Below are 51,863 nucleotides of genomic sequence, written 5' to 3' on the forward strand. Positions count from 1 at the left end.
GAGCGGGCTTGCCCGCGAAAGCGGTTGTTCAGTCGCCGGATGTATTGACTGACACGCCGCCTTCGCGAGCAAGCCCGCTCCCACATTGGAACTGAGTGAAGCCTGAACAACGAGGTTACCCTGATACCAATGAATCTCCCTCTCTTCGCCCGCCGCTTGCTGCGTCCCTTGCTGGACCCGTACCGGCGCTACCGTCACGCCAAGTTGATCCACGCGGTGCGGGTTTCCATTGGGTTGCTCGCAACGATCCTGCTCACCACCGGCATCAACCTGCCCCATGGTGAGTGGGCCTCGGTGACGATGCTGATCGTGATCGGCGGTTTGCAGCACCACGGCAATATCGGCAAGAAAGCCGTCGAGCGCGCCTACGGCACGTTGATCGGCGCCAGCGTCGGTTTGCTGCTGGTGCTGCAACAGGCGTATCTGGGGCAGCCACTTTTGACCTATTTGCTGATGTCGGTGGTGTGCGGGTTCTTTTCCTATCACGCCATCGGCAAGGGCGGATACATCGCGTTGCTGTCGGCCATCACCGTATTTATCGTTGCGGGCCATGGCGATAATCCGATATCGGACGGGTTGTGGCGCACGGTCGACATCCTGATCGGCATCGTCCTGGCCCTGGCGTTTTCCTTCGCCCTGCCGCTGTATGCGGTGTATTCCTGGCGCTACAACCTGGCCAGTGCCTTGCGCGATTGCGCGGCGATTTATAGCCGGATCATCAGCGGCCAATCGGTCACCGATGATGAACACCTCAAGCTGCTGAATCGCCTGAACGCCGCGATGCTGCAACTACGCTCGCTGATGCCATCGGTCTCCAAGGAAGTGCGGATTTCCATGACCGAGCTGGACACCCTGCAGCGGCATTTGCGGATGTGCATCAGCACCCTGGAGATCCTCGGCAACACCCGCCCCGACCCACGGGACAAGGAAGCCCTGGCGCGCATGCAGGTGGCGTTGAAAGCCGAGCACCGGCAGATTCGGGTGCAGTTGATCGGGATGGCGCGGGCGTTGCAATCCGGGGCCACCGACCGGCTGGAACGTCCGAGCACCACGCCGACCCACGAACAGACCTTTGAAGTGCCGGTGGTCAACGCGTTGGACGGTTACCGGTTATTGACCCTGCAACTGGCAGCCAATATTGACGCCATGCGCCAGCGCCTGGCCAAGAGCGCCAGCCACTGGAAAATCTGATCAGCCCCGGTGCAGCGCCTGTATCAACAGCTGCTGCAACGCCTGTAACCGAGGCGCGGGGCTGTCCTCGGCAAAGCGCAACACGTTCGCCACTTCGGGCAGCGGCATCCGCTGGTCGAAGGGGCGATACACTTCCACGCGCTTGTCGAGATGGTCACTGCTGAGCAGGCCGATGCCCAACCCGGCGGCGATGGCCGATACCACACCCTCCACCGACCCACATTCCACCACCACCTGCCAGCGAATGCCCAAGGCGCTCAGGCGTTCCTGGGCCAGTTGCCGGTAAAAACAGCCGGGGCCGAAGGTGATCAGCCGCACGCATTCGTCAGGCGCAGGCTGCCAGCCTGGCCGGGCGCACCAGTGCACCTGTTCGGTCCACAGCAATTGGTCCCGCGCTTCGATACGCGGGATGAAATCCTGGTGCAGCGCCAGGTCCAGCTCACGGTCCACCAGGGCCTGGCGAAGCACGTGGCTCTGCTCCACCACAATTCGCACATCCAGCTGGCGGTGTTGCCGGGAAAACTGGCCGAGCAAGTTCGACAACTCGGCCATCGGCACCTGTTCGGTGGCGCCCAGGCGGATGGAGCCTTGTAACTGCACCGGATTGAAATGCGCCAGCGCCGCGTCGTGGGCCTCGATGATGCGCCGGGCGTGGACGAGCAACTGCGCGCCGTCATCACTGGCCACCAGGCGCTGGCCCTCGCGCTGGATCAATGGCCGCTCGAGTTGTTTCTCCAGGCGCTTGATCTTCCAGCTGACCGCCGACTGGCTGAGGTTCAAACGCTCGGCCGCCCGGGTGACACTGCCGGTTTCGACCACAGTTTGCAGGGCACGCAGCACATCGATGGGCAGTCGCTGGTTCATGATCAGACCTATGACAAAAACAGGATTAGCAGAGAGTAAGTTGTCATTGGCGTCATGACCAGCCGAGCTTTAGGGTAAAGCCTTAATCAACCGCGAGGACCTGTCATGACTGCCCTGCTTAACGAAACCGCACTGATCAACGGTTGGCGCATCGCCACTGGCCGCCATGGCGAGGGGCTGCCGGTGCTGTTGCTGCACGGCACACCCGCCCATTCCGTCATCTGGCGCAAGGTGGTGCCGCGTCTGACTGCCGCCGGCATGCAGGTCCATTTGTTTGACCTGTTGGGTTTCGGCGCTTCGGAGCGTCCACTCCAGGGGGATACTTCGGTGGCAGTGCAAAGCCGCTTGATCGGCGATTTGCTGGACCACTGGGGGCTCGAGCGTGTGCACCTGGTGGGCCATGACATCGGCGGCGTCAACGCGCTGCTGTTTGCCCTTGACCACCCGCAGCGGGTGCACTCATTGACGGTCGCCGACGCCCCCAGCTATGACTCGTGGCCATCGCCCACTTGGCGCGGGATTCATCAGCGGTTTGCCGAACATGCACGCATGGCACCGGATGAACACCGCGCGTTGATGATCCGACAACTGGCCATGGCGGTGTTCGACAAGAGCGTGATGCAGGGCGCGCTGCTGGAGGAATACCTGGCGCCGATCAGTGGCGTGATCGGTCAGCCAGCGTTCTACCAGCATCAGGTGGCGCATTACGACTCGCGGTATACCGCCGATTTTGCGAAGCGCCTGCCGGGCATGGATTTGCCGGTGCAGATTTTATGGGGCGCTGAAGATGAATGGCAGCCGCTGGCTTATGCACATCGCCTGCGAAACGACATTCATGGGGCCGTGCTGCAGGTGGTGCAAAACGCCGGGCACTTTCTGATGGAGGATGCGCCGGAACGGGTGAGTGAGTACCTTGTAGACTTTATCGGCCAGGTTCACAGTAAACGCTGACTGCCATTTGTCGGGATTACACAAGCCAATAGACTTCACACTTTCTCTTACATATTTTTCACGTTTTATTCACATCCAGAGACGTAGGGTAAAGCCTCATCCGTTACAAACGTTGTAGTTAAAAACCCGCCGCCCCAGCGGGTTTTTTTTGCCCGGGATTTGAGTGGCCACACGGTTTCTGGAGAGAGGAGTCGAAGCAAACCGGCCCATTGCGAGCCGGTCTTGATGGGTCAACGAGCCACCTTGTTGACAGGCGACGCCGCTTGCTCACGTATCGCGCGCTGGGTATCGAGCACCCGCGCCAGGGCCGTTTCGGCTTCAGGACTTTGCTGCGGCACACGAATTGCCGCCGACACCAGGGTAATCAGCTTGGCCATGACCTCGGCATCCGTGGCCGGGCGTCCCAGGCTCATGGAGTTCATCAGCAAACGCAGCTCGGTACCGGCCATCACCCCGGAGATCGCCTTGAGGGCAAATTGCAGGCGCACCCCCAGCTCGTTGCGCGGCAAGTCCGGAAGCGCCAGGGCGAAGGCTTCGAAGAAGCGCTGGAACACCGGCTGGTAATGCACCTTGAGGTATTCCTGGATAAACGGCGACGTGTCGCTGTACACCCGCCCCAGGAACCGGATGAATGAACGCCCTTCCCCGCTGGCCGGGTCGCTGCGTTCCAGGCCCATGGCCGGGGCGAACAGCACCCCGAGCAAGGTGTCGCAATCCAGCGGGCCGTCGGATTCGGCTTCGCACCGGGCGAGCAACTCCAGGCGCTGCTCGTTGAGCGGCTCCAGGCGCTGCATCAGCAGGGTTTTCATCAGGGAGTCCTTGTCCCCGAAGTGGTAATTCACCGCAGCGAGATTGACCTGGGCCCTCTCGGTTATCTGCCGCAACAAAACAGCGTCATAGCCGTATTTGATGAAAAGAGCCTCTGTCGCATCCAGCAATCGGGTCTTGGTAACGTTTGGAGCGCTGAGTTTCTTCGCGACCATAGGGATTGGGGTTCCACTGCGGAAATATTGTTTTAAAAATTAATTTGATTTTTTATACCGGGGCCGCTGCCTGAAAGCAAGTAGTGACACAGCGCCATACTATTCAAAGCCAACAGCAACGGGCTCATTGAGGGTAGCTGATGGATTTTTGCAGCGCCGGAAACGTCCCTTTGAAGAATCGTTTCAAAGGGTAAAACCGCTCTATATCCATGGCTGGCGGAACGGCTGGATCGCGGTTAGTATTCAAACAATATTTTAAAAACAAGAAATAAAACCAGTCCGTGACGTGTACCAGGCAGCTCCTGAACTTGTTACAAGGATTTTCGGGGGAAGCACGGCGCTGTCGAGGCTGCAGGCGTAGTCATGATGACAGATACCCCCGCGCACCCAGGCTTTATCTCCTTGCAAGGCATCGGCAAAAGCTATCAGCTGGCCGGTCAACACCTGTCGATTCTCAATGATGTATGCCTGGCCATCGAAACCGGTGACAGCTGCGGCATCCTCGGCGCCTCCGGCTCCGGCAAAAGTACCCTGCTCAATATTCTCGGCCTGCTGGATTTGCCCGACTGCGGCCAGTACCGCTTTGCCGGCCATGACATCTTCAGCGCCAGCCCCGATCAACTGGCGGCGATCCGCAATCAGCAGATCGGTTTCGTCTTCCAGAGTTTCAACCTGCTGCCACGCCTCAGTGCCCTGGACAACGTCGCCCTGCCCCTGAGCTACCGCGGCGTGTCACGCCACGACTCGGTGGAACAGGCCCTGCGCATGCTCGACCAGGTGGGCCTGGCCGAGCGCGCCCACCATCGCCCGGCCGACCTTTCCGGCGGCCAGCGCCAACGGGTCGCCATCGCCCGGGCATTGGTCGGCAACCCGTCGGTGATCCTCGCCGACGAACCCACCGGCAACCTCGACAGCACCACCGCCCAGGAGATCATGGACCTGTTGCTGGCGCTCAACCGCGAGCAGCAGGTGACGCTGATCATCGTCACCCACGACCCGCACATTGCCGAACGCCTGAATCGCAAGATCCTGGTGCGCAATGGCGTGGTGCAAGAGGCCGGGCGCCTATGAGCCTGCGGGTCGAACAAAGCCTGAGCCAGTTGCTGTACGAGGCGTTTGTCAGCCTGCGCACCCTGGGCAAGCGCTCGATCCTGGCCTTGCTGGGCATCGTCATCGGCAGTTCCTCGGTGGTGGCGCTGATCAATATCGGGCACAACGCCGCCGAAGACGCGGCGATGATTTTCAAGGACATGGGCACCGACACCCTGGTGGCGCAATTCCCGCCCAGGGGTGCCAGCACTGCGCAAATGCCCGCCAGCCTGGACCTGGAAGCCGTGCGCCGCAGCGTTCCAGGCATTGCCCATATCGGTGCGGTCTCGCTGTTCAGCGGGCCAGTGGTGTTCCATGGCCGTACCTGGAACGCAAGCCTCGTCGGCAGTACGCCGGACCTCAAGGATGCCATGCGCCTGTCGGTGCGCGACGGGCGCTTCCTGTCGAGTTTCGATGCTGGGGAAACCTATGCGGTCGTCGGTGACCAGGTCGTCCAGGCCTTGAGCGTGCCCGGCGACCCGCTGCAACTGGGCGACCGGGTACGTATCAACGATTACCTGTTCCTGATCGTGGGCATTCTGCACAGCCAGCCCCGGGCAATGCTGATTCCCGTACAGGCCAACGAATCGCTGTTCGTCCCCGCCCCGGGCATGCGCCGGATCTACGCCAGCCCGCAAATCGGCAACGTGATCATCCGTGCCACCCCCGGCCAGGATATGGAACGCCTCGCCCAGGACTCAGCCGTGGCACTGCGAGCCCAGCTCACCGACCACGATGTCGACATTCAGGTGCCCCAGCAAATGATCGATGGCATGACCCGCCAAAGCCGGACCTTCGCCTACCTGCTGCTGGCCCTGGGCGCGATCTCCCTGGTGGGCGGCGGCGTCGGCGTGATGAACGTGATGCTGATGAACGTCTCGGAGCGGCGCCGGGAAATCGGGATTCGCATGGCCCTCGGGGCGCGCCAGCGCGACATTCGCAACCTGTTCCTGCTGGAAGCCGTGACCCTGACCGCCGTGGGTGCGGTATGCGGCGCGGTACTGGGCATGACCGCCGCATACCTGTATGCCAGGCTGTCCGGCTGGCAGTTTTCCCTGGCGGTGGCCGCGCTGCCGCTCGGGGTCGGCAGCACGTTGCTGGTGGGGCTGTTTTTCGGGATCTATCCGGCGGTGTCGGCCTCGCGGCTGCAGCCGGTGGAGGCCCTGCGCGATGAATAAACGCCTGCTGTTGTTGACCGCCTTGGTAAGCCTGCACAGCGTGGCCGCCGACGTGGTGATTCGCCCCTCCGCGCCCAGCACCACCCGCAGTGGCTATGAACGCAGCGTGTCGCTGAATGCCCAGTCCACCACCCTGACCCTGGGCGACGCGGTGTACCTGGGCCTGCGCAACAACCCGGCGATTCGCAGCGCGTACCTGCAACGGGTGGCGCAGAAATTCGACCTGCGGGTGGCTGAAGACACGTTCAACCCCAAGCTGACCCTGAACAGCTACTACCGCACGACTAAAGGCACTGAAGACAGCTCCCGCAACGCTAACCTCGCGCCTAATGCCACCTTGCTCGGTGAGTACGGCACGCGCCTGAGCATGAACTGGACCCAACAACTGAACAACGCCGATCGCGCCGGACGCTACCGCAGCGACGGCCTCGACCTGTCACTGATCCAACCGCTGATGCGCGGTGCCGGCTGGGACGCCACCACCGCCCCGCTGCGCCTGTCACGCCTGTCGGAACAGGCCAACCGCCTGAACCTCAAGGCCAACGTGGCGCAAACCATCAGCAACATCATCGCCACCTACCGCGAGTTGCTGCGGGCCCAGGAACAACTGAGCATCGTGCAGGACGCCCTCAAGCGCTCCGGCATTTTGCTTGAAGTGAACAAGGCACTGATCAGTGCCGGGCGCATGGCCGAGTTCGAGATTGTGCAGACCGAAGCCGATATCGCCACCCAGCAACTGGGGGTGGAAGAAGCCCAGAACCAACTGGACACCAGCCGCCTGGCCCTGCTGCGCCTGCTGGCCCTCGACCTGTCGACACCGATCCGCGCCACCGAGGCCCTTGAAGCCAGGCCCATGGACATCGATAAACGCCAGGCTTTCGTGCTGGCGCAGAACCAGCAGCCGGAATACCTCGCCACCCTGCTCGGCAGCCAGCAGGCCGACCTCAACCTGGTGATCGCCAAGGACTCCGGCCGCTGGCAAGTGGACCTGGTGGCCGGTGCCAACCAGATTCGGGCCGCCACCAATGACGATAACGGCTACAACAGCAATCGGCGCTGGGACAGCTACGCGGGCGTGCAGGTGCAGATTCCCATCGGCGACATCAGCACTCGCCAGGCCGAGGTGCACGCGCGGGTCGATGTGGAAAACCAGGAGATCATCATCGCCGACGCCCGCCAGCAACTGGAGCGCGACGTCAACGATGTGGTGCGCGACCTGGGCACTCGCTGGCGCCAGTATGAAATTTCCCAGCGGGCGGTAGAGTTGTCCAAGCGCAAGATCGAAATCGAACGGGAAAAACTCAGCGCCGGGCGCTCCACGAACTTCCAGGTGTTGAGTTTCGAAACCGACCTGCGCAACGCCGAGAACTCGCGGCTCAATGCGCTGATTGCCTATTTGAACGCCCAGACTCAGCTCGACTTGACCTTGGGCATGACGCTGGAAAGTTGGGAAATCGCCCTCAATGACTACTAATAAGAAGCGCCTGTTGGGCGCCGTGTTGATTGTGCTGGTGGCTGGCGTCGGCATTTCGCTGCTCAGCCGTCAAAGCCCGGCCGCCAACCAGCCCGGCAACGCCGAGCAGTGGCTGGCGGTGAAGGTCGACCCGCTGGTGCATCAGATCGGCCTGGTGGGCAAGATCGAGCCTGACACCACCATCACCCTCACCGCGCCGTTCGACGGTAATGTGCAGGCCAACCTGGTGGAACAGGGCCAGCGGGTCGAGGCCGGGCAGGTGCTGCTGCGCATGGACCCGGCCACCCTCGAAGTGCAACTGCGCGACGCCCTCTCCGCCCAGCTCAAGGCCCGGCGCACGGTGCAGGAAATGCAGGACTGGGACAGCGGCCAGCAAGTCGGGCGCGCCCGCCGCACCCTGCGCACTGCCGAAATGACCGCCAGCAACACCCAGCGCAAACTCACCGAAAGCGAAAACCTGTTCAAGCGCGGCATCATCCCGCGCAACGAACTCGACGACCTGAAACAACAGGCCACCCAGCAACAACTCGACCTGACGGCCGCCCGCGCTGAGCTGCAACAGGCCGTTGAACAAGGCAAGGGCGAATACCGGCAGATCGCCGATATGGAGCTGACCAACGCCACCGTGAAATATGAAGCCCTGCGCACCCTGCTCGATGGCAAGGAGGTCAAGGCACCGTTCTCCGGCATTGTGGTGCCGGCGCCGGGCAGTAACTCATCGACCCAGGGCAGCGGGAGCAATAACGCGCCGGTGCAGGCCGGGAGCAAGGTCAGCCAGGGCCAGGTGCTGTTTGGACTGGCGAATATCGAGAAACTGAAAATCGTCGCCAAGGTGTCGGAGCTGGACATCAACCAGTTGCACCAAGGGCAGGCGGTGGAGGTGACGGGCGACGGGTTTGATGGGGAACGGCTGACGGGATCGGTCAGCGTGGTCAGTGGCTTGGCGATTGCCAGCGACAGCCAGGGTAGCGCGCAGTTTCCGGTGACCCTGTCGATTCCCAAGCTGACCCCGCAACAGTTGCAACGGGTAAGGTTGGGGATGAGTGCGCGGTTGACCATTGTGACCTACAACAATGACCAGGCGATTGTCGTACCGGCCCAGGCGATCAGTCGCGGGGATGGGGTGATGACGGTGGAATATCGGGCAGCGATGGATAAACCGGTGGAGCGGGTGACGGTGACCACCGGGCAGTCGACGGCCCAGGGGGTTGAAGTGTTTGGGTTGAAGCCTGGGTTTGTGAAGGTCGGTCCATGAACCCGACCTGTAGGAGCTGGCTTGCCTGCGATAGCAATCTCTCAGTTGATAAAGATGCAGCTGACCCACCGCTATCGCAGTCAAGCCAGCTCCCACATTAGATTCAGAGGTGTGCCAACCTCGCGGCCAGCGCCTTGGCCTGAATCGCCACATCCGTCACTGCGGTACTTTCCCACCACATCCCGCGCAACGGCGGGCCCATGGCAAACAGCCGCTGGCTGACATTCCCGTGGGCATCCAGCACCGCCCCCGACACATCCGCCGCAATCCCCAACGCCAACGGCCCGGGCTGAATCAGCCCGCGCTTGAGCAACTGCCGGGGCAACGGCCGGGCCACGCGCCGCCAGTCATATTCAATCCCGCTGGAGTTGATCAGCGCCGCCCCCGACACCTGCACCACGTCCTGCTCTCCACGATGACGCAGGCGGATCGTCACCTCACCTTGCGAAGGCACCAGCCCCTTGTACGAAGCCGCCCGGATCCGCAGCCGCCCTTCTCCATGCAACCGCGCCACCAACTCGGCACTCAACGGCGGCGAACGGTGGTGGTGGCTTTCCCACCAGGGCCGCACATGCCGCACGAACTGACGTTTCTCGCCCTCGCTGGCCTGGCTCCACAACCGTCCGATGTTGGCGCGCACCGTGTCCAGCGGTGCTTGCCAGTCAATCCCCTGCTCCAGTGCGAGCCGGCATTGGCGCCGCACTTCCCGCAGCAATTGCCGGGGGCTGCGCAGGCGGTGGTCTTCTCCCAGGAAGTCGACCCAGGCCGGCGGCTGCCGACGGACATGGGGCAACAGGCCGTGGCGCGAAAAAATCTCGATGGGCCCGCGATGGCCAGCCTGTTCCAGGGACACCACGGCGTCCACCATGGTCAGCCCGGAACCGATGATCAGTACGGTGGATTGCGGGTCCAGTTGGGTCATGGCCGATACATCCCACGGGTCGACGGCAGCGGCATTCAAGCCGCTGGATTCGGTCTGTGGCGTGCGTGCCGCCGGGAACATGCCGGTGGCCAATACCGCACAGGCACCGCGCAGTTGCTGGCCGTCGTTCAAGGTCAGCCGTGTGGCGTGTTCATCCACCTCAAGGTCTGTCACCTCGGCGCGAATGTGCTCGACGGTCGACGCGGAAATCGCCTTGGCCTCGGCCAGCCGCTGCTGCGCGTACAGGCCAAAAATCCCGCGGGGCGGAAACAGTTCGCTGATGGGCACGTGCTGCTGGTCCGACTCGGGCCAGCCGCCGCCGGCGATGTAGGCGGTCAGCCACTGGGTCAGGTCATCGGCGTTGTCCGGGTCGACGCTCATGCGCGCGGCGTTGCCGTTCAAGGTGTGCCCAAGCTCTACCGCACTGTAGGCCTCGCCGCGCCCCAGTTCCTGGCGCGGCTCGATCACCAGGATCTGCCGCGTGCCCGGCAGGCGCAGCAACTGCACCGCCAGCATCGTCCCGCTCAGGCCGCCGCCGACAATCAGCACATCGGCGTTGCGAATGGCGCTCGTCGCCTGTCCGCGTTCGGTTTCACTCATGAAATTGCGCCCTTACTGTCTGCCTGAATGGTTGTGGTAAAAATCGCCCCGTGCAGTATCCAGCACATCGACCCGGGACGCCTAGTTCAGCCCGACTGCGGGAAGCCCAGGCTCTGGCCGCTAATCAGCCATTGCTCCAGCACCGTCGCCAGGCCGCCTTGCCAATGGGTGCTTTCCCCGCTCCACAATTCGGTCTTGCCCGAAGGCTGCCACCAGCGACAGAGCCGTTGTGAGGTGTCCACAGGGTCGATCCGTCGCACCATCGCCAACGGCTGGAGCCCAGGGGCATACGCGTGGGTAGGCCGGATGCGCCACACTTGTTGCTGCAGGGCAGCGGGCTCGAGGTCATCCGCCAGGGTCAGGATCTGGCCACCGATCACCTGGGCGGCCAGGGCCAGCAGCAATAGGCCGGGTTCGAAGGCACCGCTGAGGGCCAGCCGCGACTGCTCGGTAAAGCCCTGCTGACGCAAGCCATCAGCCAGGCGCTCGACATCCCGCAAGGCATCGATCCAGCGCCAGGCATACCACTGGCCGTCACGTTTGTGGCGCAGGGCGCTGTGCAACGGGGTCACTTGTGCCCAATGGCGCAACTGCGCCAACGCCTCGGGCAACACCGTGACCCGTTCGGCGGGCCATTCCACATCCAGCGCAAGTTCAAGTTCATGCACGCTCATAGGGTGATGCTCCTATTGGTGAAACAAGCATGCGGTGGTCCGCTGGCCGGATTTATGTGGGCGGCGGTGGGACGGCTCGACTCGCTCGCGAAAACGGTGCGTCAGGCAACATCAATGCTGAATGTCAGTCCGCATTCGCGAGCAAGCCCGCTCCCACATTTGTTTTATGTACACCCGACAAGTCACGATAGCTGGCCCCCGGATGGTTGTCCGCCAACCGCGCGCCGTCCCCAAACAATTTCTCCCGCAGGGTGCCCTGGGCATATTCGGTCTTGTACACGCCGCGCTTCTGCAACTCCGGCACCAGCAACTCGACCGCGTCGATAAAAGTCTCGTGGGTCAGTGCATAGGCCAGGTTGAAGCCGTCCACATCGGTCTCTTCAACCCATTCCTGCAACAGATCGGCCACGGTTTCCGGGCCGCCGACGAACAACGGGCCGAAGCCGCCGATGCCGACCCAGTCTGCCAGTTCATTCGGGGTCCAGACCTTGTTCGGGTCGGCAGTGGAGAAGGCTTCCACCGCCGATTGAATGGCGTTGGTATGCACATGCTTGAGGGGTTCATCGGGCTTGAACTGGCTGAAGTCGATGCCGGTCCAGCCGGAGATCAGGGCCATCGCGCCTTCGTAGCTGACATAGGATTTGTATTCGTCGAACTTGGCCTTGGCCTTGGCATCGGTCTCGCCAACGATCACCGTCTGCAAGTTGAAGATCAGGATTTTCTTCGGGTCACGCCCCGCCTCGGCCGCACGGCGGCGGATATCGGCAACGGTTTTCTTCAGCAGTACTTTCGACGGTGCGGCAACGAACACGCATTCGGCCTGTTCGGCGGCGAACTGTTTGCCACGGCTCGACGCCCCGGCCTGGTACAGCACCGGCGTGCGTTGTGGCGATGGTTCGCACAGGTGAATGCCGGGCACCTGGAAGTGTTTGCCGACGTGGCGGATCTCGTGGATCTTGCTCGGATCGCTGAAGATCCGCCGTTCGCGGTCGCGCAACACCGCGCCCTCTTCCCAGCTGCCTTCCCAGAGTTTGTAGCAGACCTCCAGGTATTCCTCGGCGTAGTCGTAGCGCGCATCGTGTTCGGTCTGGGCTTTCTGGCCGAGGTTCTTCGCGCCGCTTTCCAGGTACGAGGTGACGATGTTCCAGCCGACGCGGCCCTTGGTCAGGTGGTCGAGGGTGGAAAGGCGCCGGGCGAACGGGTACGGGTGTTCGAAGGACAGTGAAGCGGTGAGGCCAAAACCCAGGTGTTCGGTGACCAGCGCCATGGGGGCGATCAGCGACAGCGGGTCGTTGACCGGCACTTGGGCCGCCTGGCGAATCGCTGCGTCACCGTTGCCGTTATAGACGTCGTAGATGCCCAGCACGTCGGCGATGAACAGGCCGTCGAACTTGCCGCGCTCGAGAATTTTTGCCAGATCGGTCCAGTATTCCAGGTCCTTGTACTGCCATGAGCGGTCTCGCGGGTGGGCCCACAGGCCCGGCGACTGGTGGCCGACACAGTTCATGTCGAAGGCATTCAAACGGATTTCACGAGGCATTAAACGTTACTCCGGGGGCGACACCGTTGAGGTGGTAGTTGCCGACAATCTGGTATTTCCAGCGCAGGGGATCATCAAGGGTCGGCGGCAGCGCTGTACGCTGGCCGGTGAGTTCGAATTCGGCGTTGCTGGCGGCGATAAGGGCTTCGGCAGCCGCTATCTGGGCTTCTGTGAGGGCCACCGGGCCTGGGTGGGTTTCGGCACGTTCAAACAAAGCAGCCGCTACCTCCACGCGAATCTGCAAATCGCCGAAGCGGCTGATCACGTAGGGGTCATCACTTTTCTCGACAAAGCGCCGGGTGCTTTCCAGCAGTTGGCGCGCCTGATTCAGTGCGGTCATGTATGCAGCTCCTCAGTTCCAGGCATGGCGTGCGGGCTTGACGCCGTTGAGCACGAAGTTGCCGATCAGGTGGTATTTCCAGCGGGCCGGGTCGTGCAGGGTGTGGGTACGTGCGTTGCGCCAGAAGCGGTCGAGGTTGTGCTTGCCGGACACCGAGCGGGTGCCGGCCAGTTCGAAGAGTTTGCTGCTGGCGAGCAAGGCGGTTTCCGCCGACAGCACTTTGGCCTGGGCGACGACCAACGAGGCATTGGCCACGGTGTCTTCGTTGGGGTTGGCCAGGGCCTGGTCGACGGCAATGCCGGCCTTGGCGAGGATCGCTTCGGTGCCGTGGACCCGCCATTCCAGGTCGCCGATGGCGGCGATGGTGAACGGGTCTTGCCAGCCGTGATCCTGCTGGCTGTCGATCCAGGGCCGGGCCTGGCGTGCATGAATCTTGGCTTGTTCCAGGGCCCCGAGGGCGATGCCGGTGTCGACGGCCGCCTGGATGATCTGCGAAATCGGGCCGTTGGCGGTGGGTTGGTCGAAGGCCTGGTGCGCGGGGATCACCGCACTCAGCGGCACCTTCACACCGTCGAGGGTCACGCCGCCGCTGGCGGTGGTGCGCTGGCCGAAGCCGTCCCAGCTGTCGATCACTTGCAGGCCCGGCGCGTCCCGTTCGACAAAGGCGATGAACGCCTGGTCTTTTTCGTTGACGCCCACCGTCGGCACGATATGGGCGAACAGTGCGCCGGTGCAGTAGAACTTCTCGCCGTTGATGAACGCACTGTCGCCGTCAAAGCGCACTTGTGTGTCAAACGTGCCGGCGTTCTTGCTCTTGGCTTCGGAGAAGGCATTGCCGAACCGATAGCCCTGCAGGACCTTGGCGAAGTAGTGCTGCTTTTGCTCCTCGCTGGCGGTTTGCAGGAGGATGTCGACGACGCCCAGGTGGTTCTGCGGAATCTGCCCCAGGGACGGGTCGGCGGCGGAGATCAGCTTGATCACCTCGGCCACCGTCACATAGGACACTCCCGCGCCGCCGTAGGCCTTGGGAATGGTGATGCCCCACAGGCCACTGGCAGAGAATTCGTCCAGCTCGGCCACCGGCAGGCGTCGCTCGCGGTCGCGCACGCCGGCGTCCACGGCAAAACGCTTGGCCAACTCGGTGGCAACCGCAATGGCCTCGGCGTCCGAACGGATGATGTGGGCAGGTTGTAGGGGTTGGGCTGACATGGGCCGACTCCAGGCTCCAGAGAGATACTGGAGTGATTGCAGGAGTCGTGCCCGAATGCAATGTGCAATGAAATCAGCGGGTTGCCGGTATATCAGGGAAGTCGTTGGCGGTTCAAAACAGCAAAGTGTCCAACCACTGTTGCGCTGCCAACAGTTAAATCACCACGTTGCGCACAAACCGCACCGCCACGTCGCCGTCATTGCGATAGGCGTGAAGGTAGCGGCTGGCGAACATCAGGAACTCACCGGTGGCGACGTTTTTTTCCTCATCCCCCAGCACCAGCGTCAGGGTGCCTTCGAACACAAACAACTGCACGCTCCAACCCTCGGGGTCCGGTTCAGGCATGTAGCGATCGCCGGGCTCCAGGCGCATCTCCCATAGTTCCACTTCGCGACGCGCGGTGGCCTTGGCCAGCAGCACGGCTTTGCTGCCGGGGATGTCACCGGCCCAGGCCAGTTCGTTGATACGGCTGTGATCAGCGGCATCCGGGGCCTGGATCAAGTCGCTGAAGGCCACGTCCAGGGCTTCGGCCACCCGGTCGAGGGTCGACAGGCTGACGTTTTTCTCCCCCGCCTCGATTGCCACCAGCATGCGCCGGCTGACGCCGGATTTTTCGGACAGCGCCGTCTGGCTCAACTCAGCCGCATGGCGCAGGCGCCGAACGTTCTGGCTGACGTGTTGCAGGACCGAGGCCCGTTGCGGATTTTCTTTGTGCACTATATTGCTCACAGGGTGGGGTTGCGCAGTATACTGCCCAGCTTGCGGCGCATTGTGCGGTCCGCGCCCTTCCTGTGCAAGACCGAGCCGCCATGACCACCTCCCCGTTGTTTTCCCGTTTCAGCAAAGCCGAATGTGTATTGGTGGTGATCACCATGTTTTGGGGCGGCACCTTTTTGCTGGTGCAGCACGCCATGGCGGTCAGCGGCCCGATGTTTTTCGTCGGCCTGCGTTTTGCTGCGGCGGCGTTCATCGTCGGGGCGTTCTCATTCCGCAGCCTGCGGAACCTGACGCTGTTTGAATTGAAGGCCGGCTGCTTTATCGGTGTGGCGATCATGTTCGGCTACGGTTTGCAGACCATTGGCTTGCAGACGATCCTGAGCAGCCAGTCGGCATTTATTACTGCGCTGTATGTGCCATTCGTGCCGCTGCTGCAATGGCTGGTACTGGGACGGCGGCCGGGGTTGATGCCGAGCATCGGCATCATGCTCGCGTTTACCGGGCTGATGCTGCTGACCGGCCCGGCCGGGGCATCATTGAATTTCAGCCCCGGTGAAATCGCCACGTTGATCGGTGCGGTAGCGATTGCCGCCGAGATCATCCTGATCAGCGCGTTTGCCGGGCAGGTGGATGTACGCCGGGTAACGGTGGTGCAACTGGCCACGGCGTCGGTGCTGTCGTTCCTGATGGTGGTGCCGATGGGCGAGGCGCTGCCGGGGTTTTCCTGGTTGCTGCTGTTCAGCGCGGTGGGCCTGGGGCTGACCAGCGCGGTGATTCAGGTGGCGATGAACTGGGCGCAGAAAAGCGTCTCGCCGACTCGCGCCACGCTGATTTATGCCGGGGAGCCGGTGTGGGCCGGCGTAGTCGGGCGGATTGCCGGGGAGCGCTTCCCGCCGATTGCCATGGTGGGCGCGGCGTTGATCGTGGCGGCGGTGATTGTCAGTGAGATGAAAACCCGCCGGCAGCGGCTCGCCGAGCCCCAGGCCGAACTGGAACATGAAAACCAGGGTTAAGCGGCCTCAGAGGCGCAACTCACCGTCCAGGTTAATGGCCTGCAGGAACGCCTCGTCATGGGACACCACAATCAGCGCGCCCTGGTACTGATTGAGCATTTGCTCCAGGGCAATCCGGCTGGGCAAGTCCAGATGGTTGTCGGGTTCGTCCAGCAACAACAATTGCGGCGGATGCTCGGCGTAGAGCTGTGCGGCCAGGGCAATTTTCAGACGCTCGCCGCCGCTCAGTTGGCGCGTATCGAGGACCGCCCGGTCGGCATCGATGCCCATTTGCGCCAGCCGGGTACGCGCTTCGCTTTCCGCCAGTAGCGGATTACTTTCGTAAAGCCATTGCACCGCCGTGCGCTCGGGGTGCTCCAGCCCGGCGTGTTGGTCCAGCCAGCCGATATGGCAACTGCGCGCCAACTCACCGGCAGCCACCGGCAACTGGCCGGCAATCACCCGCAGCAGGGTCGACTTGCCACTGCCATTGGCTCCCAGGATCGCCATGCGCGTCGGGCCGGTCAGGGTGAGATTGATCGGCGCCGGGCTGCCAAACGGCAACACCACGTCGTTCAACTGCAGCACCAGCTTGCCCTGGGGCACCACGCTTTCCGGCGACAGCATCATGCGCTGGATCTCGGGCGCACACCGCGCACGCGCCTCGGCGATCCGTTGCTGTTGCTGCTCACGCGCCAGCTGCTGGTTGAGGCGCAACTTGCCCTGGCTGTTTTCACTGCGCTCTTTCTGGGCGTTGGTGATCAGTTTGGTCTGGTTGCCATCCCGGGCCTGGCGGTCGCCCCGGGCATTGCGGCGTTGCTGACGCTCCATTTGGATGACCGCTTCACGTTGTTCACGTTTGGCGTGCGCGCGCTCCCCCTGCAACGCCGACTGGAACGCCTGCTGCTCCTGCTCCCGTGTCGCCGCATAGTGGCTGTAATTACCGCCGTACACCGCCAAGCCCTTGGGCGACAGTTCGACAATCTCGTCCATGTGCTCCAGCAACCCGCGATCATGGCTGATCAGCACCAGGCCGCCGGGCCACCGATCAATCTGCTGGGCAAGCTTGTGCTGCTGATCGATGTCCAGGTGGTTGCTGGGCTCATCGAGGATCAACCAGTCTGCCCTCGACAACCAGGCGCCCAGCAAAGCGACGCGCTGGCGTTCGCCGCCACTGAGGGCCGCGGTTGGCGAGTCGGCAGTCAAGTGCCCCAGGCCGATTTGCTCCAGGGCCGCCGCCAGTCGAGGCGCGCAATCCCATTGATCAACGGCCAGTGCATGGTCCTGTTCGTCCACGCTGCCCTCGGCGATGCGCGCCAACGCCGCCAGCACTTGGTCGACACCTGCCAGCGCCGCCACGCTGGAATAGCGTTCGGGCTCCAATAGTTGCGTCACCGCGTACACACTGCCCTCGCGGCGCACATGCCCGCGGGTGGGCTGCAGGGTGCCCGCGAGCATTGCGCCCAGCAAGGACTTGCCCGTCCCGTTGGCCCCCACGAGGCCGGTCGCCCGGGCGCTGAAGGCATGGTTCAGATTGTCGAACAGGCTGCGTCCATCCGGCAGGCTGCAGGCGACATGGTCAAGGTGGAGCAATCGCTGGGTCATCACACGTCCTTATGCAACAGGCTGAAAAAAACCTCTGAACAGCATACCTGCCCTGGATACGGGCATTGAAACAATGCCAAACAGCCTTTTTCAGCCTACCTTGTAGGATCCTGCCACATCTTGCCGTTTGGTGATCAAGATTCCGGCACGTATGATGCATCCCAAACTCCCGCAGATTAGAAGCCTATGTCCCTGATAGTTCTACTGCTTCTGCCTTTTATCGGCAGCTGTCTGGCGGCCTTGCTGCCGCACAACGCACGCAACACAGAGTCCCTGCTGGCCGGCCTTGTGGCCCTGGTCGGGACGGTTCAAGTCGCCCTGCTCTACCCCCAGATCGCCCATGGTGGCGTGATACGTGAAGAATTCATGTGGTTGCCCAGCCTCGGGCTGAACTTCGTATTGCGCATGGACGGTTTTGCCTGGTTGTTCTCGATGCTGGTGCTGGGCATCGGGACCCTGGTGTCGCTGTACGCCCGGTATTACATGTCGCCGGAAGACCCGGTGCCGCGCTTCTTCGCGTTTTTCCTGGCCTTCATGGGTGCGATGCTCGGCCTGGTGATCTCCGGCAACCTGATCCAGATCGTGTTTTTCTGGGAGCTCACCAGCCTGTTCTCGTTCCTGCTGATCGGCTACTGGCACCACCGCGCCGATGCCCGGCGTGGAGCCTATATGGCGCTGATGGTCACCGGCGCGGGCGGCTTGTGCCTGCTGGCGGGGGTGATGCTGCTCGGGCATATCGTCGGCAGCTACGACCTGGACCAGGTCCTGGCTGCCGGTGATCAGATCCGTGCCCATTCGTTGTACCCGATCATGCTCGCCCTGGTGCTGATCGGCGCCCTGAGCAAAAGCGCGCAATTCCCCTTCCACTTCTGGCTGCCCCACGCCATGGCTGCACCGACGCCGGTGTCGGCCTACCTGCACTCGGCAACGATGGTGAAGGCCGGCGTGTTCCTGCTGGCCCGCCTGTGGCCGTCGCTGTCCGGCAGCGAAGAGTGGTTCTGGATTGTCGGCGGTGCCGGTGCCATTACCCTGCTGCTCGGCGCTTATTGCGCCATGTTCCAGAACGATCTCAAGGGCCTGCTGGCCTACTCCACCATCAGCCACCTCGGGCTGATCACCTTGCTGCTGGGCCTCAACAGCCCGCTGGCCGCTGTCGCCGCCGTATTCCATATCCTTAACCACGCCACTTTCAAGGCGTCGCTGTTCATGGCGGCGGGGATCATCGACCACGAAAGCGGCACCCGTGACATCCGCAAGCTCAGCGGCCTGTTCAAGCTGATTCCGTTTACCGCCACCCTGGCGATGGTCGCCAGTGCGTCCATGGCCGGCGTGCCGCTGCTCAACGGTTTCCTGTCCAAGGAAATGTTCTTCGCCGAGACCGTGTTCATCTCCGCCACCGCCTGGGTGGAAATCGCCCTGCCGGTCATCGCCACCATCGCCGGTACCTTCAGCGTGGCCTATGCCCTGCGCTTTACCGTGGATGTGTTCTTCGGCCCTAAAGCCACCAACTTGCCTCACACCCCGCACGAGCCGCCACGCTGGATGCGCGCGCCGGTGGAGTTGCTGGTGTTTACCTGCCTGCTGGTGGGGATTTTCCCCGCCCAGGTGGTCGGTTCGATCCTCGCCGCAGCGGCCCTGCCAGTAGTCGGCGGCGAACTGCCGGAATACAGCCTCGCCATCTGGCACGGCTGGAACGCGCCGATGATCATGAGCCTGGTGGCCATGTCCGGCGGCGTGGTGCTCTATCTGCTGCTGCGCAAGCAACTCAAGTTGGGCCGCTTCAAATACCCGCCGATCATCAGCTACTTCAACGGCAAGCGCGGCTTCGAGCGCTGCCTGGTGGTGATGATGCGCGGGGTGCGCAAGATCGAAAAACGCATCAGCACCAAACGCCTGCAAACCCAGCTGTTCCTGCTGGTGCTGGCGGCGGTGATCGCCGGGTTGATCCCGATGCTCTACAGCGGCATCAGTTGGGGCGACCGGCCGAAGATCCCGGGCTCCATCGTGTTCGTCACCCTGTGGCTGCTGGCAATCGCCTGCGCCCTGGGCGCCGCCTGGCAAGCCAAGTACCATCGGCTGGCAGCCCTGACCATGGTCAGCGTGTGCGGGATGGTGACCTGCGTGACCTTCGTCTGGTTCTCGGCGCCAGACCTGGCGCTGACGCAACTGGTGGTGGAAGTGGTCACCACCGTGCTGATCCTGCTGGGCCTGCGCTGGCTGCCACGGCGGATCGAAGAAGTTTCCCCACTGCCCAGCTCGCTGCGCAAGGCACGCATCCGCCGCCTGCGGGACTTCCTGCTGTCCACCGTGGTCGGTGGCGGCATGGCGCTGCTCTCCTACGCGATGCTGACCCGCCAGACGCCCAACGACATCTCCTCCTTCTACCTCAGCCGTGCCCTGCCAGAAGGCGGTGGCAGCAATGTGGTGAACGTGATGCTGGTGGACTTCCGGGGCTTCGACACCCTGGGAGAAATCACCGTGCTCGGCGCCGTGGCGCTGACCGTCTACGCCCTGCTGCGCCGCTTCCGCCCGTCGAAGGAAAGCATGGAACTGCCCGCGCAACAGCGCCAACTGGCACCCGACGTGGCCACCGACCTGATCAACCCGCGCCAGGCCAGCGACACCGCCCTGGGCTTCATGATGGTGCCGGCGGTGCTGGTGCGCCTGCTGCTGCCGATTGCGCTGGTTGTCTCGTTCTACCTGTTCATGCGTGGGCACAACCAACCGGGCGGCGGGTTTGTCGCCGGCCTGGTGATGTCCGTCGCGTTCATCCTGCAATACATGGTCGCCGGTACCCAGTGGGTCGAGGCGCAGATGAGCCTGCGGCCGATGCGCTGGATGGGTTTTGGCTTGTTGTCGGCAACCCTGACCGGGCTGGGCGCACTGCTCGCCGGCTACCCGTTCCTCACCACGCACACCTGGCACTTTAGCCTGCCGGTGCTGGGGGACATCCACGTCGCCAGCGCGCTGTTCTTCGACGTCGGTGTGTACGCCATGGTGGTCGGCTCGACCTTGCTGATGCTCACCGCCCTCGGCCACCAATCGGTGCGCGCCCATAAACCCAGTAACCAGGCGAAAGCCGTTGCCAGCCCAGGAGGAGCCGCCTGATGGAAGAAGTCATCGCAATTGCCATTGGGGTCCTGGCGGCCTCCGGCGTCTGGCTGATCCTGCGGCCACGGACGTTCCAGGTGGTGATGGGCCTGTGCCTGCTCTCCTACGGGGTCAACCTGTTCATCTTCAGCATGGGCAGCCTGTTCATCGGCAAGGAGCCGATCATCAAGGATGGCGTGCCGCAAGACTTGCTCAACTACACCGATCCGCTGCCCCAGGCCCTGGTGCTGACGGCAATCGTGATCAGCTTCGCCATGACCGCACTGTTCCTGGTGGTGCTGCTGGCATCCCGGGGCCTGACCGGCACTGACCATGTGGACGGCCGGGAGCCCAAGGAATGACCTGGATGAATCAACTGATCATCGCGCCGATCCTGCTGCCGTTGCTGACCGCCGCGCTGATGCTGATGCTCGGCGAGAAGCACCGCCCGCTCAAGGCGCGGATCAACCTGTTCTCCAGCATGGTGGGCCTGGGCATCGCCGTGCTGTTGCTGTACTGGACCCAGAAAGGCGGCCCCGGCTCCATCGGTGTGTACCTGCCGGGCAACTGGCAGGTGCCGTTCGGCATCGTGCTGGTGGTGGACCAACTCTCGGCGATGATGCTGGTGCTCACCGGGATCATCGGCGTCAGCGCGCTGTTGTTTGCCATGGCCCGTTGGGACCGCGCCGGCACCAGCTTCCATGCACTGTTCCAGATTCAGTTGATGGGCCTGTATGGCGCCTTTCTGACCGCCGACCTGTTCAACCTGTTCGTGTTTTTCGAAGTGCTGCTGGCGGCGTCCTACGGCCTGATGCTCCACGGTTCCGGCCGGGCGCGGGTGTCGGCGGGGCTGCATTACATCTCGATCAACCTGCTGGCCTCGACCTTGTTCCTGATTGGCGCGGCGCTGATCTATGGCGTCACCGGTACCTTGAACTTTGCCGACCTGGCACTGAAAATCCCCCTGGTGCCGGAAGCCGATCGCGGCCTGCTGCATGCCGGTGCGGGCATCCTCGCCGTCGCCTTCCTGGCCAAGGCCGGAATGTGGCCGCTGAACTTCTGGCTGGCGCCTGCCTACTCCTCGGCCAGTGCGCCAGTGGCGGCGATGTTTGCGATCATGACCAAGGTCGGCGTGTACACCGTGCTGCGTCTGTGGAACCTGCTGTTCTCCGGCCAGGCGGGCGCCTCGGCACTGTTTGGCGGCGACTGGCTGATCTACGGCGGCATGGCAACGATCGTCTGCGCGGCGCTGGCGATGATCGCGGCGCAACGCCTGGAACGCATGGCCAGCCTGAGCATCCTGGTGTCCGCCGGGATCCTGCTGTCGGCGGTGGGGTTTGCCCAGCCAAGCCTGACCGCCGGGGCGCTGTTTTATCTGGTCAGCTCCACCCTGGCGCTGAGTGCGCTGTTCCTGCTGGCCGAATTGATCGAGCGTTCGCGCTCGGCCAACGACATGCCCCTGGACGACGAAATCGAAGCCCTGCCCAAGGCCATGGAATCCCTGCATCCGCCGCCCGGCACCAACCTCGACGACGAACAGAAAGCCGTAGTCGGCCAGGTGATTCCCTGGACGGTGGCGTTCCTCGGCCTGAGTTTTATCGCCTGCGCCCTGCTGATCATCGGCATGCCGCCGCTGTCCGGGTTTATCGGCAAGCTCAGCCTGCTCAGCGCCTTGATCAACCCGATGGGCCTGGGCAATGCCATCGACGAACCGGTGCGTCCGGCCGCCTGGGGCCTGGTGGCACTGCTGATCTTCTCCGGCCTGGCTTCGCTGATCGCCTTCGCCCGCCTCGGCATCCAGCGTTTCTGGACCCCGGAAGAACGTCCATCGCCGCTGCTGCGCCGCTTCGAATGCGTGCCGATTTTCTTCCTGCTGGGCCTGAGCATCGCCCTGACGTTCAAGGCCGAGCCGCTGATGCGCTATACCCAGGCGGCCGCCGAGAGCCTGAACAACCCGGAACACTATGTGATGGCGGTCATGGCGACGCGTCCGGTGCCGAGCCCTGAAGCCAAGGCCGCCGCCCTGGAGGTGCAGCGATGAAGCGCCTGTTCCCTGCCCCGTGGCTGTCATTGGCATTGTGGTTGTTGTGGCTGGTGCTGAACCTGTCCGTCAGCCCCGGCAACCTGCTGCTGGGGGCGATCCTCGGCTTTGCGGCACCGCTGATGATGGCGCCGTTGCGCCCGCTGCCGATCCGCATCCGCCGCCCGGGGGTGATCATCCGTTTGTTCTTCCTGGTGGGGCGTGACGTGATCATCTCCAACCTCGCCGTGGCCTGGGGCATCCTGACCTGCGGCTCTCGCCCACCGCGTTCGCGCTTTATCAAGATCCCCCTGGACCTGCGGGATGCCAACGGCCTGGCCGTGCTGGCGATGATCACCAGCGTGACGCCGGGCACCGTATGGTCGGAACTGGCCCTGGACCGCAGCGTCCTGCTGATCCACGTGTTCGACCTGGATGACGAAGCGCAGTTTATCGAGCACTTCAAACACGCCTACGAACGGCCCCTGATGGAGATCTTCGAATGAGCGCCCTGCTCTCCAATGCGATCCTGTTCAGCCTGTTCCTGTTCTCCCTGGCCATGGTGCTGACCCTGGTGCGCCTGTTCAAAGGCCCGTCGGCCCAGGACCGGGTCCTGGCGCTGGATTACCTGTACATCCTGGCCATGCTGATGATGCTGGTGCTGGGTATTCGGTATGCCAGTGACACGTATTTTGAAGCGGCGCTGTTGATTGCGCTGTTTGGCTTTGTGGGGTCGTTTGCCCTGGCGAAATTCCTGCTGCGTGGGGAGGTGATCGAATGATCAATGTCGACGTGTTGCCGCTGTGGGTTGAAGTGATCGTCGCGGTATTGTTGGTGCTTAGCAGCCTGTTTGCGCTGATTGGGGCGATTGGATTGTTGCGGATGAAAGACTTCTTCCAGCGCATGCACCCGCCGGCGTTGGCTTCGACCTTGGGCGCCTGGTGTGTGGCGCTGGCCTCGATCATCTACTTTTCGGTGCTCAAGTCCGGGCCGGTGTTGCACGGTTGGTTGATCCCGATCCTGCTGTCGATCACAGTGCCGGTGACCACATTGCTGCTGGCACGCACCGCGTTGTTCCGCAAGCGCATGGCCGGGGATGATGTGCCGGCTGAAGTCAGCAGCCGTCGCACTGACAGCGGCAGCTGATCCCCACAGGCGCCGCAGTGGTGAAGTTCGTTCTCCAATAGAATCCATAAAATAGAACCTCAATCGCTAATCCCGGTATCGGGATCACTTTATGAGGTTCTCCCCCATGGCATTCACTCCCCTTGTCCAGGCCCATCTCGACGCGTGGGTTGCCTGCGCCGCTGACTTCGGCCCATTTCTCACGGGCCAGGAAGCCACCCTCACCCTCAATGAGCAGCGCAAGGCTTATGAGCAGGTGCTTTGTTCCCATCCGATTCCCGCCGGTGTCAGCTTTTGTGACGTCGATATGGGTGGCGTACCGGGCATGATGGTCGTGCCGGATGGGTTTGAGGGTGACCGGGTGCTGCTTTACATCCACGGCGGTGGTTATGTCGGCGGCAGTCCGCGGGGCTACCTGGGCCTTGCCGGCCACTTCGCAAAACTGCTGGGTGCAAAAGTCTACCTGCCCGACTACCGCCTGGCGCCCGAGCATCCGTTCCCCGTACCTATTGATGATACGTTGCAGGCTTATCGCTGGCTGCTCGACCAGGGCAATGACCCCAGGTCCATCGTGTTCTCGGGCGATTCGGCCGGCGGCGCAATGGTGGTGTCGGTGATGGTCAAGGCCCGCAACGCAGGCCTGCCACTGCCTGCCGGGGGCGCCGCCTTGTCGCCGTGGGCCAACCTGGAACACACCGGCGCCTCCATCGACAACCGTGACGGCCTCGACCCGCAAGCCTCCCGCCTGGGGCTGACGCTGCTTGCAAAAGCGTTTCTCAATGGCGCGCTGCCGAATGATCCCGATGCGTCGCCGGTGTTCGCGGACGTCCGGGGATTGCCGCCCATTCTGGTGCAGATCGGCGAAAACGAAGTCATGCTCAGCGACGCCATGCGCCTGGCCACCCACCTGGGGGAAAACCGGGTACGCGTGTCGCTGGAGGTTTGGCCCGGGATGTTTCATGTCTGGCATTTGTTTGCGGCAATCTTGCCCGAAGGCATGCAGGCCGTGGCGAATGCGGCGTTGTTTCTGGACCAGGCAATACGTGGCAGCCGTAGCGCTTGAGGGGTTGCCCAGAGCGCGGGAAAGGCAGCGCTCCTGCCGATAACTATCTGTCACCTGGGGCCCCACCGCCCCACCTACCTTTATCGGACAACGTATCCCGATACAGGTAATGATCATGTATACCCATTCCGATGCACTGACCACGCTGTTTGATTTGCTCAACTCGCTGAATGCGCTGATTTCACATTTGACGAGCCAGCAACAGGCAGCCAAGCAGCGGGGTCTCGAGTTGTATCAACTCGGTGAATTCGAAGAGTGCGAAATCCACCTGACCATCTCCGCCTCGGCCGGCGATGCGCCGTCCCAATACGCCCTGGGCGAAGCCATCCGGCGCCGGGTCGGCAGTGTCGACCCCGAGGCCCAGGCGTGGTACCGCCTGGCCGCTGCCCAGGATCATGTGTACGCCCTGATGCGCCTGGGTGGCGAAACCAACCTGGCCAAGGCCAAGGCCCTCGCCCAGGCAGGTGCCGATGCTGGCGACGGCGCAGCGATGCTGCAGCTGTATGAACTGACCAAAGATCGCTCGTGGCTGAGAAAGGCAGGTGATGCCGGCTGCGCCGAGGCCTATTACATTGCGGCGCTGTTGTACGACAAAAACCCGGAGGCCAGTGACAACCGCGACTCCATGCTCAGGTATGCGGCCTTCAAGGGCTTCCCGCCAGCGATCAAGTGGCTGGCCAACATGCAGACCTACTACCGCAACCTCTCCTACCAGCGCATACACCTGGAAAAACGGCTGGCGCTGAATGACCTTGATGGCGTCATGACCTATGCCGGTGCGCTCGGCGGGTTCGATATCGATGAAAGTGGCACCAACCGCTATCACTACCCCGAGAACAAAATCCACGCCTATGGGCTCTACTGGCTGGTCATGGACAGTACCCGGCAAAACCCACGGCACGCCGATGCCGCAGGCTACCTGCAACAACTGGCCAGCGCGCTGACTGCCGAAGAAATGGAAACAGCCAAGGCGTATGGCCGCCAGTGGAAAACCGAGCACCCGGCGCTGTCGGAGTTCAGGTTGACCTACAGCGACCTGAAATGACCGGCGTCTGATGACGGATTCGAGAGCACATCCGGCAGTTAAAGATTAATTAATCCAAAAACAGCTTGGCTAAGTATTTCCAGGCTGGTACGGTTTAGTGGATTATTTAATCCACTAAACTTCAGGCCTCCCCCATGACAGCTCACACCCCTCGCTTCAACCACAAAGTCGCCCTGGTCACCGGCGGTTCCCGCGGTATCGGCGAAGCGATTGTCCGCCGGCTTTCAATTGAAGGTGCAGCGGTCGCGTTTACCTATTCCTCCTCTGCCGACAAGGCACAAGCGCTGGTTGGCCTGATCGAAAGCAAAGGTGGAAAAGCCTTGGCGATTCAGGCCGACAGCGCCGATGTGGCGGCAATAGAACGGGCGGTCGCGGCCACTGTCGAGCATTTCGGCGCCTTGAATATCCTGGTCAACAACGCCGGGATCCTGCTGATGGGCACCGTCGACACCTTCAGCCTGGAAGACTTCGACCGAATGTTTGCGGTCAATGTGCGGGCCACGTTTGCGGCGGCCAAGGCCAGCTCGGCGGTGATGCACACGGGTGACCGAATAATCACCGTCGGCAGCGTGGTCGCCCAACGTTCGGGCTTCCCGGGCTCCAGCGTCTATAGCATGACGAAGTCGGCGATCGCCGGTATGATCCGCGGCCTGGCGATTGATTTCGCGCCGCGCGGCATCACCGTCAACAACGTGCAGCCGGGCCCGACCAGCACCGACATGAACCCGGCAGACGGGCCCCATGCGGACATGATCAAAAGCCTGATCCCCTTGGGCCGCGTGGGCACCGCCGACGATGTTGCCGGCATGGTTGCTTATCTCGCGTCCGAAGAAGCGGCATTTGTCACCGGCGCAAGCATGACCATTGATGGCGGCTACCTGGCCTGAGCCTTCACCTGCATTTTCCCCCGAGGTAACCATGGCAAGACCCAGAGCATTCGACCGCGACCAGGTGCTGCGCGAGGCCATCCGGGTTTTCTGCGACAAGGGTTTTGCCGCGGCCTCGACTGAAGAACTGATGCAGGCCATGGGACTGAGCCGCCAGAGCATGTACAACACCTTTGGCGACAAACGCCAGTTGTACCTGCTGGCGATGGCCGAGTATCAGCGCACCGGCGTCGACGACTTGATCGAGCGCCTGAACCAGGGCCCGACGCCGTTGCAGGCACTGCACGATACCCTGCAATCCTTCGCCACCCGCGCCCTGCGGGAAGGAACGGCGGGTTGCATGGGGGTCAATGCCATCTGCGAGTTCGGCATGGGTGATGAAGAAATCAATCAACTCACCGCCCACAGCGCCGACCGCTTGCGCAATGCATTCGAACAGACGCTGGAGCGTGCGCAGGAACAAGGCGAATTGAACGCCGACACCGACCTGCCGGGCGCGTGTGACTTTCTGATGGCCACCCTCAGCGGCATGAAAGTCGCCAGCAAGGGCGGCGCCACCACTGAGCAGCTGGAGCGCATTGCGGGTTTTGCACTGCGGGCGCTCAGCGCAAACGCGTGATCAGCCCACTACAGGATCGGCGCGCCAAATCGACCCAATCGTGGCATCCAATGGTCCAGGATCTGCGCTGACGCCAGGATATGGTGCGCATGCCCGATCAACAGCCGACGCGGCACAAACCCGATATAGCGGGAGTCATCGCTGTTATCGCGATTGTCGCCCAGCATGAAGTAACTGTCGGCAGGCACCACCACCGGGCCGAAATCGCGCAGCGCCCGTACTGTCGGCATGAACTGCACCGTGCGCTGGCTGCTGTTCGCACGCTCCGTCACCTTGATCCCCGGAACTGTTTGGCCAGGCGCGATGGGCTCGCTGATGTCCTGCCCATTACTGTAGGTGGCCGGCGTACCGTTGACCCACAACACCTCGTCGCGCATTTCCAGGGTATCGCCGGGGATACCGACAATGCGTTTGATCAAGCGCGTGCCGTCCTTGGGCGAGGAGAACGTGACGACATCTCCGCGCTGGGGGTTATCCAGTCTCGCCAGGGAAATATCAGTGAGGGGCAATTTGAGGTCGTACGCGACGCGATTGACCAGCACCACATCGCCCTCAAGTAACGTCGGGCGCATGGAACCGGACGGGATGGGATTCCAGTCAGCCAGGGAGGTGCGGAAAACCCCGAAGCACAGCCAGAAAATGATCGCGTAACGGTAGCGGATTAACCAACGGCGCATAGATCCTCGCAATACGAAAAGGCACACCGGCCTGCGCCGGGTACCCACGGTGATTTTTGGCAATGCTCGCTTATTGCATCGCAAGATTAAATTAACATTAGCGTTGCCGACCCATGACAGTCGATATTTTCAAGCACACGGAAAAGGAGTTTCACGCCCCATGGATAGCAAATGTTCGGTCTTTATCGCAGCCAGCGTCGACGGCTTTATTGCCCGGCCAGACGGTGATATCGAGTGGCTTCATCGCCCTGAGTACGAAGGCGCCGAATTGAACGGCGTGACCTATGAACACTTCATCGCCACCGTGGATGCGCTGGTGATGGGCCGCAAGACCCTGGAAAAAGTGTTGTCCTTTCCGGAGTGGCCCTATGAGGGCACGCCGGTCATAGCACTCTCTCACCAATCGGTTGAGCTACCTGCAGCTTTGAAGGGCAAGGTTGAGGTGGTGAGCCAGGATGTCACCAGCCTCGTGGCAGCGTTGGCCGAGCGCGGGATGAAACACCTGTATATCGACGGAGGCCAGACGATTCAGGCGTTTCTTGAGGCGGGTTTGATCGACGAGATGATCATCACGCGTATTCCGGTTGTGCTGGGCCAGGGGATCCCCTTGTTCAGCCAGTTGGGTGGCGAGCATGAGCTTCGGCATATCGGCACGTATGCGTCGGATAATGGGTTTGTTCAAAGCCGGTATGAGGTCGGTGGCAAGCGCTGATGCTCATTGAGTAATTGGGTTAAATCGAGGTGTCTGTATCGCAGGCAAGCCAGCTCCCACATTAAGCAGCTATGCGCTTGATCCTGAACCGGCCTGATCTGTCCTTGAATGTGTCAACTATGTCCCCGCACAGGCGTCCGGCCCGTGGTCCGCTGCAAGCGCGGTCGCCATAGCCGCCAATACCCGAATAACGGATAGACAGGCCAAAAAAAACGCCCCGAACCAGTCGGGGCGTTTTTCATTCAGCAATCACCAATCAAGCCTGATCAGCCAACCGCCACGTCGTCCCGCCCTTCCCGTCTTCCAACACCACACCCATCGCGGTCAGTTGGTCACGGATACGGTCAGACTCCGCCCAGTCCTTGTTGGCCCGGGCAGTCAAACGTGCCTGGATCAGCGCATCAACTTCAGCGGCATCCACACGCCCTTCAGCGCCCGCCTGCAGGAAGTCATCGGCTTCCATCTGCAATACGCCCAGCACGCTCGCCAGCTCTTTCAAACGTGCGGCAAGCCCCGCCGCTGCGTCGAGATCGCTCTCGCGCAGGCGGTTGATCTCACGCACCATTTCAAACAGCACCGCGCAGGCCTCAGGCGTACCGAAGTCGTCGTTCATCACTTCGGTGAACCGCGCAACAAACGCTTCGCCGCCCGCAGGCGCCACGGAGGGCAGGCCTTTCAACGCGTGGTAGAAACGCTCCAGGGCGCCCTTGGCGTCCTTGAGGTTGTCTTCCGAGTAGTTGATCGCGCTGCGGTAATGGCTCGACACCAACAGGTAGCGCACCACTTCCGGATGGTACTTTTCCAGCACGTCGCGAATGGTGAAGAAGTTGTTCAAGGACTTGGACATCTTCTCGCCATTGATGCGAATCATGCCGCAGTGCATCCACGCGTTGGCGTAGGTCTTGCCGGTGGCCGCTTCGCTTTGGGCGATTTCGTTTTCGTGGTGCGGGAACTCAAGGTCGCTGCCGCCGCCATGAATGTCGAAGGTCTCCCCCAGGCAGCAGGTGGACATCACCGAGCATTCGATGTGCCAGCCCGGGCGCCCGGCGCCCCATGGCGACTCCCAGCTCGGCTCGCCGGGCTTGGTGCCTTTCCACAGGACGAAGTCCAGCGGGTCTTGCTTGGCTTCGTCGACTTCGATCCGCGCACCGATGCGCAGGTCTTCGATTTTCTTGCGCGACAGCTTGCCGTAGCCCATGAACTTGGCGACGCGGTAGTACACGTCGCCATTGCCCGGGGCGTAGGCGTAACCCTTGTCGATCAGGGTCTGGATCATCGCGTGCATGCCCGGGATATGGTCCGTGGCGCGCGGTTCCATGTCCGGCTTGAGGATGTTGAGGCGTGCCTCGTCCTCGTGCATCGCAGCAATCATGCGCTCGGTCAGCGCGTCGAACGACTCGCCGTTTTCGTTGGCGCGATTGATGATCTTGTCGTCGATGTCGGTGATGTTGCGCACATACGTCAGGTCATAACCGCTGAAACGCAACCAGCGGGTCACCAGGTCGAAGGCAACCATGCTGCGGCCGTGGCCGATGTGGCAGTAGTCGTACACGGTCATGCCGCACACGTACATGCGCACCTTGTTGCCATCCAGCGGCTTAAAGACTTCTTTGGTCTTGCTGAGTGTGTTGTAGATCGTTAGCACGACAGTTCCTTAAAACAGAATCACTGGCCCCACGAATCACGCAAGGTCACGGTACGGTTGAATACCGGAGCACCGGGTTTCGAGTCCTTGATATCCGCGCAGAAGTAACCTTCGCGCTCGAACTGGAAACGGTCTTCCGGCTGTGCGTCGCCAAGCGATGGCTCGGCACGACAACCCGTGAGAACTTGCAGCGAGTCAGGGTTGATGTTGTCCAGGAAACTGGCGCTGTCTTCGGCCTTCTCGGGATTCGGCGAGCGGAACAGGCGATCGTACAGGCGCACTTCGCACTCGACGCTGGCCGCCGCCGGCACCCAGTGCACCACACCCTTGACCTTGCGGCCTTCCGGGTTCTTGCCCAGGGTGTCCGGGTCGTAGGAGCAACGCAGTTCGACGATGTTGCCATCGGCGTCCTTGATCGCTTCATCGGCACGGATCACGTAGCTGCCGCGCAGGCGCACTTCGCCGTTCGGCTCCAGGCGCTTGTAGCCTTTTGGCGGCTCTTCCATGAAGTCATCACGGTCGATGTAGATTTCACGGGCGAACGGCAGCTTGCGCACGCCGAGTTCTTCTTTCTGCGGATGACGTGGCAGTTCGAGGTTTTCGACCTGGCCTTCCGGGTAGTTGGTGATCACCACCTTCAACGGACGCAGCACGCACATGGCGCGCGGGGCGTTCGCGTCGAGGTCCTGACGGATGCTGAACTCGAGCATGCCGTAGTCGACCACGCCGTCGGAGCGGTTGGTGCCGACCATTTCGCAGAAATTGCGGATCGATGCCGGGGTGTAGCCACGGCGGCGGAAGCCCGACAGCGTCGACATGCGCGGGTCGTCCCAGCCAAACACGTGCTTTTCATCGACCAGTTGCTTGAGCTTGCGCTTGCTGGTGATGGTGTAGTTCAGGTTCAGGCGGCTGAACTCGTACTGACGCGGGTGCGCCGGTACCGGCAGGCTGTCGAGGAACCATTCGTACAGCGGACGGTGGCTTTCGAACTCCAGGGTGCAGATGGAGTGGGTGATGCCTTCGATGGCGTCCGACTGACCGTGGGTGAAGTCGTAGTTCGGGTAGATGCACCACTTGTCACCGGTCTGGTGGTGATGGGCGTGGCGGATGCGGTACATGATCGGGTCGCGCAGGTTCATGTTCGGCGAGGCCATGTCGATCTTGGCACGCAGTACACGGGCGCCGTCCGGGAACTCACCGGCGCGCATGCGGTTGAACCAGTCCAGGTTCTCTTCCACCGAACGGTCGCGGAACGGGCTGTTCTTGCCCGGCTCGGTCAGGGTGCCACGGTATTCCTTGGCTTGCTCCGGGGTCAGGTCGTCTACGTAGGCCTTGCCGGCCTTGATCAACTCGACGGCCCAGTCGAACAACTGGTCGAAATACTTGGAGGCATAGCGCACTTCACCGGACCATTCGAAGCCCAGCCACTTGATGTCGCTCTCGATGGCGTCGATGTATTCCTGGTCTTCCTTGGCCGGGTTGGTGTCGTCGAAACGCAGGTGCGTGACGCCACCGAACTCCTGGGCCAGGCCGAAGTTCACACAGATCGACTTGGCGTGGCCGATGTGCAGGTAACCGTTGGGCTCAGGCGGGAAGCGGGTGACGATCTGCGTGTGCTTGCCCGAATCCAGGTCCGCCTGGATGATCGGGCGCAGGAAATTGACCGGGACGGCAGGTCCGGCCTTGGAATTCGAGGTAGGGTCGACAGTGGGCTTGCTCATAGGATCCTTGAACAGACGAAGTACTTGGCCGGGTGAGGCCGACAAACAAAGGGCTTATCATAGCCGATGCTGTCAAGGCCCTGACAGAGCGTGGCCAAAAACTGCTGCATTTATTGCACGGGCGGTAAAAAACCACCTCGAAATTCCCGCAGGTCACGCTAAACTGCGCGCCTTGGCTGCCGTTTTTGCCAAGCAGGTAAGGCGCAAAACGCCCAAACCCACGAATTCCTTGAAAGAGTAGTGAACATGACTCAAGTCAAACTGACCACCAACCACGGTGACATCGTCATCGAGCTGAACGCCGAGAAAGCGCCGATCACCGTCGCCAACTTCATCGAGTACGTTAAAGCCGGCCACTACGAAAACACTGTTTTCCACCGTGTCATCGGCAACTTCATGGTCCAGGGCGGCGGTTTCGAGCCGGGCATGAAAGAAAAGAAAGACAAGCGTCCCAGCATCCAGAACGAAGCGGACAACGGCCTTTCCAACGACAAGTACACCGTCGCCATGGCCCGTACCATGGAGCCGCATTCGGCCTCCGCGCAGTTCTTCATCAACGTCGCCGACAACACCTTCCTGAACCACAGCGGCAAGAACGTGCAGGGCTGGGGCTACGCGGTATTCGGTAAAGTCACCGAAGGCCAGGACGTTGTCGACAAGATCAAGGGTGTGCAAACCACCGGCAAGGCAGGTCACCAGGACGTTCCGGTAGAAGACGTTATCGTCGAGAAAGCCGAGATCGTTGAGTGATATTGCTGATTTCAGATTTGCATCTGGAAGAGGAGCGCCCGGACATAACCCGGGCGTTTCTGGATTTACTGCACGGCCGCGCCCGTTCTGCCCAGGCGTTGTACATTCTGGGGGACTTCTTTGAAGCCTGGATTGGCGACGATGGGATGACGCCCTTCCAGCGTTCGATTTGCCAGGCTCTGCGCGAGCTGAGCGACAGCGGCACCCAGATTTTCATCATGCATGGCAACCGGGATTTCCTGATCGGCAAGGCGTTCTGCAAAGCCGCAGGCGCAACCTTGCTCAAGGACCCGAGTGTGGTGCAACTCGCAGGCGAGCCCGTGCTGTTGATGCACGGCGACAGCCTGTGTACCCGCGACCTTGGCTATATGAAGCTGCGGCGCATCCTGCGTAACCCCATCACGCTGTTCATCCTGCGCCACCTGCCCTTGCGCACGCGGCACAAGCTGGCGCGCAAGCTGCGCAGTGAAAGCCGCGCGCAGACGCGAATGAAGACCAACGACATTGTCGATGTAACGCCCGAGGAAGTGCCGAGGGTGATGCAGCAGTTCGGCGTGCGTACGTTGGTGCATGGCCACACCCACCGCCCGGCGATTCACAAGTTGCAGATTGGCGAGCAAGCGGCCAAGCGCATTGTGCTGGGGGATTGGGACAAGCAAGGGTGGGCATTGCAGGTGGATGAGCAAGGGTTTCAACTGGCGGCGTTTGACTTCGTCAATCCGCAGTTGGCACTGCCCGGCGCTTGACCCAGATCGTTCCCACGCTCTGCGCGGGAATGCATCCTGTGACGCTCTGCGTCACGACCTTCAAAAGCGGACGCAGAGCGTCCAAAGCGGCGTTCCCACGCAGAGCGTGGGAACGATCATCAAAGCGGCATTCCCACGCGGAGCGTGGGAATGATCATGGATTGAGGCTTAGTGGCCAGAAGCCTCCGGCCCCGCCTTCGCTGCAAACGGCGGTTTCGCCAGCCATACAATCACGATCAACGCCATGAACATCCACCCCAGCAACGTGAAGTAATCCACGGTGGACATCATGTACGCCTGGCTCGTCAGTATCTGGTCCAACTGCGCATACGCCTTGTGCCCTGCCCCGCCGAGCGCCTGCAAGGCGTCCCGGGTGGCCGAGTCGTAGGTGGTCATGTTTTCGCTCATGTAGGCATGGTGCTGGTCCGCCCGGCGAATCCAGATCCAGGTGGTCAACGAGGCCGCAAAGCTGCCGCCCAGGGTCCGCAGGAAGGTCGCCAGGCCAGCGCCGTCGGCGATTTGCGCCGGCGGCAGGTCGGACATCAGGATGCTCAAGGTCGGCATGAAGAACAGCGCTACGCCGATCCCCATGAACAACTGCACCAGGGCGATGTGCGTGAAGTCCACTTCATTGGTAAACCCGGCGCGCATGAAGCAACTCAAGCCAATCGCCAGGAACGCCAGCCCGGCCAGCAGGCGCAGGTCGAACTTGTGCGCATATTTGCCCACGAACGGCGACATCAACACCGGCAGAATCCCGATCGGCGCCACCGCCAGGCCCGCCCAGGTGGCGGTGTAGCCCATCTGGGTTTGCAGCCATTGCGGCAGGATCAGGTTGATCCCGAAGAAACCCGCGTACCCGAGTACCAACACAATCGTGCCGATGCGAAAGTTGCGATAGGCGAACAGCCGCAGGTTGACCACCGGGTGCTCGTCGGTCAGTTCCCAGATCACGAACACCGCCAGGGCGACAGCCGAGATCACCGCGCCGATGATGATGAAATTCGACTCGAACCAGTCCAGGTCGTTGCCCTTGTCGAGGATGATCTGCAAGGCGCCGACGCCGACGATCAGGCTGAGCAAGCCGACGTAGTCCATCGGCTGGTAGCTGGTGACCACCGGGCGTTTCTTCAGTTGCGAGCGCACCACCATCACGGCAAAGATGCCGATGGGTACGTTGATAAAGAAGATCCACGGCCAGCTGTAGCTGTCGGTAATCCAGCCGCCGAGGATCGGCCCGGCAATCGGCGCCACCACCGTGACCATCGCCAGCAACGCCAGGGCCATGCCACGCCTGGCGGGGGGATAGACCGCGATCAGCAGCGTCTGGGTCATCGGGTACAACGGGCCGGCAACCAGGCCTTGCAATACCCGAAAGCCGATCAGCTCGGGCATCGAGGTGGAAATACCGCAGAGAAACGAGGCCAGCACAAACAGGATGGTGGCCCACAGAAACAGCTTCACCTCGCCGAAGCGACGGCTCAGCCAGCCGGTGAGCGGCAGCGCGATGGCGTTGCTCACGGCAAACGAGGTGATGACCCAGGTGCCCTGCTCCGAACTCACGCCGAGGTTGCCGGAAATCGTCGGCAACGCCACGTTGGCGATGGTGGTGTCGAGCACCTGCATGAAGGTCGCCAGGGACAGGCCGATGGTGGCCATCAGCAAGCTGGGCGGCGTGAAGGAGGCGTTAGCGTTACTCATCGCGAATCCTGTGCAACATGATTGGCGCTACGGCCGCCGGGGCCGCAGCTGATGGATTGGCGAATCAGCGCTGGGCAGCCTTGGGAGCGGCGACGCTGTTGTCATGGATCAATTGGGTGATCATCGCGTCGGCTTCGGCCAACTGGCGGTCGTAAACGTTGGTGGTGAACGACGCCTTCTGCGGCGCCTGCTGGGCCAGTACCGGGCCGCTCTGGTCGTGCAGGTCGACGTCGACCACGGTGGACAGGCCCACGCGCAGCGGGTGCTTGGCCAACTCATCGGCGTTCACATGGATACGCACCGGCACCCGTTGCACGATCTTGATCCAGTTACCGGTGGCGTTCTGCGCCGGCAGCAAGGCAAACGCGCTGCCCGTGCCCGCGCCGAGGCTGTCGACGGTGCCACTGAATTTCACGTCGCTGCCGTAGATATCGGATTCGATATCCACCGGCTGGCCGATACGCATATTGCGCAGCTGGGTTTCCTTGAAGTTGGCGTCGATCCACAGTTGATCCAGCGGAATCACCGCCATCAGTGCAGTACCCGGCTGGACCCGCTGGCCCAGTTGCACGGTACGCTTGGCCACATAGCCGGTCACCGGTGCGATCAGGGTGCTGCGGGCGTTGGTCAGGTAAGCCTGGCGCAACTGTGCGGCGGCAGCCTGCACGTCCGGGTGGGACGAAATCACCGTGTCATCCACCAGCGCGCTGCTGGTCTTGAACTGTTGCTGCACGTTGGCCAGGGCGTTTTGCGCCGAGGTCAGGTCGTCACGGGCGTGGGACAGTTCTTCCTGGGAAATCGCCCCGCCGGCAGCGAGGTTCTTGCGTCGGTTGTAGTTGTCCTGGGCCTTTTGCACGTTGGCTTGTTGCGCCAGCACCTGGGCTTTCATGCCATCGACGTTGCTGTACAAGCCACGCACCTGGCGCACGGTGCGGGCCAGGTTGGCCTGGGCACTTTGCAGGCCGACGGCGGCGTCGTTGGGGTCGAAGTTGATCAGCACCTGGCCTTCATGCACCAGGTCGCCGTCGTCGGCGCCGATGCTCACCACGGTGCCGGTCACCAGCGGGGTGATTTCCACCACGTTGCCATTGACGTAGGCGTCGTCGGTGCTTTCGCTGAAGCGGCCATACAATTCGTACCAACCCCACACGCCCAAGGCGCCGAGGATGACGATCAGCGCCAGCACAAACAGCATGACTTTGCGTTTGCGCGGGTTGCTGTTGTTGGGTTGTTCAGCCTTGTTTGTTTCAGGAGCGTTGTTGCTGGTTTCGGCAGTGGCCATGACAAGTACCTTGAATTATTCAGTGCGCGTGGCTGGGGTGGTCGAGGCCACGTTATCGGCGTGGAAACCGCCGCCCAGGGCCTGCATCAGTTGAATCGAAAGATCGATTTGCTCGGCATTCAGGGTGGCCAACTGACGCTGGGCCTGGAGCAGTTGCTGTTCGATGCTGAGCACGTCCAGGTAATTGCCGATACCTGAGCTGTAACGCTGGACGCCGGTGTCGTAGGACTGCTGGGCAATGTCAGCGGCGTGTTGCTGGGCCTGGATCTGGCGGCCGGTCTCGCGCAATTGCGAGAGTGTGTTGCCGATATCGCCCAAGGCTTGCACCAGGGTTTTGTTGTACTGGGCCACGGCCAGGTCGTAGTCGGCGTCGCGAGCGTCGAGGTCGGCGCGCAGGCGGCCGCCGTCGAAGATCGGCAGCGAGACGGTCGGCGCAATGCTGAAGAAGCGGCTGGCCGAACCAAACATCGCATCCCCCAGCAACGACTCGGCCCCGGCGCTCGCGCTCAGGTTGAGGTTGGGGTAGAAACGGGTCTTGCTGGCCGCGATGTTCTTGCTCGCCGCCTCCACCCGCCAGCGTGCGGCGATCAGGTCCGGGCGACGGCCCACCAGCTCGGCAGGCAACACCGAAGGCACCGCAACCGCGCTCGGCTTGAGCACGTTGGGGCGTACCAGTTCGCTGCCACGGTCCGGGCCTTTGCCGAGCAACACCGCGAGGGCGATCTTGGCGCTCTGCAGTTGTTTTTCCGCATCGATCAGTTGCGACTGGGAGCTGGCTTCCAGGCTTTCGGTTTGCTGGTACTGGTACTGGCTGTCGATCCCGGAGTTCAGGCGACGCTGGCCCAGGTCGAGCATCTGCCGGGTGCGCTTGAGGTCATCATTGGCCAGGTCACGCACGATATGGGCCTGGCCCAGGTCGCTGTAGGCCTTGGCGACGTTGGCTGCCAGGGTCAGGCGCGCGGCCTGTTGGTCGACTTCGGCAGCGCGGGCCTGGCCCAGCGCGGCTTCCCAGGCGGCGCGCTGGCCACCCCACAGGTCGAAGTTGTAATTGAAGCTGGCACCGATGTTACGCACGGTGGCGTAGGCATCGCCCTGGCCCAACGGGTCCTGGTCCTTGGCCAGGCGCGAACGGCTGACACCGGCGCTGGCATCCAGGGTTGGCATGCGCTCGGCGTCGGCGGCATAGGCAGCGGCTTCGGCCTGGTGGGCACGGGCGCTGGCCACTTGCATGTCGGGGCTGTTCTGCAGGGCTTCCTGGATCAGGCTGTCGAGCTGTGGATCGCCAAGGCCTTTCCACCAGTCGGCGGTGGGCCAGGCAGCGGTGGACAGGGTCACGCCGCTGAGGGATTTGCCGGTTTGCAGGTTATTGGCTTCGAGGCGTTTGCCTTCTGTGTCCAAGCCGCTGAAATTGGCACAACCGGCCATAGTCATGGCCACCAGCACAAGGCTGAGGCCGGCACGCAAGGAGCGATTGTTCATGCACTACCTACCCGCTGAATGGTGATGGGGTCACCCGCAGCTATCAGAATTTTCTTCAGGATTTTTTCCAGGGTTTGCAATTCACCCGGCTCCAGGGCGCCCGCCAACTGGTTCAGGGCCTGGGCACCGATGTGCGGCAGCATGTCGGCCACGCGCTGGCCTTCGGCGGTCAGCACCAACTGCACCTGGCGCCGGTCCTGCTCGGAACGCTTGCGCGCCAGCAGGTCCTTTTGTTCCAGGCGGTCGAGCATGCGGGTCATGGAGCCGCTGTCCAACGACAGGTTGCGGCACAGCTCGGCCGGGGTGTCGACGCCGTACTGGGCCATGATGATCAACACCTTGAACTGCGCGGCCGTGATGCCGTGGGGTTCCATGTGGGTGTCGATGATCTTGTCTTTGAGCAGCGCAGCCCGGCCCAGCAGCAGGCCGAGGTGGCAGTTGTGGAAGTTTTCGGGGGTGAAGTGCTTCATCGTGACCAGCCTATTAACTGCCTAAGCAGTGAATGTGTGACACGATGTTACTGCCTAGGCAGCGAATGTCAAACGAATAGTTAGGTTGCTTGCTAATTAGCGGATAAATGGTGGGAGCCAGGCTCCCACCATTACCGTGGACGGATCAGAAATCGCGCTTGTAGAAAATATCCAGGGAGCTGGCCACGCCGCTGGCCACTTCCAGGTACACCTTCTTGCTCAGCAAATAGCGCAAGGCGATGGTGTTGGCCGGCTCGAACACCCCAACGCCATAACGCAGGCTGAGCTTCTCGGAGATCTTGCCGCTGGCCACCACGGCGGTGTTGTTGCCGCTGCCCTGGGTGTCCAGTTCAAAGTCCTGGATGCCCAGGTTCTTGGCGATGTCCGACGTGACCCCGGCACTGCCCATCAACCCAAGACCCAGTGCCGCTTCGGCCAGCATGTTGTTGTCCTCACCGTTGGTGGTGCGCGAACGCCCCAACACCAGGTACGACAATGCATCCTCTTGGGCCATGGCCGGCTCCGAGAAAATTTGCGTAGTCGGCTGCTCGGCACTGCCGCTCAGACGAATACCGGCGGTGACGGTCCGGGACGGCTCGGTGGTGATCCGCACAGCCTCGATATCCAGGAACGGCTGGTCGATCGGCCCGGCAAACAGCAATCGCGCGCGGCGCACAGTCAGGCGTTGCCCGTAGGCACGGTAGCGGCCGTCGTTGAGCCACAGTTCACCACGGGTGTCCATGTTGTCGCCGATGTGCACATGGCCTTGCAGGTTGGCGGTAAGGCCAAACCCGGCGAAGCTCAGCTTGTCCTTGCCTACCTCCACATCGATGTCCATCGCCATGGCCATCGGCGGCTTGCCCTCTTCGGTCTGGCTGCCGACGATCACCGTGTCATCCGAGACCTTGACCGTCGATGGCGGCAATTCCCGCACGGTGATCTCGCCCTTGGGAATCTGCACCTTGCCGGAGATCGCCAGCTTGTCGTTCTTCATGCTGATCTTCAGGTCGGGCGCCACCTCCAGGGCCGCGTACGGTTCCACGGTGACCGGCAGTTGCGTGCCTTGCAGCGCGATATCCACCGCCAGGGCCTGGCCCCAGTCGATCTGCCCCTTGATAGTGCCCTGCCCGGCCTTGCCGCTGCGCCAGCCGCCATTGAGCTGCACGCTTTCGCCGGCAATCAACGCCTGGATATTCAGGCCTTCAATGCTGGTGGGCAGTTCCGGGCCGGAGATTTCGCCTCCCACCAGGTCGACGCTGCCGTTGACCTGAGGCGCCAGCAGGCTGCCGCCGATTCGCCCGTTACCGTTGAGCTTGCCGTTGAGCTTTTCGACCATCGGCACAAACGGCCGGGCGACCGCAAGGTCGAGGCCGGTCAGGGTGAAGTTGCCGGTGATCGGTTTATTCTTCGCCAGCGGATTGAGCTGCGCCTGCAACAGCAATTCGCCGAGCTTGCCGCCACGGAAATTGAGCTGGGTGTCGATGCGCGTGGGGTTGAGGGTGGTTTCCAGCTTCAGCGTGTCGTAGGGGAAATCCAGCCACTGGTCCTTGTCCTTGACCCGCAGGGTACCGCCGCTGGCGTCCACCGAGACCACGCCTTTGGGGCCGCTGGCCGGCAGGTCGAGCTGCACGTCGGCATTGAGCTTGCCCTGCCAGGCGAAATCCTTGGGCAACCACTGCGCCAGGCTGTCGATCGGGAACTGCTTGAGGTGGTAACGCAGCTTCGGCTCGGGCATCAGGCGCTGGTCTTCGCCGCACAGGCTCGCCGGGCCGGAGACCCAGCAATGGGCAGCAAAGGTCAGCTTGCCGTCGGCCAGGCGTTCGATTTTCGCCGGTGCTTGCAGCTTCCAGTCCTGGCCACCGGCTTGCACATCACCGCTGGCCAAGCGCCCGCGCCAGTTGCCTTTGTCGAGATTGCCGTCCAGGGCCAAGGCCAGCTTGAGCAACGGGCCGGCCAGGTCGAGCTGGACTTTCTGGCTTTTGATATCGCCCTGGGCGCTGGCACTGAAGGTGCCGAGCTGGGTGTCACCGGCCTGGATGCCACTGCCTTTCAGGTCGACTTTGGCGCGCTGGGCATTATCCAGGTTCGCGTCCAGGGTCAGGTTTTGCAGGCGGTTATCTTCAAACGCCAGTTGCTGGCCAACCAGGTTGAGCTTGCCTTGCGGCGCTTTCAGGGTGCCGGCGACGTCGAGGCGACCATTCATCTGCCCGCGCAGTTGCGGCCAGAGCTGGGCGAGGCGCGTCAGCTTGATGTCGATCTGCCCGGCAAGGCGCTGTTGCAGGCTGCCGCTGCCATAGATGCGGTTGTCGCCGAGGCGAATGTCCAGGGTGCCGAGGGTCCATTGCTCGCCTGCGCCTTCGGCCTTGGCCTGGAGCACGGCAGGTTGGCCACGCAGACGGCCCTTGAGGTCGAGGTCGGCATTGAGCTTGAGTTGCTCGTTCTTCATTTCGCCCTTGCTGCGCAACGGGCCCGCGAGGGTGCCGGGCAACTCCGCGACCCAATACGCCGGGTTGATCGCCGACAGGTCCAGCGCCGTGTCCCAGGCGATGCCATCGGCAAATTGCAGGTTCAGGTGGCCTTCGGCCTTGCCCTGACCAGCCGCGAGTTTCAACTCGGGGAGGAACACTTGCTTGAGGTCGCCACTGAACGGGCTGGCCAGGCTGAACTTGCCCGCAGGGCCGTCGAGGTCGGCCTTGAAGTTGCCCAGATAGTTGCCGTCCTTGTAGGAAACTTCACCATTGAAGGTACGCAAGGCCACCTGGGGTTCGTCGATCACGGGGTACAGGCGATGCCACGGGAAATCCAGCCAGTCGATTTTCGCGTCGGCGCTGAAGCCTTGCTGCCAGTCCAGATTGGCACTGAGCTTGAGGCTTTGTTTGTCACCGGCATTCAAATCCAGCCCGGCGATCTGCGCGCCCTTGGCGTCGACCTTGCCTTGCAGCAGCAGGTCCACCGGGCCTTTTTCCGCGGGCAGTACGGCTTTGCCCAGCAACTGGTAACCGTTGCTCAGGTCGCCCTTGGCGGTCAGGTCCAGCTGATTGAGTTGCAGGGTATCGGGCAAATCGGCGCTGGGTTTGAAGCCGTCGGCGGTGATGTGCAACTGCGCCGGCAGGTTTTCCACCAGCGGTTGCAATTCGCCGCTGAGCTTGGCCGGCAGGTAGCCGCTGCTGTCGGCGTCGAGCTTGAGGGTCTTGAGCAAATCGCCATCGACCTTGAGCGCCAGCGTCCAGGGCGCACCGCCCGGCGCGTAAGGCAGGCTCAGGTTGCCGCTGGCGGCCAGCGGCCAATTGCCGGTGGGTTGCAGCAGGCCGGACAGGTCAAGGACCAAACCGTCCCGTTGCAGGTGCACCGAATCGATCTGCATCCCGGCGGCAGTCCAGTGCGCCGCCAGCTGCAGGCCCTGGAGCTCTTCGCTGCCATTGAACAGCAGGCTGCCAACGCGGATGTCACCCAACTGAAGGGCGACCGGCAGTTTCAGGTCCGGCAGGGTAATCGGGCCGCTGCTTTCTTCGGTGCCGGGTGGAAATTGCAGGCTCACCTGCTCCACATCCAGTTGGTTGATGCACAAGGTCATGCGCATCAAACAGGCCGGCGACCAGTCGAACTTTGGCGACTGAAGCTCCACGCGGCTGCTGTCCTGCTGCCATAACAGATGGTCGGCACTCCACTGCCCGGCCAGGCGACCCTGGAAATTCTCCACGGTCAAACCCGGCACCTGGCCCAGCACCCACCGGCTGCCGGCTTGGGTACCCAGCACCGTCCACAGTGCCAGCACTATCACCGCGAGGACCGCCAGAATGGCCAGCCCCGCTATTTTCAAACCACGCATCACAGCTCAGGCCCCATGGAAAAGTGCAAACGAATGCCGCCCGGATCTTCGAGGGCATGGGCCAGGTCGAGGCGGATCGGGCCAACCGGCGACACCCAGCGCACACCCACACCCACGCCGGTTTTCAGGCTTGGCATTTCCAGGGTGTTGAACGAGTTGCCTTGGTCGATAAAGGTCGCGATCCGCCATTTTTCGGCGATGGAATATTGGTACTCGGCGCTCAGGGCCACCATGTAGCGGCCGCCGATGCGGTCGCCGCGATCATTTTCCGGGGACAGGGTCTGGTACTCGTAACCCCGCACGCTCTGGTCGCCACCGGCAAAAAAGCGCAACGACGGTGGCACGGATTTGTAGCCGTTGGTGGCACTGCCACCAAACTGCGCCCGGGCCAGGAAGCGGTGGTTGTCCCACAGGGTGGTCAAGCCCTTGATGGTCGCCGTGCCGTAAAGCAGGTTGGTGTCGGAACCCAGGCCTTCCTTGGCGACCTTGGCGTCGAACAGCAGGCGATAGCCGTTGTGCGGGTCGATGCGGTTGTCGCTGCGCAGGTAGGAATAACTGATGCCGGGCATCAGCAGCGTACTCAGGCCCGAGTCGTTGCCCAGGCGATATTCTTCGCGCTGCCATTTGAGCGAGATCACCCGCGTCCAGCCGCTGGGCAACTTGCTGTGCCACTCGGGGCCGAGGGTGAGCAGTTTACTCAGGGTGTCGGTGTTGGCGATTTCTTCATTCTGGTAGCCGCCGGCAAAGCGCAATTTGTCGGTCAGTGGCGGGTCCATGGGAATGTCGTACCACAACCCGACGTTCTGCCGAGGCGCGGAAAGCTCGGCTTCCCAGCCATAACTGTGGCCCTGGGGGTTGACCCAGTGGCGCGTCCAGTTGGCCTTGCCCCGCGGGCCGACATCGGTCGAGTAACCGAGGCCCAGGCCCATGGTGCGCGGCTTGCGGGTTTCCAGTTGCACGGCCACCGGGATCACGTCATTGGTCGAGGCCGCCGGGGCGGCGTCCACGCGCACGCCTTCGAAAAAGCCGCTGGATTGCAGGTTCTGGTTGAGTTCGGCGATCAGTTCGGAGTCGTAAGGCGCGCCGCTCTTGAACGGCACCATGCGTTGCAGCAGGTCTTCATCAAACGGCGTGTCGCCGGCAAAGCTGACCTTGCCCAAGGTGTAGCGTGGGCCACTGTCGTAAATGAGTTCGATATCGGCCACCCCCGCCTTGGGGTCGACCGAGAGTTTCTGGCTGGTAAAGCGCCCGCTGAAAAAGCCGTAGCGTGACGCCTGGTTCTGGATGACGCGCTTGGCGTCTTCGTAGTTGCCGTGGTTGAGCACGGCGCCGGATTTGAGTTGGTCGCTGGCGGGCACGCGAAAGGCCTTGAGGTCGGCGGCCTGGCCGTCGACCCGAATGGTCACATTGCGCAAATGCACCGGTTCGCCGGGGTCGATGGTGAGGATCAGGCGCGGGTTCTTGCCGCCCTTCACATCGCTGGCAATCTGCGGTTGGTAGTAGCCCAGCGCCTGGGCGGCCTTGCGGGCTTGCTCCTCGGCGCCACGGCTGAACCGCAGCAGGGCTTCTTCGTCACGATCGCCGACCCCGCCGATATAGCCTTCGATGTTGGCTTTCAACGCGTCGTTTGAAGGCTTGATGCGCACATCCAATTCGCTTTGCGCCAAGGCGCTGCAGCTCGTGAACAGCAGAATCAAGCCGCTGGTAAATCTTCCTGGAAACTTCATAGGCCGGGATGCTACACGAGCTTGGGAGCGAGTTAGAACCCGGATTTGTCTGAATAATTCTGTCTTAAACCGTTGCAGCCTGTAACACCTGCGGATTTGCGTGAAAGAACACGTGTTCCAGTACCGGTCCTACAGCGACCTCGCCGATCTCTTCATAGCCCTGGCGCTTATAGAATTCCAGATAGCGAGAATTCCCCGTGTCCAGCACCACGCCCGAGGAATGCGGGTCTTCGGCGCACCAGTTGTGCACCGCTTCCAGCAGTTGCTCACCGTAGTGCTTGCCCTGGAATTGCGGGTGAATCCCCAGCAACGGCAGCACATGCACCGAATCCGAGGGCAGGCACGCCAGCACTGCCTGATGGTATTCCAGATAACGCCGGGTACCGCGCACACCGGTACTCAGCCACATGCGCAACTGCCAGGCCCAGCTTTCGGTGATGCCCAGGCGGCGGGTCGGTGGCGCGATCAGGGCGATGCCGATCAGCCGGTCGTTGACCAACAGGCCAATCGCCGGGAGTTTCTGGAAGAAGTGCTGCTTGACCAGTTCACGCACCGTGGCGCGCACCCGCTGTTCGTAGCCGGGACGTTCGGCTTCGAAGATGTAGGCGAACGTCGGCTCATGGCGATAGGCCTGGTACAACAGCGAACGGGCTTCGCGGGAATAGCCGCTGTCGAGCATGTGGATCTGGGCGATGGCAGTCGAGGTGTCAGGCATAACAGTGAATCTCCCCTGGGCGCTGACTCAAAAGGTCGCGCTCTTGTTATTACGAACGTCTGCGGCACTGTTTCGTTCAGTGTAGCCACCGGACGCCGCTTCGTAGCCCAAGCAGCCTTGTGCCTCGGCAGCTGCTACAAGGCTGGCTCCCGTCCTACATTGTCGGCTAGCATCGCCCTTTTGCCAGACTGGACCGCCGACCATGAAAATCGTGTCTTTCAATATCAACGGGCTGCGCGCCCGCCCTCATCAGCTGGCGGCACTGATCGAGAAACACCAGCCGGACGTGATCGGCCTGCAGGAAACCAAGGTCCACGACGACCAGTTCCCGCTGGATGAGATCAAGGCCCTCGGCTATCACGTGTATTACCACGGGCAGAAAGGCCACTACGGTGTTGCCCTGCTCTCGCGCCACGAACCGCTGGCGCTGCACAAAGGCTTTGCCAGTGACGAAGAAGACGCCCAGCGCCGGTTTATCTGGGGCACCTTCGCCGACGCCAACGGCAACCCGATTACCATCATGAACGGCTATTTCCCACAGGGCGAAAGCCGCGACCACCCCACCAAGTTCCCGGCCAAGCAGCGCTTCTACGAGGACCTGCAAACCCTCCTGGAGTCGCAGTTCAGCAATGAACAGGCCGTGGTGGTAATGGGGGATGTGAATATTTCCCCGGAAGACTGCGACATCGGCATCGGTGCCGACAACGCCAAGCGCTGGCTGAAGACCGGCAAGTGCAGCTTCCTGCCGGAAGAACGCGAGTGGATGGCCCGCCTGAAGAACTGGGGCCTGGTGGACAGCTTCCGCCACCTCAACCCGGATGTGGCAGACCGCTTCAGCTGGTTCGATTACCGCAGCCGTGGTTTTGAAGACGAGCCAAAGCGCGGGCTGCGAATCGACGTGATCCTGGCTTCCCAGGGCTTGTTGCCCCGGGTGAAGGATGCCGGTGTGGACTATGACCTGCGCGGTATGGAAAAACCCTCCGATCATGCACCGATCTGGCTGGAATTGAGCTGATTTCTTAACAGCAGCGCCGTTAAATGTGGGAGCGGGCTTGCTCGCGAATACGGAGTGTCAGTCACCGGATACGTCGACTGACACACTGTATTCGCGAGCAAGCCCGCTCCCACACTTTTTGACGGCGTGATGCCGGTCATATTGCTGAAACCTCTCTGACTTAATCTCGCGGCACTCCCTTTGGCTTGAGAAGGTGCCGGCATGATGCTGCGCGTTCTATCCCTGCTGGCCCTGCTCAGCGCATTTCCCCTCGCCGCTTTTTCCACCCCACTGCCCTTCCCCGAACATGGCCCGGCCTTGCGCATCCAGGGTTCCAACACCATCGGCGCGGCGCTTGGCCCGGCGCTGGTCAAGGGGCTGATGGAGCAACAGGGGTTGCAAGCGGTGCACAGCGAGCCATCTGACCAGGCCAACGAACAGCACATCGTCGGCAAGACTCGCCAGGGCCAGAAGGTGACGGTGGAAGTGGCGGCCCATGGTTCCAGCACCGGGTTCGCAGCCCTGAAAAACGCCAGCGCCGACCTCGCGGCGTCTTCCCGGCCGATCAAGGACAGCGAACTGGTGGACCTCGAAGCCCTCGGCGACCTGAAAAGCCCCGACGCCGAACAGGTCATCGCCATTGACGGGCTGGCGATCATCCTCAACCCACGCAACCCGTTGGGGACGTTGAATACCGCGCAACTGGCGCAGATCTTCAGCGGCGAAGTCTCGACCTGGGAACAACTGGGCGGCATCGGTGGCCAGATTCACCTGTACGCGCGGGATGATCAATCCGGCACCTATGACACCTTCAAGGAACTGGTGCTCAGCCGGCGCGGCAAGTCGTTGGATGGCAGCGCCAAGCGCTTCGAATCCAGCGAGCAGTTGTCGGATGCTGTCAGCCATGACCCCCAGGGCATCGGTTTTATCGGATTGCCCTATGTGCGCCAGGCCAAGGCGGTGGCCATCGTCGATGGCGACTCGCAGCCGATGCTGCCGCTGAACAGCTTGATCGCCACCGAGGACTACCCGCTGTCACGCCGGTTGTTCTTCTACCTGCCACCTGTTGCACAAAACCCCTGGGCCAAGGCCCTGGTGGACTTTGCACAAAGCAGCAAGGGCCAGGCGATCGTCGCCGCCAACGGTTTTATCGCACAGCAGGTGCAGGCCATGGCGGTGGAGCCACGGGCGCCGATGCCCGGGGATTACCAGGCGATTGCCCGACAAGCGCAGCGCCTGACGGTGAATTTCCGGTTTGAGGAAGGCAGTGCCAGCCTCGACAACAAGGCGCGCCAGGACCTGATGCGGGTAGTGGCTTATATAAAGAGCCACGGCAAGCTGGACAAGCAGGTGACGCTGGTAGGGTTTGGGGATGCCAAGAGTGATGCGCAACGGGCGGCGCTATTGTCGAAGTTGCGGGCGATGGCGGTGCGCCGGGAACTGGTTAAAAGCGGCGTGGTGCTGAGGGACATTCAGGGGTTCGGTGCCGAGATGCCGGTGGCGGCAAATACGGCAGATGAGGGACGGATCAAGAACCGGCGGGTGGAGGTCTGGGTGTATTGAGGACGCGGAGCGTCCGGGGCAGCATTCCCACGCAGAGCGTGGGAACGATCAACTGGCCTCATCGCGGCAAGCCCGGCTCCCACAGTTGGCTGCATTCCCCTGTGGGAGCTGGCTTGCCTGCGATGAAGACACCTCGGTTTTACTGCCCGCTGCGCATCATTTCCCGCGGCACATACTTGCCGATCTCGAACTTGCCGATTGCTGCGCGGTGCACTTCGTCCGGGCCATCGGCCAGGCGCAGGGTGCGCTGCATGGCGTACATGTAGGCCAGCGGGAAGTCATTGGATACGCCGGCGCCACCGTGGATCTGGATAGCGCGATCGATCACCCTCAACGCCACGTTCGGCGCCACCACCTTGATCTGGGCGATTTCGCTTTTCGCGACCTTGTTGCCCACGGTGTCCATCATGTAGGCAGCTTTCAGGGTCAGCAGGCGCGCCATGTCGATTTCCATCCGCGAGTCGGCGATCTTGTCGATATTGCCACCCAGGCGGGCCAGCGGCTTGCCGAAGGCGGTACGGCTGACGGAACGCTTGCACATCAGTTCCAGCGCGCGCTCGGCCATGCCGATGGAACGCATGCAGTGGTGAATACGGCCCGGACCAAGGCGCCCCTGGGCAATTTCAAAGCCCCGGCCTTCGCCCAGCAGGACGTTTTCATACGGCACGCGGACGTTTTCAAACAGCACTTCGGCGTGGCCATGGGGTGCGTCGTCGTAGCCGAACACCGGCAGCGGGCGCACGATCTTCACACCGGGCGCATCCACCGGTACCAGGATCATCGAGTGCTGCTGGTGACGCGGCGCATCCGGGTTGCTCAGGCCCATGAAGATCAGGATCTTGCAGCGCGGGTCACAGGCGCCGGAGGTCCACCATTTTTTACCGTTGATCACCCACTCGTCGCCGTCGCGTTCTGCACGGGCGGCCATGTTGGTGGCGTCGGAGGAAGCCACGTCCGGCTCGGTCATGGCAAATGCCGAGCGGATTTCGCCGCGCAGCAGCGGTTCGAGCCAGCGCTGTTTTTGCTCTTCGTTGGCGTAGCGCACCAGCACTTCCATGTTGCCGGTATCCGGTGCCGAGCAATTGAACGGCTCCGGCCCCAGCAAGGAGCGGCCCATGATTTCGGCCAGGGGCGCGTATTCCAGGTTGGTGAGGCCGGCGCCCAATTCGGATTCCGGCAGGAACAGGTTCCACAGGCCTTCGGCTTTAGCCTTGAGCTTCAACTCTTCCATGATGGCGGTGGGCTGCCAGCGGTCACCTTCGGCAACCTGGCGTTCGAACACAGGCTCGGCCGGGTAGACGTAGGCATCCATGAACGCGGTGACGCGTTCACGCAGTTCCTGAACCTTGGGCGAATAGGCGAAATCCATGGGCAGCACCTTCTCAATGGAGGTTGTTGAGGTCATGAATCGATGCTAGAACAGCGTTGATAATTTACCTAGCCTATTCTCGGCGTGTATTAACATTCATCACCGATATATGATCGGCGTATGGACACCTAACAATAAGAGCGCAGCGAAATGAATCTGAGCAAGGTCGACCTCAACCTCTTCATCGTCTTTGACGCGATCTACACCGAAGCCAATCTGACCCGCGCCGGGCAGATTGTCGGGATTACTCAACCTGCGGTGTCGAACGCTCTGGCCCGCCTGCGGGAGACCTTCAACGACCCGCTGTTCGTGCGCACAGCCCAAGGCATGGTGCCCACACCCATGGCCCAGAACATCATTGGCCCGGTGCGTAACGCGCTGTCGCTGCTGCGGGTGTCGGTACAGGAAAGCCGGATCTTCAACCCGCAACAGGCGGCCAAGACCTACCGCATCAGCATGACCGACCTCACCGAAGCGGTGATTCTGCCGCCGCTGTTCCAGCGCCTGCGCCGCCTGGCACCGACGGTGGTAATCGAGAGCTTCCTGTCCAAGCGCCGGGAAACCACCAAGGAACTGGCGGCCGGTCGCCTGGACTTTGCCGTGGATGCGCCGCTCAACACCGACCCGCAAGTGCGCCACGTCAAGCTCATGGAAGACCGCTACGTGTGCGCCATGCGCAAGGGCCATCCGATGGCGGGCAAGGACAAACTGACGCTGGATGACTACCTGTCGCTGACCCACATTCATATCTCCAGCCGGCGCAACGGCCTGGGCCATGTCGACCTGGCGCTGGGCAAGATGGGCCTGCAACGCAAGATCGCCCTGCGCTCCCAGCACTACCTGATGGCCTCGCAGGTGCTGCAGCAAACCGACATGGTAATGACCGTGCCGGAGCGCTTCGCACGGCGCCATGAACTGCACTGGTTCAACCTGCCGGTGAATGATGTGCCGATGGTGGAAACCCATCTGTACTGGCATGAAAGCACCGACCAGGATCCGGCCAACCGCTGGATGCGCGAGCAGATGATCGAGTTGTGCCAGCAGGTGACGGCCCATGAGAAGAAGCTGGACAAACTGTAGGAGCGAGCTTGACGTTAACGTCAACCAGCCATTAGCTTAACGCTCAAGACACTCCTTGAGCGCCCTCATGAGCACGACCTACAGCATCTCCGACCTCGCCCGCGAGCTCGACATCACCACCCGCGCCATTCGCTTCTATGAAGAACAAGGCCTGCTGTCCCCGGAACGCCGGGGCCAGGAGCGCATTTATTCGCCCCGCGACAAAGTCAGCCTGAAGCTGATCCTGCGGGGCAAGCGCATCGGTTTTTCCCTGGCCGAGTGCCGGGAACTGATCGAACTCTACGACCCTACCAGCGGCAACCAGAAACAGCTGCACAGCATGCTGGCGAAAATCGCCGAGCGCCGCGAGCAGCTGGAACAACAGTTGCTCGACATCGAACAGATGAAGCTCGAACTGGACACCGCCGAAGAGCGTTGCATCCAGGCGCTGGAACAGACCATTCAGGGCCAGGTTGGCCATTCATAAAAGGTAGCTGCCATGTCCCTCCCCTCTCATGTGCGCCTGGTGGAAGTGGGCCCCCGCGACGGCCTGCAGAATGAAGCGCAACCCATCAGCGTCGCCGACAAGGTGCAATTGGTGGACGCCCTGAGTGCCGCCGGCCTGGGTTACATCGAAGTCGGCAGTTTTGTGTCGCCCAAATGGGTACCGCAGATGGCCGGGTCGGCCGAGGTGTTTGCGCAGATCCAGCGCAAGCCGGGCGTGACCTATGGCGCGCTGGCGCCAAACCTGCGGGGCTTTGAAGATGCACTGGCGGCGGGCGTAAAAGAAGTGGCCGTATTTGCGGCGGCTTCCGAGGCGTTTTCCCAGCGCAATATCAACTGCTCCATCAGCGAAAGCCTGGAACGCTTCGTGCCGATCATGGACGCGGCCAGGCAGCACGGTGTGAGCGTGCGGGGTTATGTGTCGTGTGTGTTGGGGTGCCCTTATGAAGGTCAGGTCTCGCCGGAACAGGTCGCGGCAGTCGCTCGCGAGCTGTTCGCCATGGGCTGCTATGAGGTGTCCCTGGGCGACACGATTGGCACCGGCACTGCAGGCGCAACACGCCGGATGTTCGAGGTGGTCGGCGCGCAGGTGCCACGGGACAAGCTGGCCGGGCACTTCCATGACACCTATGGCCAGGCCATCGCCAATATCTACGCCAGCCTTGAGGAAGGTATCCAGGTGTTCGACAGCTCTATTGCGGGCCTCGGCGGGTGCCCCTATGCCAAGGGGGCCAGCGGTAACGTTGCCACTGAAGATGTGTTGTACCTGCTCAATGGCTTGGGCATCGAGACAGGTATCGACATGGACAAGCTGATTCTGGCGGGTCAGCAGATTTGTACGGTACTCGGCCGCCCCACCGGTTCGCGCGTGGCGAAGGCTCGCAGCGCCGGCTGAGTAGTGCGCTTGTGACGATGTGTTACCTCGCGGCTACACATCGGGTAACACGGGAACATATTTTGTCGCATTTCCTGAAGGAAATTTCTCACCAAAAAATCAAGGCATTGATTTTAAAGGACTTTATAAAGTTGGCACGGCTTCTGCTATGTCTATTGCATAACAAGAATAAAAAGCACCAAACCTAATAAAAATAAGACGTAACGACTCTGACATAACAAAAACAACACGGCAGAGACGCAGCTAACAGATTTTTTTGGAGAAGATGTGCTTCGCAGGGTACGGCTTGCCGAAACCCGCAACCGGATAGAGAAGAACAAAAAACTACCTCAAGGTAGCTACCCACTGGTTGGATCGCGTGCGAAGAAGCAGATCAGCGCTCAAAAAAATACGTTTGCTCTTGACCCCGGATGGGGGTCGCCAAAAACAGCGGTAAAGGGCCACGGTTGCCAAAAACAACAATAGACCGCCCCTCAATAATAAAAAAAGAGCACGCAACGACAAATTAAAGGGGACCTTCGGGTCCCCTTTGTGCTTTCTCGGGGAGGGTGATTTGCGTGTATATCCGTTTTTTGGGTGATGGCTGAGATT

The 51,863-nt window shown here is 62.0% G+C and carries 44 protein-coding genes and 1 pseudogene; 25 read left to right on the forward strand and 20 right to left on the reverse strand.

The genetic code is table 11. The annotated features are described in order from the left end of the window. Positions 1-129 precede the first annotated feature (129 nt). A complete protein-coding gene (locus HX869_RS15905; RefSeq protein WP_003211716.1) occupies positions 130-1,191 on the forward strand; it encodes an FUSC family protein in 1,062 nt (353 codons plus the stop codon). Here HX869_RS15905 and HX869_RS15910 read toward each other — a convergent pair whose 3' ends face one another. Further along, positions 1,192-2,055 (reverse strand): LysR family transcriptional regulator, encoded by an 864-nt coding sequence (locus tag HX869_RS15910; RefSeq protein WP_087694807.1) that lies wholly within the window; start codon positions 2,053-2,055, stop codon positions 1,192-1,194. Between the two features lie 105 nt (positions 2,056-2,160). On the opposite strand from HX869_RS15910, the gene HX869_RS15915 reads away from it, so the two are divergent. Beyond that, on the forward strand, positions 2,161-3,006 hold the full coding sequence (locus HX869_RS15915; RefSeq protein WP_177117474.1) for an alpha/beta fold hydrolase: 846 nt from the start codon (positions 2,161-2,163) through the stop codon (positions 3,004-3,006). A gap of 230 nt (positions 3,007-3,236) precedes the next feature. Here HX869_RS15915 and HX869_RS15920 read toward each other — a convergent pair whose 3' ends face one another. Continuing rightward, positions 3,237-3,989 (reverse strand): TetR/AcrR family transcriptional regulator, encoded by a 753-nt coding sequence (locus HX869_RS15920; RefSeq protein ID WP_003211721.1) that lies wholly within the window; start codon positions 3,987-3,989, stop codon positions 3,237-3,239. 363 nt (positions 3,990-4,352) lie between these two features. On the opposite strand from HX869_RS15920, the gene HX869_RS15925 reads away from it, so the two are divergent. Genes HX869_RS15925 through HX869_RS15940 form a run of 4 tightly spaced genes read left to right on the forward strand, consistent with a single transcriptional unit; the run spans position 4,353 to position 8,985 of the window. Next, entirely contained in the window at positions 4,353-5,060 is a 708-nt protein-coding gene (locus HX869_RS15925; RefSeq protein ID WP_023658970.1) for an ABC transporter ATP-binding protein, read from the forward strand. Continuing rightward, a complete protein-coding gene (locus tag HX869_RS15930; RefSeq protein WP_177020717.1) occupies positions 5,057-6,256 on the forward strand; it encodes an ABC transporter permease in 1,200 nt (399 codons plus the stop codon). The genes HX869_RS15925 and HX869_RS15930 overlap by 4 nt, the downstream gene beginning before the upstream one ends. Beyond that, a complete protein-coding gene (locus HX869_RS15935) occupies positions 6,249-7,730 on the forward strand; it encodes a TolC family protein (RefSeq protein WP_178903316.1) in 1,482 nt (493 codons plus the stop codon). The genes HX869_RS15930 and HX869_RS15935 overlap by 8 nt, the downstream gene beginning before the upstream one ends. Then, a complete protein-coding gene (locus tag HX869_RS15940; protein ID WP_178903317.1) occupies positions 7,720-8,985 on the forward strand; it encodes an efflux RND transporter periplasmic adaptor subunit in 1,266 nt (421 codons plus the stop codon). The genes HX869_RS15935 and HX869_RS15940 overlap by 11 nt, the downstream gene beginning before the upstream one ends. Before the next feature lie 103 nt (positions 8,986-9,088). On the opposite strand, the gene HX869_RS15945 is transcribed toward HX869_RS15940, so the two are convergent. The 6 genes and pseudogenes from HX869_RS15945 to HX869_RS15970 form a co-directional block, all read right to left on the reverse strand. Further along, positions 9,089-10,507, reverse strand: coding sequence for an FAD/NAD(P)-binding protein (locus HX869_RS15945; RefSeq protein WP_178903318.1), 1,419 nt, complete (start codon positions 10,505-10,507; stop codon positions 9,089-9,091). Between the two features lie 92 nt (positions 10,508-10,599). Continuing rightward, positions 10,600-11,181, reverse strand: a pseudogene (locus HX869_RS15950) (hypothetical protein); the annotation flags it as partial. Between the two features lie 124 nt (positions 11,182-11,305). Beyond that, the gene (locus tag HX869_RS15955; RefSeq protein ID WP_178903320.1) at positions 11,306-12,721 is read right to left on the reverse strand and encodes an LLM class flavin-dependent oxidoreductase; all 1,416 of its coding nucleotides are present in this window, start codon (positions 12,719-12,721) and stop codon (positions 11,306-11,308) included. Beyond that, the gene (locus HX869_RS15960; RefSeq protein ID WP_178903321.1) at positions 12,711-13,061 is read right to left on the reverse strand and encodes an acyl-CoA dehydrogenase; all 351 of its coding nucleotides are present in this window, start codon (positions 13,059-13,061) and stop codon (positions 12,711-12,713) included. Before HX869_RS15960 ends, HX869_RS15955 begins: the two co-directional genes overlap by 11 nt. 12 nt (positions 13,062-13,073) lie before the next feature. After that, positions 13,074-14,270 carry an SfnB family sulfur acquisition oxidoreductase gene (locus HX869_RS15965; RefSeq protein ID WP_177023300.1) on the reverse strand — a complete coding sequence of 399 codons (1,197 nt, stop codon included), beginning with the start codon at positions 14,268-14,270 and terminating at the stop codon, positions 13,074-13,076. A gap of 154 nt (positions 14,271-14,424) precedes the next feature. After that, a complete protein-coding gene (locus HX869_RS15970) occupies positions 14,425-14,988 on the reverse strand; it encodes a helix-turn-helix domain-containing protein (RefSeq protein ID WP_003211741.1) in 564 nt (187 codons plus the stop codon). A 92-nt stretch (positions 14,989-15,080) separates the two neighbouring features. Between HX869_RS15970 and HX869_RS15975 the strand changes: the two genes are divergently transcribed. After that, complete coding sequence (locus HX869_RS15975; RefSeq protein WP_177037198.1) at positions 15,081-16,001, forward strand: DMT family transporter; 921 nt, start codon at positions 15,081-15,083, stop codon at positions 15,999-16,001. A gap of 6 nt (positions 16,002-16,007) precedes the next feature. Here the strand turns inward: HX869_RS15975 and HX869_RS15980 are convergent, their stop codons facing one another. Then, a complete protein-coding gene (locus HX869_RS15980) occupies positions 16,008-17,585 on the reverse strand; it encodes an ABC-F family ATP-binding cassette domain-containing protein (protein ID WP_178903322.1) in 1,578 nt (525 codons plus the stop codon). A 186-nt stretch (positions 17,586-17,771) separates the two neighbouring features. On the opposite strand from HX869_RS15980, the gene HX869_RS15985 reads away from it, so the two are divergent. The 10 genes from HX869_RS15985 to HX869_RS16030 all read left to right on the forward strand — a co-directional run bounded on the left by HX869_RS15985 (position 17,772) and on the right by HX869_RS16030 (position 27,434). Further along, positions 17,772-20,693, forward strand: coding sequence for a monovalent cation/H+ antiporter subunit A (locus HX869_RS15985; protein WP_003211746.1), 2,922 nt, complete (start codon positions 17,772-17,774; stop codon positions 20,691-20,693). Further along, positions 20,693-21,037, forward strand: coding sequence for a Na+/H+ antiporter subunit C (locus HX869_RS15990; protein ID WP_003192163.1), 345 nt, complete (start codon positions 20,693-20,695; stop codon positions 21,035-21,037). Before HX869_RS15985 ends, HX869_RS15990 begins: the two co-directional genes overlap by 1 nt. Further along, complete coding sequence (locus HX869_RS15995) at positions 21,034-22,716, forward strand: monovalent cation/H+ antiporter subunit D (RefSeq protein WP_178903323.1); 1,683 nt, start codon at positions 21,034-21,036, stop codon at positions 22,714-22,716. Before HX869_RS15990 ends, HX869_RS15995 begins: the two co-directional genes overlap by 4 nt. After that, positions 22,713-23,201 carry a Na+/H+ antiporter subunit E gene (locus tag HX869_RS16000; RefSeq protein ID WP_003211750.1) on the forward strand — a complete coding sequence of 163 codons (489 nt, stop codon included), beginning with the start codon at positions 22,713-22,715 and terminating at the stop codon, positions 23,199-23,201. The genes HX869_RS15995 and HX869_RS16000 overlap by 4 nt, the downstream gene beginning before the upstream one ends. Next, the gene (locus tag HX869_RS16005; protein ID WP_003211751.1) at positions 23,198-23,476 is read left to right on the forward strand and encodes a K+/H+ antiporter subunit F; all 279 of its coding nucleotides are present in this window, start codon (positions 23,198-23,200) and stop codon (positions 23,474-23,476) included. Before HX869_RS16000 ends, HX869_RS16005 begins: the two co-directional genes overlap by 4 nt. Next, positions 23,473-23,841, forward strand: coding sequence for a Na+/H+ antiporter subunit G (locus HX869_RS16010; protein WP_003211753.1), 369 nt, complete (start codon positions 23,473-23,475; stop codon positions 23,839-23,841). The genes HX869_RS16005 and HX869_RS16010 overlap by 4 nt, the downstream gene beginning before the upstream one ends. A 106-nt stretch (positions 23,842-23,947) precedes the next feature. Next, positions 23,948-24,883, forward strand: coding sequence for an alpha/beta hydrolase (locus tag HX869_RS16015; protein ID WP_178903324.1), 936 nt, complete (start codon positions 23,948-23,950; stop codon positions 24,881-24,883). A 115-nt stretch (positions 24,884-24,998) separates the two neighbouring features. Next, on the forward strand, positions 24,999-25,928 hold the full coding sequence (locus HX869_RS16020) for a sel1 repeat family protein (protein WP_178903325.1): 930 nt from the start codon (positions 24,999-25,001) through the stop codon (positions 25,926-25,928). Positions 25,929-26,062: 134 nt separating this feature from the next. Further along, the gene (locus tag HX869_RS16025; RefSeq protein ID WP_177028453.1) at positions 26,063-26,815 is read left to right on the forward strand and encodes a 3-oxoacyl-ACP reductase family protein; all 753 of its coding nucleotides are present in this window, start codon (positions 26,063-26,065) and stop codon (positions 26,813-26,815) included. Between the two features lie 31 nt (positions 26,816-26,846). After that, positions 26,847-27,434, forward strand: coding sequence for a TetR/AcrR family transcriptional regulator (locus HX869_RS16030; RefSeq protein ID WP_178903326.1), 588 nt, complete (start codon positions 26,847-26,849; stop codon positions 27,432-27,434). Positions 27,435-27,442: 8 nt separating this feature from the next. Here the strand turns inward: HX869_RS16030 and lepB are convergent, their stop codons facing one another. Next, positions 27,443-28,111 (reverse strand): signal peptidase I, encoded by a 669-nt coding sequence (gene lepB / locus HX869_RS16035; RefSeq protein ID WP_008432435.1) that lies wholly within the window; start codon positions 28,109-28,111, stop codon positions 27,443-27,445. A 160-nt stretch (positions 28,112-28,271) separates the two neighbouring features. Here lepB and HX869_RS16040 point away from each other — a divergent pair, with 160 nt between their 5' ends. Beyond that, on the forward strand, positions 28,272-28,823 hold the full coding sequence (locus HX869_RS16040; protein WP_177054857.1) for a dihydrofolate reductase family protein: 552 nt from the start codon (positions 28,272-28,274) through the stop codon (positions 28,821-28,823). Positions 28,824-29,079: 256 nt separating this feature from the next. Here HX869_RS16040 and cysS read toward each other — a convergent pair whose 3' ends face one another. Together cysS and HX869_RS16050 are read right to left on the reverse strand one after the other, a co-directional pair. Further along, entirely contained in the window at positions 29,080-30,468 is a 1,389-nt protein-coding gene (gene cysS, locus HX869_RS16045) for a cysteine--tRNA ligase (protein WP_008432427.1), read from the reverse strand. A gap of 20 nt (positions 30,469-30,488) precedes the next feature. Next, positions 30,489-32,189, reverse strand: a complete 1,701-nt coding sequence (locus HX869_RS16050) for a glutamine--tRNA ligase/YqeY domain fusion protein (protein ID WP_008432425.1) — start codon at positions 32,187-32,189, stop codon at positions 30,489-30,491. A 246-nt stretch (positions 32,190-32,435) separates the two neighbouring features. On the opposite strand from HX869_RS16050, the gene HX869_RS16055 reads away from it, so the two are divergent. Both HX869_RS16055 and lpxH read left to right on the forward strand, forming a co-directional pair. Beyond that, positions 32,436-32,939, forward strand: coding sequence for a peptidylprolyl isomerase (locus tag HX869_RS16055; RefSeq protein ID WP_003211783.1), 504 nt, complete (start codon positions 32,436-32,438; stop codon positions 32,937-32,939). Then, entirely contained in the window at positions 32,936-33,685 is a 750-nt protein-coding gene (gene lpxH, locus HX869_RS16060) for a UDP-2,3-diacylglucosamine diphosphatase (protein ID WP_003211785.1), read from the forward strand. Before HX869_RS16055 ends, lpxH begins: the two co-directional genes overlap by 4 nt. Before the next feature lie 168 nt (positions 33,686-33,853). Here lpxH and HX869_RS16065 read toward each other — a convergent pair whose 3' ends face one another. The 7 genes from HX869_RS16065 to HX869_RS16095 all read right to left on the reverse strand — a co-directional run bounded on the left by HX869_RS16065 (position 33,854) and on the right by HX869_RS16095 (position 44,888). Continuing rightward, positions 33,854-35,386, reverse strand: a complete 1,533-nt coding sequence (locus HX869_RS16065; RefSeq protein WP_178903327.1) for a DHA2 family efflux MFS transporter permease subunit — start codon at positions 35,384-35,386, stop codon at positions 33,854-33,856. 64 nt (positions 35,387-35,450) lie between these two features. Then, positions 35,451-36,668, reverse strand: a complete 1,218-nt coding sequence (locus HX869_RS16070; protein WP_178903328.1) for an efflux RND transporter periplasmic adaptor subunit — start codon at positions 36,666-36,668, stop codon at positions 35,451-35,453. 15 nt (positions 36,669-36,683) lie between these two features. Continuing rightward, positions 36,684-38,147 carry an efflux transporter outer membrane subunit gene (locus tag HX869_RS16075; RefSeq protein WP_177068893.1) on the reverse strand — a complete coding sequence of 488 codons (1,464 nt, stop codon included), beginning with the start codon at positions 38,145-38,147 and terminating at the stop codon, positions 36,684-36,686. Beyond that, on the reverse strand, positions 38,144-38,617 hold the full coding sequence (locus tag HX869_RS16080; RefSeq protein WP_003211792.1) for a MarR family winged helix-turn-helix transcriptional regulator: 474 nt from the start codon (positions 38,615-38,617) through the stop codon (positions 38,144-38,146). Before HX869_RS16080 ends, HX869_RS16075 begins: the two co-directional genes overlap by 4 nt. 145 nt (positions 38,618-38,762) lie before the next feature. Continuing rightward, complete coding sequence (locus HX869_RS16085; protein WP_178903329.1) at positions 38,763-42,446, reverse strand: translocation/assembly module TamB domain-containing protein; 3,684 nt, start codon at positions 42,444-42,446, stop codon at positions 38,763-38,765. Beyond that, positions 42,446-44,173 (reverse strand): autotransporter assembly complex family protein, encoded by a 1,728-nt coding sequence (locus HX869_RS16090; RefSeq protein ID WP_102605509.1) that lies wholly within the window; start codon positions 44,171-44,173, stop codon positions 42,446-42,448. Before HX869_RS16090 ends, HX869_RS16085 begins: the two co-directional genes overlap by 1 nt. Positions 44,174-44,237: 64 nt before the next feature. Beyond that, positions 44,238-44,888 (reverse strand): N-acetyltransferase, encoded by a 651-nt coding sequence (locus HX869_RS16095; RefSeq protein WP_003211798.1) that lies wholly within the window; start codon positions 44,886-44,888, stop codon positions 44,238-44,240. Between the two features lie 202 nt (positions 44,889-45,090). Between HX869_RS16095 and xthA the strand changes: the two genes are divergently transcribed. Both xthA and HX869_RS16105 read left to right on the forward strand, forming a co-directional pair. Continuing rightward, a complete protein-coding gene (gene xthA, locus HX869_RS16100; RefSeq protein WP_178903330.1) occupies positions 45,091-45,903 on the forward strand; it encodes an exodeoxyribonuclease III in 813 nt (270 codons plus the stop codon). A gap of 201 nt (positions 45,904-46,104) precedes the next feature. After that, a complete protein-coding gene (locus tag HX869_RS16105) occupies positions 46,105-47,445 on the forward strand; it encodes a substrate-binding domain-containing protein (protein WP_003211801.1) in 1,341 nt (446 codons plus the stop codon). 139 nt (positions 47,446-47,584) lie between these two features. On the opposite strand, the gene HX869_RS16110 is transcribed toward HX869_RS16105, so the two are convergent. Next, on the reverse strand, positions 47,585-48,814 hold the full coding sequence (locus HX869_RS16110; protein ID WP_003211803.1) for an acyl-CoA dehydrogenase: 1,230 nt from the start codon (positions 48,812-48,814) through the stop codon (positions 47,585-47,587). Between the two features lie 150 nt (positions 48,815-48,964). Between HX869_RS16110 and HX869_RS16115 the strand changes: the two genes are divergently transcribed. From HX869_RS16115 to HX869_RS16125, 3 genes are all read left to right on the forward strand, one after another. Next, complete coding sequence (locus HX869_RS16115; protein WP_003211805.1) at positions 48,965-49,894, forward strand: LysR family transcriptional regulator; 930 nt, start codon at positions 48,965-48,967, stop codon at positions 49,892-49,894. Positions 49,895-49,961: 67 nt separating this feature from the next. Beyond that, on the forward strand, positions 49,962-50,360 hold the full coding sequence (locus HX869_RS16120) for a MerR family DNA-binding transcriptional regulator (RefSeq protein ID WP_102369517.1): 399 nt from the start codon (positions 49,962-49,964) through the stop codon (positions 50,358-50,360). A 12-nt stretch (positions 50,361-50,372) separates the two neighbouring features. Beyond that, complete coding sequence (locus HX869_RS16125) at positions 50,373-51,272, forward strand: hydroxymethylglutaryl-CoA lyase (RefSeq protein WP_178903331.1); 900 nt, start codon at positions 50,373-50,375, stop codon at positions 51,270-51,272. Positions 51,273-51,863 lie beyond the last annotated feature (591 nt).

It is taken from the genome of Pseudomonas sp. P7779 (assembly GCF_013386315.1).
GTDB lineage: Bacteria > Pseudomonadota > Gammaproteobacteria > Pseudomonadales > Pseudomonadaceae > Aquipseudomonas.

What these genes read in the sequence shown, in the direction of transcription:
- HX869_RS15905 (WP_003211716.1), top strand. Translation starts at nt 130, where the DNA reads ATGAATCTCCCTCTCTTCGCCCGCCGCTTGCTGCGTCCCTTGCTGGAC.
- HX869_RS15910 (WP_087694807.1), bottom strand. Translation starts at nt 2,055, where the DNA reads ATGAACCAGCGACTGCCCATCGATGTGCTGCGTGCCCTGCAAACTGTG.
- HX869_RS15915 (WP_177117474.1), top strand. Translation starts at nt 2,161, where the DNA reads ATGACTGCCCTGCTTAACGAAACCGCACTGATCAACGGTTGGCGCATC.
- HX869_RS15920 (WP_003211721.1), bottom strand. Translation starts at nt 3,989, where the DNA reads ATGGTCGCGAAGAAACTCAGCGCTCCAAACGTTACCAAGACCCGATTG.
- HX869_RS15925 (WP_023658970.1), top strand. Translation starts at nt 4,353, where the DNA reads ATGATGACAGATACCCCCGCGCACCCAGGCTTTATCTCCTTGCAAGGC.
- HX869_RS15930 (WP_177020717.1), top strand. Translation starts at nt 5,057, where the DNA reads ATGAGCCTGCGGGTCGAACAAAGCCTGAGCCAGTTGCTGTACGAGGCG.
- HX869_RS15935 (WP_178903316.1), top strand. Translation starts at nt 6,249, where the DNA reads ATGAATAAACGCCTGCTGTTGTTGACCGCCTTGGTAAGCCTGCACAGC.
- HX869_RS15940 (WP_178903317.1), top strand. Translation starts at nt 7,720, where the DNA reads ATGACTACTAATAAGAAGCGCCTGTTGGGCGCCGTGTTGATTGTGCTG.
- HX869_RS15945 (WP_178903318.1), bottom strand. Translation starts at nt 10,507, where the DNA reads ATGAGTGAAACCGAACGCGGACAGGCGACGAGCGCCATTCGCAACGCC.
- HX869_RS15955 (WP_178903320.1), bottom strand. Translation starts at nt 12,721, where the DNA reads ATGCCTCGTGAAATCCGTTTGAATGCCTTCGACATGAACTGTGTCGGC.
- HX869_RS15960 (WP_178903321.1), bottom strand. Translation starts at nt 13,061, where the DNA reads ATGACCGCACTGAATCAGGCGCGCCAACTGCTGGAAAGCACCCGGCGC.
- HX869_RS15965 (WP_177023300.1), bottom strand. Translation starts at nt 14,270, where the DNA reads ATGTCAGCCCAACCCCTACAACCTGCCCACATCATCCGTTCGGACGCC.
- HX869_RS15975 (WP_177037198.1), top strand. Translation starts at nt 15,081, where the DNA reads ATGACCACCTCCCCGTTGTTTTCCCGTTTCAGCAAAGCCGAATGTGTA.
- HX869_RS15980 (WP_178903322.1), bottom strand. Translation starts at nt 17,585, where the DNA reads ATGACCCAGCGATTGCTCCACCTTGACCATGTCGCCTGCAGCCTGCCG.
- HX869_RS15985 (WP_003211746.1), top strand. Translation starts at nt 17,772, where the DNA reads ATGTCCCTGATAGTTCTACTGCTTCTGCCTTTTATCGGCAGCTGTCTG.
- HX869_RS15990 (WP_003192163.1), top strand. Translation starts at nt 20,693, where the DNA reads ATGGAAGAAGTCATCGCAATTGCCATTGGGGTCCTGGCGGCCTCCGGC.
- HX869_RS15995 (WP_178903323.1), top strand. Translation starts at nt 21,034, where the DNA reads ATGACCTGGATGAATCAACTGATCATCGCGCCGATCCTGCTGCCGTTG.
- HX869_RS16000 (WP_003211750.1), top strand. Translation starts at nt 22,713, where the DNA reads ATGAAGCGCCTGTTCCCTGCCCCGTGGCTGTCATTGGCATTGTGGTTG.
- HX869_RS16005 (WP_003211751.1), top strand. Translation starts at nt 23,198, where the DNA reads ATGAGCGCCCTGCTCTCCAATGCGATCCTGTTCAGCCTGTTCCTGTTC.
- HX869_RS16010 (WP_003211753.1), top strand. Translation starts at nt 23,473, where the DNA reads ATGATCAATGTCGACGTGTTGCCGCTGTGGGTTGAAGTGATCGTCGCG.
- HX869_RS16015 (WP_178903324.1), top strand. Translation starts at nt 23,948, where the DNA reads ATGGCATTCACTCCCCTTGTCCAGGCCCATCTCGACGCGTGGGTTGCC.
- HX869_RS16020 (WP_178903325.1), top strand. Translation starts at nt 24,999, where the DNA reads ATGTATACCCATTCCGATGCACTGACCACGCTGTTTGATTTGCTCAAC.
- HX869_RS16025 (WP_177028453.1), top strand. Translation starts at nt 26,063, where the DNA reads ATGACAGCTCACACCCCTCGCTTCAACCACAAAGTCGCCCTGGTCACC.
- HX869_RS16030 (WP_178903326.1), top strand. Translation starts at nt 26,847, where the DNA reads ATGGCAAGACCCAGAGCATTCGACCGCGACCAGGTGCTGCGCGAGGCC.
- lepB (WP_008432435.1), bottom strand. Translation starts at nt 28,111, where the DNA reads ATGCGCCGTTGGTTAATCCGCTACCGTTACGCGATCATTTTCTGGCTG.
- HX869_RS16040 (WP_177054857.1), top strand. Translation starts at nt 28,272, where the DNA reads ATGGATAGCAAATGTTCGGTCTTTATCGCAGCCAGCGTCGACGGCTTT.
- HX869_RS16050 (WP_008432425.1), bottom strand. Translation starts at nt 32,189, where the DNA reads ATGAGCAAGCCCACTGTCGACCCTACCTCGAATTCCAAGGCCGGACCT.
- HX869_RS16055 (WP_003211783.1), top strand. Translation starts at nt 32,436, where the DNA reads ATGACTCAAGTCAAACTGACCACCAACCACGGTGACATCGTCATCGAG.
- HX869_RS16065 (WP_178903327.1), bottom strand. Translation starts at nt 35,386, where the DNA reads ATGAGTAACGCTAACGCCTCCTTCACGCCGCCCAGCTTGCTGATGGCC.
- HX869_RS16070 (WP_178903328.1), bottom strand. Translation starts at nt 36,668, where the DNA reads ATGGCCACTGCCGAAACCAGCAACAACGCTCCTGAAACAAACAAGGCT.
- HX869_RS16075 (WP_177068893.1), bottom strand. Translation starts at nt 38,147, where the DNA reads ATGAACAATCGCTCCTTGCGTGCCGGCCTCAGCCTTGTGCTGGTGGCC.
- HX869_RS16080 (WP_003211792.1), bottom strand. Translation starts at nt 38,617, where the DNA reads ATGAAGCACTTCACCCCCGAAAACTTCCACAACTGCCACCTCGGCCTG.
- HX869_RS16085 (WP_178903329.1), bottom strand. Translation starts at nt 42,446, where the DNA reads ATGCGTGGTTTGAAAATAGCGGGGCTGGCCATTCTGGCGGTCCTCGCG.
- HX869_RS16090 (WP_102605509.1), bottom strand. Translation starts at nt 44,173, where the DNA reads ATGAAGTTTCCAGGAAGATTTACCAGCGGCTTGATTCTGCTGTTCACG.
- HX869_RS16095 (WP_003211798.1), bottom strand. Translation starts at nt 44,888, where the DNA reads ATGCCTGACACCTCGACTGCCATCGCCCAGATCCACATGCTCGACAGC.
- xthA (WP_178903330.1), top strand. Translation starts at nt 45,091, where the DNA reads ATGAAAATCGTGTCTTTCAATATCAACGGGCTGCGCGCCCGCCCTCAT.
- HX869_RS16105 (WP_003211801.1), top strand. Translation starts at nt 46,105, where the DNA reads ATGATGCTGCGCGTTCTATCCCTGCTGGCCCTGCTCAGCGCATTTCCC.
- HX869_RS16110 (WP_003211803.1), bottom strand. Translation starts at nt 48,814, where the DNA reads ATGGATTTCGCCTATTCGCCCAAGGTTCAGGAACTGCGTGAACGCGTC.
- HX869_RS16115 (WP_003211805.1), top strand. Translation starts at nt 48,965, where the DNA reads ATGAATCTGAGCAAGGTCGACCTCAACCTCTTCATCGTCTTTGACGCG.
- HX869_RS16120 (WP_102369517.1), top strand. Translation starts at nt 49,962, where the DNA reads ATGAGCACGACCTACAGCATCTCCGACCTCGCCCGCGAGCTCGACATC.
- HX869_RS16125 (WP_178903331.1), top strand. Translation starts at nt 50,373, where the DNA reads ATGTCCCTCCCCTCTCATGTGCGCCTGGTGGAAGTGGGCCCCCGCGAC.